Consider the following 57,671-nt stretch of genomic DNA (forward strand, 5'->3'; position numbering starts at 1 on the left):
AGGTACGTCCAGCGCCCGGCGACCGCGGTGCCGAGCACGCGCATCGTGCGGAGCGTCGCCGACGATGCACCGAGCGGGTCGGTCGGCACGAGCACGAGGTCCGCGACGTCACCGACGGCGACGCTCACGCGGCCGTCCGTCGACCCGCGCCACGCGGCGAGTGGCGACATCCGCTGCTCGGGGTGCCACGGCTCGCGGCCGTCCCGGTCCCGTCCGACCGCGGCCGCCATCGCGATCCACGGGTCGAGCGGTGCGACGGGCGCGTCCGAGCCGAGCCGCATGCGCGCGCCGGCCCGCTCGAGCGCGGCGAACGGGAACGCGCGCCCGGTCCACCCGGCCCAGTACCGGTCGGCGACGTCACGGTCGTCCATCGCGTGCTCGGGCTGCACCGACGCGACGACGCCGAGCCGCGCGAACCGGTCGACGTCCTCGTCGAGGAGCAGCTGCGCGTGCTCGACGGTCCCGCGCGCACCGACGGTCTCGAAGGCGTCGAGTGCGAGGCTGACCGCCCGGTCGCCGATCGCGTGCACGGCCGGCACGAGCCCGCCGTCGACGGCCCGGCGGAGCAGTGGGACGAGGTCCTCGGGCGCCCACGTGAGCAGTCCGGCTCCGTCGGCGGTCGCCGCGGTCCGGGTGCCGAGCGAGCCGTCGGTGATGACCTTGAACGGCCCCATCGTGAGCAGGCCCCGGGTGCCGGGCACGACGTCGCCGGTGCGCAGGCCCCGGGCGAGCAGGTCGTCGAGCTCGGCCGGGTAGACGCCCGACGCGACGCGGATGCCGTCCGTGCCAGCCGCGATCCGGCGGGCCCACCGGTCGACTCCGAAGGCCATCTCGAGGTCGACGACGGCCGTGACCCCGCGGGTCGTCGCGGCCTCGACCGCGTCGGACACGGCGGCGTCGAGCACCGTGTCCGGCACGCGGGAGAGCGCGCCGGTCACGTCGAAGGCGTCCTGCTCGCGCAGGACGCCGTCCTCGCCGGCCGGCAGGGCCCGCCCGAGCACGGCGGCGAAGTGCGCGAGGGCGATCGCGTTGCACCAGACCGCGTGCAGGTCCGCGCTCACGACGACGACCGGGAGGCCCGGTGCGGCCTGGTCGAGCAGCGTGCGTCGGGCGGGGCACGGCCAGGTCCCGTCGCGGTACCCGTGCCCGACGAGGACCGCGCCGTCGCGCACGCCGGCGGCTGCGACCGCGAGGCGGTCGGCTGCGGCCTCGGCGGTGGTGCAGTCCGCGACGTCGACGCGGCCGCGCACGAGGGCCCACTGGTCGAAGTGCACGTGGTGGTCGACCAGGCCGGGGCCGAGCCAGGCGCCGTCGGTCTCGACCACCTCGGTGTCGGTGCCCTCCGGCACGTCGACGGTCCCGGTGGGCGCGATCGCGGTGACCCGCCCGTCGACGACCAGGACGTCGGCGGGGGCGCCGGTGGTGCCCACGCGGCGGACGGTGCGGAGCAGGGTCGCGGTCACCGTGCCTCCCGTCCGTCCGCGCGCACGCCGCGCACCCGGTCCATCTCGTCGGCGAGCGCCGGGGCGGCGTACGGACCGTCGCCGCGCAGCGCCTCGACGATCCGGTCGACCACCTCGGGGGCCTTGTTCTGCGAGAGCTTGGCGCGGGCGTCGAAGCGGGTGACGCGGATGCGGATGCCGACGGTGCCCTTCGCGATCCGGCGGGCGGTGTCGAGGTCGACGTCGAGGGAGGTCGGCTCCGGCATGACCTGCTCGAAGTGGTCGACCAGCTCGCCGAGCACCCGGAGGTTCTCGTCGTCGGACAGGACCTCCGGCGTGCCCCACAGGTGCGCGGTGACGTGGTTCCAGGTCGGCACGAACTGCTCCGGTGGGTACCAGGCGGGGGAGACGTAGCCGTGCGGGCCCTGGAACACGACGAGCACCTCGTGGCGACCGAGCTCGTGCGCGACCTCGTCGGGACGGCCGACGTGCGAGACGAGCACGATCGCGTCCGGGTCGTCGTCGGGGCCGGGTGTCTCGAGCAGCACCGGGTAGTGCGAGGCGACGACGCCCGCCTCGGTGGACGACACGATCGTCGCCCAGGGGTTCTCGGCCACGACGCGCTTGACCTCGGTGACGTCGGTCATCAGGAAGTGGGGTGTGTGCCGCATCCGACGAGCGTGGCACATGCCAGGCTGGTCGGTATGGAGAAGCGCGCCGCGTACGAGTCCGTCCTGCCCTACGTCCGCGAGTGGATCGGGTACAAGGTGTGGCAGCTCCGGCTCCCCGGGGTGCAGGTCGCCGTCGGGTTCGAGGGCGAGGAGCTGTTCGCCGAGGCCTGGGGCTACGCCGACGTCGAGGCCGGCCGCCGCCTGACCACCACCGACCTGTTCCGGATCGCCTCGCACTCCAAGACCTTCACGGCGACCGCGCTGCTCCAGCTCGCCGACGCCGGACGGCTGCGGCTCGACGACACGGTCGGGTCCTTCGTACCGGCCCTCGTCGACGCCGGCTCCCCGGTCGCGGACGCCACGGTCCGCGAGCTCATGGAGATGGGCGGCGGAGTGGTCCGGGACGGTGCCGACGGCGACCACTGGGCCCTCGCGCACCCCTTCCCGGACGCCGAGCAGCTCGTCGCACTCGTCGTCGAGGGTGGCGCGAAGGTGCCCGTCGGCTCCGCGTTCAACTACTCGAACCTCGGCTACGGCCTGCTCGGGCTCGTGGTCGAGGCCGTCACCGGTACCTCGTACGCCGAGCACGTGCGCGCGGCGATCGTCGAGCCGCTGGGCTTGACCGGCACCGGACCGGAGTTCGACCCGGCCCGCGAGGACGAGTTCGTCGTCGGCTACACGGGCCTGCACACCGCCCGCACCCGGCAGCGGGTGCCGCACGTGACGACCGGGGCGCTCGCCGCGGCCACGGGCTTCCACGGGACCGCCTCGGACCTGGTGCGGTACTTCTCGGCGCACGTGCCCGGTCGCGGTGACCTGCTGTCCGACCACGCGAAGCGCCTGGCGCAGCGGAAGGCCTGGAGCGCCCTCGACACCGACCCCGCTGCGCGCGGGTACGGCGCCGGCTTCATCGTCGACCGGATCAACGGGCGCGAGGTCCGCGGGCACTCCGGTGGCTTCCCCGGCCAGATCACCCAGTCGGTGTTCGACCCGGCGTCGTCGCTCGTCGTCTCGGTGCTGACGAGCAGCGCGACCGGCCCCGCGGGGATGCTGGCGAACGGCATCGTGCACCTGCTCGACACCGCCGCCGACGAGCACCCGGCCGGCCCCGACCTGCCGGCGGACGTCGACACCTCCCGGTACACGGGACGCTTCACCACGTTCGAGGGCATCACCGACTTCGCCCGCGTCGGCGGCCGGCTGCTCGCGATCGACCCGACCCAGCCGGTGCCGGCCGAGTCCCCGGTGCGGCTCGACGTCGTCGACGCGGACACCCTGCGGATGGCTGCCGGCAACCGCTTCGGCTCGATCGACGAGCTCGTGACGTTCACGCGCGACGAGTCCGGCGCGGTCGTCTCGGTGCGGGGCGACAGCGGCATGACCCACCGCCCGTGGTCCGTCCCCGAGGAGACCCCCGAGGTCGCCGCCGCCCTCGTCTGACCCCCGGCCGCCCGCCCCCCGGACCGCGGCGGCGACGATGGGCTGTGGGCCGCGGCGGCGACGGCAGGACACGCGTCGTCCGTGACGATCCCGGTGCCAGATCCCCGGGGATCGCACACCGAGATCGTCACTGGCGCGATCGATCGTCACGGGCGCGATCGATCGTCATCTGGCAGGGGCAGGACCCACGGGTCCGCCGGACGGTCGGTCCTCGGGGGCGTCACCCGCGCCAGCGCGCGCCGCATCGAGCTGGCCCTCGCGAAGCCGAACGCGGTCGCGACGGACTCCTCGTCGAGTCCGTCGTCCAGGGCACGACGGATGCCGAGCGACAGGAACCACCGGCGCAGGGCGTCCGGGGTGCAACCGGTCGTGGCGCGGAACCGCCGCTCCGCCGTCCGACGGGACCCGCGCACCGTCGTCCTGAGCAGGTCGGCGACCGAGCGCGCCGCGCTGCTGCCGGGGCCGGGGCCGGGGCCGGAACCGGTGCCACCGCAGGTCCCGGTGTCGGCGAACAGCGCGTCGATGCACCGCAGCAGGCCGTTGTCCGTCAGGTACGCCGGCGGTTCGTCGCGCAGGACCGCGATCACCACGGCGCGGGCGAGCGTGTCGCGCTGCGCCGTCGCCCAGCGCTGGCCGGTCAGCGCCTCGACGTGGGCGAGTGCTCGGACGACGTCCTCGGACAGTGCGTCGACCGGTCGGGTGCGCAGGGGGCGGGTGAGGTCGAGGGCCTCGTCGGCGAGCGGGCCGGCCCGGACGCTGCCGACGTGCACCCCGGTGGCGTGGAACGGGTCGAGCGGTGCGCCGTCCGGCGCGGGCAGGGGACCGCGTGCCGTCCCCACCCTGACACCGGTGCAGACCGCGGCTCCGGCTCCGGCTCCGGTTCCGGCTCGGCTTCGGCTTCCGGTTCCGGTTCCGGTCCCGCTCCTCGCCCCGGTGCCGCTCGCGGGCACGAGCAGTGCGCTGCCGGGTCGCACGAGTTCGGCCCCGCCGTGCCACGCCACCCACACCGTCGTGTGCGTCGAGCTGGCGACCCACCGGAGGCCGTGCGACGGCGGGAGGTCGAGCGCCCAGTCGCCGTCGGCGCTGGACACCTCGCGGTCGTACCGGACGTCGAGCCCGACGACGTCGAGCAGGGCGGCGAGTGCATCGGTCATGCACCGACCGTGACACCGCGGCGCGCGACGGACACCGGGTCGGGAGCGGTCTGTGGAGGAACCGGGGGTGGGGACAACCCCACCCCGAGTCCGGGAGGCGGCAGGATGGGGCTCGAGCCCGCGCTCCGCGAGGCTTGCACCATGACCGACACCGACCGCCTCGACCAGGCCGAGACCGTCCCGCTGGACGACACCTCCGCCGCGTCCGACCAGGCACGCACCGTCCCGCTCGACGGCGCCGTGCCGCAGGGAGCCACGAAGCCCGTGCCTGAGCAGCCCGTGCCCGAGCAGCCCGTGCCCGAGCAGCCCGTGCCCGAGCAGCGCGCGCCCGAGCAGCCCGCGGCCGCACTGGCCGGGTGGTCGGAGACGCCCGCCGTGGGGTCGCTCGGCGGCCGAGGCGGATCGGGCACGACCGCGGGCGCGTTCTACCGCGACGCCTGGCGTCGCCTGCCGCGCGACTTCGGGTACATGGCGCTCACCGCCGTGCTGCTCTGCACGCTCTACGCGGCGTTCCCGGCGGCGCTCCTCGGCGGCGGGTTGCGCGACCTCTTCAACCCGTTCGTCCTGCTCATGTTCTTCATCGCGCTCTTCGTCGCGCGGTGGATCGGGCAGTTCGAGAAGGTCCGCATCGGCTGGGCCGACCCGCGGCCGATCCGCCCGGTCGACTGGACCCCGCGGTGGCAGCAGAACTGGTGGACCCGCACGGGATCGGCGGTCGCCAACCCGCACTACTGGCTGTACCTGCTGCACGCGGTGGTCGTGTACCCGCTCGCGGCGCTCATCACGGTCGGCACCGGCGTGCTGTTGGCCGTCGGGTTCACCTGGCCGATCGCCGTCGGTGGGCTGTTCCTCGTGAACGACGTCCGGTCCGGTTACTCCGGGCCCACCGAGGCCAGCTTCGTCATCGGTGTCGCCCTCGCCGGACTGCTGTCGATGGCCGCCTCGGTCGTGCTGCTCCCGCTGTGGTCCCGCGGCTCCGTGCTCGCCCACTACTGGATCGACTTCGGCCTGCTCGGCGGGTTCCGCGCCGAGCAGCTCGAGCAGCGGGTCGCCGGACTGCAGGCCTCCCGTGCCGGCGCCGTGACGGCCGAGGGCCAGGCGCTCCGACAGATCGAGCGGGACCTGCACGACGGCCCCCAGCAGCGCCTGGTCCGGCTCCGCATGGACCTCGCGGCAGCCGAGCGCGCGATGGACCGCGACCCGGCGAAGGCGAAGCAGCTCATCGTCGAGGCGACCGAGCACGCCAAGGACGCCCTCGACGAGCTCCGCGCCCTGTCCCGCGGCTTCGCCCCGCCGATCCTGCTCGACCGCGGACTCGTCGCCGCCCTCGAGGCGCTCGTCGCCCGCACCCCGATCCCGGTCGGCCTCGACGTCCGCCTGCCCGAGGGACTCGAGCTCGGCACCGAGATCCAGCGCAACGTGTACTTCACCGTCAGCGAGCTCCTCACGAACACGACGAAGCACGCCGGCGCCTCGGCAGCGGGCGTCTACCTCGGGCTCATCGTCGACGCGTCCGGCGTCTGGTACCTCACGGTCAGCGTGACCGACGACGGTCGCGGGGGAGCACGCCCGCAGCAGGGCCACGGCATCGAGGGGCTGATGGGACGCATGCGTGCCCTGGACGGCGAGCTCATCGTGAACAGCCCCGACGGCGGCCCGACCGAGGCCACCGCGCGGATCCCGCTCGGTGCCCTGAACGGCGTGCCCACCGCACGCGCGTGAGCCCGGGGAGCGACACCGCTCCCACTAGGCTGGTCGGCATGAGCGACGGCCCGGATGCAGCACGCATCCGGGCCGTCGTCGTCGACGACGCCGTCCTCCTGCGCGAGGGGCTGTCCCGCGTGCTCGACGAGGCCGGCATCGACGTCGTCGGGCAGTACGCAGACGCGGATTCCTTCCTCGCGACCCTGCCGCACGACGCCCCCGACGTGGTCGTGATGGACGTCCGGATGCCGCCGACCTTCACCGACGAGGGGGTCCGCGCCGCCGTGCAGACCCGCCGCACCGCCCCGGGCACGGGTGTCCTCCTGCTCTCCCAGTACGTCGAGGCCACCTACGCCGAGGAGGTCCTCGCAGCCGGCGCCACGGGCATCGGCTACCTGCTCAAGGACCGCGTCACCCGACTCGACGAGATCGACGACGCCGTCCGCCGCATCGCCGCCGGCGGCACCGTGCTCGACCCCGAGGTCGTCACGCAGCTCATGGGCCGCCGTCGGGACCCGCTCGCCGCCCTGACGCCCCGCGAACGCGACGTCCTCGGGCTGATGGCCGAGGGCCGCACGAACGCCGCGATCGCCCGGGCGCTCGTCATCGGCACCGGCGCCGTCGAGAAGCACGTCACGAGCATCTTCGGCAAGCTCGGGCTCGAGGACACCGGCGCCGACCACCGCCGCGTCCTCGCCGTCCTGGCGTACCTCGGCTGACCGGCCCCGACCGTGCCCGTCCACCCGTGACCCGCGTCCCCGCACCGCTGTTGGCGCTCGCCGCGATGGTGTCCGTCCAGCTCGGTGCCGCGACGGCGAAGACCCGCTTCGACGAGGTCGGCTCGGTCGGTGCGGCGACGCTCCGGCTCGTGATCGGCGCCGTCGTCCTCGTGCTGGTGGTGCGTCCGCGCGTCCGGCACTGGACCCGGGCGCAGTGGACCGCGGCGGTGCTGCTCGGCCTGGCGCTCGGCGGCATGAACGTCCTCATCTACGTCGCGTTCGCGAGCATCCCGATCGGCGTCGCGGTGACGATCGAGTTCCTCGGCCCCCTGGCGCTGTCGCTCGTGCACACCCGGCGGTGGCGGGACGTGACGTGGGCGGCGCTCGCACTCGCGGGCGTCGTGCTCCTCGGCGTCGGGCCCTCCGCGGTCACCGCGGTGGGTGGTGTCCTCGCCGCGATCGCCGCCGCGGCCTGCTGGGCGGGCTACATCGTGATGAACCGCCGGGTCGGTGCCGCGATCCCGGGGGTCGACGGCCTCGCGGTGTCGATGGTGGTCGCGATGCTCGTGTCGCTGCCGTTCGGCCTCAGCACCGCGGCCGAGGGCGTCGTCGCCGACCCGGCGCTGCTCCTCGTGTTCGGCGGTGTCGCCGTGCTGTCCAGCGTGCTGCCCTACGCCCTCGAGATGTCCGCGCTGCGCCGCATGCCGACCCGGGTGTTCGGCGTGCTGCAGAGCCTCGGTCCGGCGATCGCCGCCCTCGCCGGACTCGTGATCCTGCGCGAGGCGCTCTCGACGCTCGAGGTCGTCGCGCTCGCCTGCGTGACCGCGGCGAGCGTCGGCGTGACGCTCACCGCGCGGCGTCGGCGCGGGTCCGGTCCGACAGACACCCCCTCGGACGCCTGACCCCTCGCGTCGCGCACGGGACGGCCGGGAGGCGCGGCTCGCGTCGCACGGTCGGCTCACGTTCCGTCCCGTGTCGGCCGGGAGGCGCGGACCGCGTCACACCACCGGCCCACGCCCGCCCCGTGGCAGCCGGGAGGCGCGTCGCCGCCACGTCGGGACGCACGCCGCCGCGTCGGACGCTCGCCGGGCGGGCGACCGCACCACGTCGTGGACGCACGCGGCGAAGGCGGACCGCAGCCGCGCCTCCCGGCCGGTCCGTCGGCGCCGTGGCGCCGCGCTACTCGGCGCGCAGGAAGTCGGCGTACGTCGGCTCCGACCGGTCGCCGGACAGGAGCGCGGGGTCGTTCACCCGGCGTTCGACGAACGCGGCGACGACCTCCGGCGGGGTCAGCACGTGCGCCACCCAGGACGGCACCTCGGTCTTCTTCACGGTGCCTCCTCGGGTCGTGGAGCAGACGAACTACTCGATGATTGAGTAGTTCGGCCACTCCGTGTCCACCGAACGATCCTCGGGTGCGGGCCGGAAGTCAACGCGGTGCGTCAGGGGGACGGCCGTCGGTCCGTTCTGTCCGCAGAGCGCGGTGCTTCACGGCGGATCGCCACACCCACGCGTCCGCCTGTTGTCCGAACTGCGCCCACTCGACCAGGACGGCGTCGCGGGTCCAGCTCTTCGCGAAGCCCTTCACGCGGATGTGGAACGTCGGGAACTGCACCCAGGCCCAGACCGGCGACGGGGTGACGGCGTGGCAGACGTCGGGCCCGCGGGCGTCCTCCGACAGGGAGTAGGCGCGCGGGCGTTCGACCTCCGGGTGTTCCGGGGGCTGCCACCGGTTCTCGCGACGCCGTCCCACGACGGTATTCGAACGTGTGTTCGAACCGGCGTCAAGTCCGGCGCGCGGCACTGCGGAGGGTGGATCGGCGGCGGGCGTGTCGGCAACCGCGAGGTGAGCGCGGGAGGCGCAGCTGCGGGTCGCCACCGGGACGAGCAGCCGACGACCGTGCGGAGCACCGGCTCGATCGGACCACCGCCCAGCGACACCGGGACGAGCAACCGACGACCGTGCGGAGCACCGGCTCGATCGGACCACCGCCCAGCGGCACCAGGACGAGCAACCGACGACCGTGCGGAGCACTGGAAGGAACAGAGGGGATGACGGGAATCGAACCCGCGTGGCCAGTTTGGAAGACTGGGGCTCTACCATTGAGCTACATCCCCGAGCAGCGATCGTGATCGCAGCGCCACCATCGTAGCGGACGAACCCCCACCGACATGCCACCTCGCGTCACGCTCCCGCCGAGCGATGCCGACGCGCGGACGATCCGGCGCTCACGGGTGGCCTCGTTCCTGCTCCTGACGGCCGCCGCGGTGGTGTTCTCGCTCCGGCCGGAGGTGTTCGGCGACCCGCAGGGCGCACCGTGGCACGCCGTCCTGCACGTGTGGCGGATCGTCGTCGGCATCGTGCTCGTGGTCGCCGCGCTCGGGGTGCAGGTCGCCGTGGGTGTGCAGTGGCGACGGGGGCTCCGGCGACGTGCCGAGGGCGATGCGGACGGGCCCGCCACGCCGCCCGGGAACCAGTCACCGACGGACCGCTAGACTCGTCGCGGTCGTGCGTGCCCTCGTGGTGCGCGCGACGACCCTGGCCCAGTCACGGGGCGTAGCTCAGCTTGGTAGAGCGCCCGCTTTGGGAGCGGGAGGTCGCAGGTTCAAATCCTGTCGCCCCGACCAGGTCCACTCGAACGTCAACCAACAGGAGTACATCCCTTGGCCACCAGCACCGTCGACAAGGTGAGCGACACCCGCGTCAAGCTCACCGTGAACGTGACGCCGGAAGATCTCAAGCCGAGCATCGACCACGCGTACAAGCACATCGCCGAGCAGATCAACATCCCCGGCTTCCGCAAGGGCAAGGTCCCGCCGGCCATCGTCGACCAGCGTGTCGGCCGCGGCGAGGTCCTGAACCACGCCGTCGGCGACGCGATCGACACCTTCTACCGCCAGGCGGTGGAGGAGCAGGAGCTGCGCATCCTCGGCCGTGCCGAGGCCGACGTCGCCGAGCTCCCGAACGTGAAGGACTTCACGGGCGACCTCGTCCTCACCTTCGAGGTGGACGTCCGCCCCGAGTTCGACCTGCCGAAGTACGACGCGTACGAGCTGACGGTCGACGCGGTCGAGGTCTCCGACGACGAGATCGAGGAGGAGCTGCAGAACCTGCGCACCCGCTTCGGCACCCTCGTCACGGTGGACCGTCCGGCCAAGACCGGCGACTTCGCCCAGATCGACCTCACCGCGACCATCGGTGACGACGAGGTCGACTCGGCCACCGGCGTCTCCTACGAGATCGGCTCGGGCGACCTGCTCGAGGGCATCGACGAGGCGCTCGAGTCCCTGACCGCCGGCGAGTCGACGACCTTCGAGTCGACCCTGGTCGGTGGCGACCGCGAGGGCGAGACCGCCCAGATCGCCGTCACCGTCACCGCCGTCAAGGAGCGCGAGCTCCCCGAGGCCGACGACGAGTTCGCCCAGATCGCCAGCCAGTTCGACACGATCGACGAGCTCAAGGCCGACCTCAAGGAGCAGATCGCCAAGTCCAAGACCTTCGGTCAGGGCGCGGCGGCTCGCGACAAGCTCGTCGAGAAGCTCATCGAGGACGTCGAGATCCCGATCTCCGCGCAGCTCATCGAGGACGAGGTGCACCGTCACCTCGAGCAGGAGAACCGTCTCGAGGACGAGGAGCACCGCAAGGAGGTCTCCGAGTCCAGCGAGAAGGCCTTCCGCTCGCAGATCCTCCTCGACGCCATCGCCGAGCAGGAGCAGATCCAGGTCTCGCAGGAGGAGCTCACGCAGTACCTCATCCAGGCCGCTGCGCAGTACGGCATGGAGCCCGCCGAGTTCATCAAGGTGATCGACCAGAACGGCCAGATCCCGGGCATGGTCGGCGAGGTCGCCCGCTCGAAGGCGGTCGCGACCGTCCTGTCGAAGGTGACCGTCAAGGACACCAACGGCGACGCCGTCGACCTCTCCGCCTTCACGGCGGGTGTCGCGCAGGAGCCGGCCGCCGACGAGGCGTCCGACGCCGACGAGGCCGCGGAGTCCGACGCGAAGTAACGCGCGCACGTCACGGACGGGAGGCACGGTGCCAGCTGGCACCGTGCCTCCCGTCCGTCGTCCGGCGCGGTTCCCGCGCCGTCCGCACCGCCCACAGCGAACAGGGGCGAAGTGCTGCGTTGCACCCGATAAGTTCGACATCAAGCGACAACTGAACGGGAGCTTTTCCATGGCCGAAGCGACACTGAGCCCCAGTGTTTTTGACCGCCTTCTGAGAGACCGGATCGTGTGGCTCGGCTCCGAGGTCCGCGACGACAACTCGAACGAGATCGCAGCCAAGCTGCTGATGCTCGCCGCCGAGGACCCTGAGAAGGACATCTACCTCTACATCAACTCGCCCGGCGGCTCGATCACCGCCGGCATGGCGATCTACGACACGATGCAGTTCGTGCCGAACGACATCGTCACCGTGGGCATCGGCCTGGCCGCCTCGATGGGCCAGTTCCTGCTGTCCTCGGGCACCCCGGGCAAGCGCTACATCACCCCGAACGCCCGCGTGCTCCTGCACCAGCCGTCCGGTGGCTTCGGTGGCACCGCTGCCGACATCCAGACGCAGGCCAAGGTCATCCTCGACATGAAGCAGCGGATGGCGGAGCTCACGGCCGAGCAGACCGGCAAGTCGATCGAGCAGGTCCTCAAGGACAACGACCGCGACAACTGGTTCACGGCGCAGGAAGCCCTCGAGTACGGCTTCGTCGACCACCTCCGCGCCTCGAGCGCCGAGGTCGTCGGTGGTGGCGGCACCGTGGGCGACGGCGAGACGCCGACCGCGGCCGCCGAGCCCGAGTCCCACTGACCACCACCGAAGAGAAGGAAACGAGAATGCACCTCCCCATGCTCGGTGGCGCGCAGAACGTCCCGGCTCCGTCCGATCGCTACATCCTCCCCAGCTTCGAGGAGCGCACGGCCTACGGCTTCAAGCGTCAGGACCCGTACGCGAAGCTGTTCGAGGACCGCATCGTGTTCCTCGGCGTCCAGGTCGACGACGCGTCGGCCGACGACGTCATGGCCCAGCTGCTCGTGCTCGAGTCGATGGACCCGGACCGCGACATCGTGATGTACATCAACTCGCCCGGTGGCTCGTTCACCGCGATGACGGCGATCTACGACACGATGCAGTACATCCGCCCGCAGATCCAGACGGTCTGCCTCGGTCAGGCCGCCTCGGCCGCGTCGGTGCTCCTCGCTGCCGGTACCCCCGGCAAGCGTCTGGCGCTGCCGAACGCCCGGGTGCTCATCCACCAGCCCGCCGTGCAGCAGGGTGGCGGTCAGGCGTCGGACATCGAGATCCAGGCGGCGGAGATCCTCCGCATGCGCACCTGGCTCGAGGAGACGCTGTCGAAGCACTCGAACAAGACGGCGGCCGAGGTCAACAACGACATCGAGCGCGACAAGATCATGTCGGCGCAGGAAGCCCTCGAGTACGGCCTGATCGACCAGGTCCTCACGAGCCGCAAGAACCTGCCGGCGCTCGTCAAGTAGCGCGCCACGACGAAGGCCCCGCACCGTCCGGTGCGGGGCCTTCGTCGTGCGCGGGGTGCGTGCGGGTCGCGTCCGTCGCGTGGTGTGACGTGCCGGACGGGAGGCGCGGTGCGGGTCCGGTGCGTCGGTGCACGTCGACGTCGGTGCCGGTCGACGTCGGTGCACGTCGGCGTCGTTGCACGTCGACGTCGGTGCCGGTCAGTCCTCGTCGGGGTCGTCGGGCGCGGGGGCGGGACGACGGCGCAGGAGCAGCAGGACGGCGACGACGAGCCCGACGAGCACGACGCCGCCGGCACCGATCCACAGCGCGTCCGACGCGGTCGAGTCGCCGCCCGCGGTCGTGGTGCCCGGGTCCGACTCGGCGCCCGCGGTCGCGCCGCGGTCGGTCGCGCACGTGGGCGGCTTCGTCGCGCCGGCTGCGGGGGAGAAGCCGGCGGGAGCGTCCCACGTGAAGTCGTAGCGGTCCGAGACGGTGTGGCCGTCGGCGGACACGATCTGCCACTCGACCTCGTACTTCCCGGAGGCGCCGAGCGCGGCCTTCGTGGTCATCGACGGACCGTCCACCGCGACGCAGCCGTCCTCGTAGTACCGGCCGTCGGGTCCGAGCACGCGGAAGGCGAAGCCCGAGTCGGAGCCGCCGATCGCCAGGAGCCGGTCGTTCGTCGTGATGTCGAACCGGTCGGGCAGTTCGGTGAGCGTCCCACCGACCGCCGGGGTCGAGGACACCAGGTAGTTGTGCGCGCTGGCGGGGGCGGCGAGCCCGAGGACCGCGCCGCTCGCGATCGCGACCGACGCGGCGGACGTGGCCACGAGCCTCCAGGCCGACCGCCGACCCCCGTCGGACCGCCGGACACCCGTCCGACCCGCCACGGGCGTCACTTGGTGGTGTTCCGTGCGCCGGCGTCGCGGCGACGCGTGGCGGCGACGGCGACGACCAGGCCGACGGCGCCGACGACCAGGCCGCCGAGGCCGAGGAAGCGGCCGACCAGGTCGGGGCCGCCGGTCGTCGCGGACGCCGTGCTCGCGGTCGCCGTGGTGGCGTCGTCGTCACCCGTCGCCGAGGACGCGGCGGTGAGGACGATCGAGGGGGCCGGGTGCTCGGGCTCCTCCTTGCCGGTCTGCTGCTGGTCCCAGTCGGTCGAGCCCTGCTCGCAGGTCTGCACGACCGGGAACGACACCCGGTCGCCGGGCTTGCCGTCGGGCAGCGAGAACGACAGTGCGAAGGTGTCGCGTTCGTCGGCGGGGAGCGGGGTCTTCGCCGTGTACGTCACGCTCGTGACGCGCTCGGCGGGGGTGGCCTCCTCGTCGCTGCTGCTGCTCGACGACGAGCTCGTGTACGGCTCGGTGGTCTTCGTGATGGTCCAGTTCGGGTTCACGGTCGGGGTGACCTCGATCACCGACTTCGGCACCGAGAACTCGAGCTTCGTCGTGGGGGAGCCGTCGCAGCCGTGCGGGACCGAGAACGTCGCGGTCGTGTACGAGTTCGCGGCGGTCGACGTGGCGTCGGCCTCGACGTGCGCGCTGGCGGCGCCGGCGGTGCCGAGGACGATCGCGGCGGTGACGCCGAGGGTCGCGGTGCCGACGAGGGCGAGGCGCTTGGTCATGGGGTCCTCTCGATTTCTACAACTTGTAGAGCAGCGGTGGCAACGGTACCAGGTGCGCACGCCGTGGGCGAACGAGCCGGGACAGACCGGGTGGCGTCGCCGTCGGTGTCACCGGATGCGGTTAGGCTCGGAGCACCGGGCGGGTCACCTGCCCGCATCGGTCAACCAGGGAGGGCACCGACATGGCACGCATCGGGGAGAGCGCTGACCTGCTCAAGTGCTCCTTCTGCGGCAAGAGCCAGAAGCAGGTCCAGCAGCTCATCGCCGGGCCGGGTGTGTACATCTGCGACGAGTGCGTCGAGCTGTGCAACGAGATCATCGAGGAACGCCTGGCCGAGGCCGGCGAGGACACCGCGAGCGGCGACTTCGAACTGCCGAAGCCGCGCGAGATCTTCGACTTCCTGCAGGAGTACGTCATCGGGCAGGACCCGGCGAAGCGTGCCCTCGCGGTGGCCGTCTACAACCACTACAAGCGCATCCGTGCGCAGGGGCAGATCACCGCTGCCGAGGACCGCGACGACATCGAGATCGCGAAGTCGAACATCCTGCTCATCGGGCCGACCGGCTGCGGCAAGACCTACCTGGCGCAGACGCTCGCGAAGCGCCTGAACGTGCCCTTCGCGGTCGCCGACGCCACGGCCCTGACCGAGGCCGGCTACGTCGGCGAGGACGTCGAGAACATCCTCCTCAAGCTCATCCAGGCCGCCGACTACGACGTCAAGCGCGCCGAGACGGGCATCATCTACATCGACGAGGTCGACAAGATCGCGCGGAAGGCCGAGAACCCCTCGATCACGCGCGACGTCTCGGGCGAGGGCGTGCAGCAGGCGCTGCTCAAGATCCTCGAGGGGACGACGGCATCGGTCCCGCCGCAGGGCGGCCGGAAGCACCCGCACCAGGAGTTCATCCAGATCGACACGACGAACGTGCTGTTCATCGTGGCGGGGGCGTTCGCCGGGCTCGAGGACATCGTGTCCTCGCGCGTGGGCAAGCGCGGCATCGGGTTCGGTGCGCCGCTGCACAGCCCGCTCGACCAGCAGGACCTGTTCGCCGACGTCCTGCCCGAGGACCTGCACAAGTTCGGCCTCATCCCCGAGTTCATCGGTCGTCTGCCCGTCGTGACCACGGTGTCGCAGCTCGACCAGGCGGCGCTCATGCAGATCCTGACCGAGCCGAAGAACGCGCTCGTGAAGCAGTACCAGCGCATGTTCCAGATCGACGGCGTCGAGCTCGAGTTCGACCGCGGGGCACTCGAGGCGATCGCGGACCTCGCCGTCCTGCGGCAGACCGGTGCTCGCGGGCTCCGGGCCATCCTCGAGGAGGTCCTCGGGCCGGTCATGTTCGACGTGCCCTCGGACGACGACGTCGCCCGGGTGGTCATCACCCGCGAGTCGGTGCTCGAGAACGCTGCGCCGACCATCGTGCCCCGCCCGCGGGCGAAGCGCGTCGAGAAGTCGGCGTAGCGCGCGGTCCCGAGACGGCCCGGCCCCCGAGGGGGTCGGGCCGTCGTCGTGTGTGCGGTCGGGTCGCGCGCGTCCCCGGTGGTGACGCGCCGCCTGGACCGGCGCCGCGGGCCTGGCCTGCGCCGCGCCGAGCGGTCCCCGGGCGTCCCCGGTGGTGACGCGCCGCACAACGGGGAGCACCTCGCACCACGGGATTCCGTGGCGCGAGGTGCTTCCCGTTGTGCGCGGTGCTCGGGCGGGCCCGACCGGGCCGCCCGCCACCCGACCGGGTCGCGGCCGCGGGGCCGCCTGCGCGCTACTCCAGCCCGCGGCGGCGCAGCAGCGGCCCGACCTCGGCGTCGCGGCCGCGGAACGCGCGGTAGGCCTCGAGCGGGTCCTGCGCCCCGCCGACCCCGAGCACGGTGGTCGCGAAGCGGCGCCCGGCCTCGCGGGAGAGCCCGCCGTGCTCCCGGAACCACTCCACCGCGTCCGCGTCGAGCACCTCGGACCAGATGTAGCCGTAGTAGCCGGCGTCGTACCCGCCCGAGAACGTGTGCGCGAAGTACGTCGACGAGTACCGCGGCGGCACCGCCCGGACGTCCACCCCGGCGTCGGCGAGGGCACGGCGCTCGAAGTCCTCGACGTCGGTGACCGCGGCGGCCTCGGCGGCGGACAGACGGTGCCACGCCTGGTCGAGCAGGGCTGCCGCGAGGTACTCCGTGGTCGAGAAGCCCTCGTTGAAGCCGGCCGAGTCGCTCAGGCCGAGGACGAGCTCGGGCGGCAGCGGTTCGCCGGTCTCGTGGTGCTTCGCGTAGTTCGCGAGCACCGAGGGCCAGGTCACCCACATCTCGTTCACCTGCGAGGGGAACTCGACGAAGTCGCGCTCGACGTTCGTGCCCGAGAACCGCGGGTACGTCGTCCGGGCGATGAGTCCGTGCAGCGCGTGGCCGAACTCGTGGAACAGCGTCTCGACCTCGTCCTGCACGAGCAGGGTCGGCGACCCGGCGGCGGGCTTCGCGACGTTGAGGTTGTTCACGACGACGGGCAGCGTGCCGAGCAGGTGCGACTGCTCGACGACGGGGTGCATCCACGCGCCGCCGCGCTTGCCGTCGCGCGTGTAGAGGTCGAGCAGGTACAGGCCGACTGGTTCGTCGTCCTCCGAGCGCACCTCGAAGACGCGCACCTCGTCGTTGTACCCGTGCAGGTCCGGCCGCTCGGTGAAGCGCAGGCCGTACAGCTCCCCGGCGGCGTGGAACACCCCGTCCCGGAGCACCCGGTCGGCCTCGAAGTACGGGCGGAGCGCCGAGCTGTCCGCGGCGAACTGCTCGCCGCGGAGGACCTCGGTGGCGTACGCCCAGTCCCACGCCTCGACCTCGAACCCGACGGCCCGGGACCGGACGGCGCGCTCGTCCTCGGCGTTCGCGGCGGCGGCGGGCACGAGCGACGACAGCAGCCCGTCGACGGCCCGGGGCGTGCGGGCGGTCTCGTCGGCGGTGACGACCGACGCGTGGTCCGGGTACCCGAGCAGTTCGGCGCGCTCGGCGCGGAGCCGGACGATCCGGAGCAGCACGTCACGGTTGTCGTGGTCGTTCCCGCGCCGACCACGGGACAGCGACGCGCGCATGATGCGTTCGCGCAGACCGCGGTGGGTGAGCGAGCCGAGCCACGGGTGCCCCGTGTACAGCGGCAGGGTGACGAGCCAGCCGTCGAGTCCGCGGTCGGCGGCGGCCCCGGCGGCGGCGGAGCGGGCCCCGTCGTCGAGCCCGTCGAGCTCGGCCTCGTCGGTGACGTGCACGGCGAGGTCGTTCGTCTCGTCGAGCAGGTTCCGCTCGAACGTCGCGCTCAGCGTCGACAGCTCCTGGTTGATCGCGGTGAGGCGTTCCTTGCCGGCGGCGTCGAGCCCGGCGCCCGCGAGGGTCATCTCGGTGTGCACGCGTTCGACGAGCCGGCGGTCCTCGGCGGAGAGGTCCGCTCGGGCCAGGTCGTCGCGGACCGCGGCCACCCGGGCGTACAGCCGCGCGTCGAGGGTGATCGCGTCGCGGTGCGCGGCGAGCACGGGGGAGAGCTCGGCCTCGAGGTCCCTGAGCTCGGGCGTGGAGTCGGCGCCGGTCAGGGTCCAGAAGACGTGCCCGACGCGCGCCAGCAGCTGCCCGGAGCGCTCGAGGGCGACGAGCGTGTTCTCGAACGTGGGGGCCTGCGGGTCCGTGGCGATCGCGTCGACCTCGGCGCGCTGCTCGGCGATGCCGGCGTCGAACGCGGGACGGAAGTGCTCGAGCCGGACGTCGTCGAAGGGCGGGAGGGCGTAGGGGAGCGTGCTCGGTTCGTCGAACGGGGTTGCCATGCAGCCACCCTACGGACGCACCACACGGGCTGCGTCAGCGCGTCGCGGCGTCGATCAGGGTCTCGGCCGCCGCGCGCGCGTGCGCCGCCGGCTCGGTGGTCCCCGCGATCGCCGCCGTCGTCTGCGCCCCCTCGGCGAGCAGCGCGAGCTGCGCGGCGAGGACCTCGGCCCGCCCCGCGTCCTCGACGAGCCCCGACGTGAGCGACGCCACGTACCGCTGGAACGACGCCTTGTGCTCACGCGCGATCTCGGCGACCGCGTCGGAGGTCGCCCCGAGCTCGCCGAACGCGTTGATGAACCCGCAGCCCCGGAAGGTGTCGTCCCCGAACCACGACTCGAGGAAGTCGTACACGGCCAGCAGCTTGTCCCGCGGGGTGGTGGCGGCGTCGACCGCGCCGTGCACGCCCCGTTCCCACAGGTCGTGCCGGCTGCCGAGCACCGCGGCGACCAGCCGGTCCTTGCCCGGGAACGCCGCGTAGAGCTTCTTCAGCGAGACGCCGGCACCGGTCCGGATCTCGTCCATGCCGACCGTCTGGATGCCGCGGGCGTAGAACAGCTCGTCCGCCACCTCGACGATGTGGTCCCGGACGGCCGGGTCGACGGAGCGTGTCATTGCCATCCTGATCCCTGCGGTGCGTCGCCGGTCCTGCTCCCGGAACGCTCGTTCTCGAGCCTACGCGTGCGCCTCCAGCCATCGCCAATCGCAAGCGCGTGCAGGAATGAGCGGGTGCAGGTTCGAGAACTTACTCGACGCGACGAAGGTGAGCCCGACGAGGGTCCTCCGGTCGCGATCGGTGCCTGTGGGTGAGTGGAACCACGGGAGCGATCTTCTGGGGGCTCGCTGTTCGATCGAGCGCCATCGGGACGAGCCCTCGCAAGTGACCGAGGAGTTCCTGGCGGCTGACGTGCAACTCGGCAAGCGCTTCGGCCGTCACGTTCGAGGAGCCGTCGCCGAAGAAGACCTTCCGAAGGACCTGCGAGGTCTCGGCCACGAGATCGCTACCGGGTTCTTCGGTCCTGAACCCACGCTTCGCCAATTCGATGCAGATCGAGCGGTAGTTCCAGTCGGTCAGGAGCTTCAGAGCATGAAGGCGGTGAGCCAGTGCCATGGCTGAGACCCGCCAGTGGGATCGAGCCCTCAGGATCTGGTCGACGGACGCGCTCCTCAGCCGCTGCGGCAACAGGCCATCGGCAGGCATGAGCAATGCGGACGCGAAGACGTTCGCCTCGAGCTCACGCTCGCGGCCCTGGGGCGCTTCCGGCGAGTCGCCGTGGAGGACGAGGTGACCGAGCTCATGTGCAAGGTCGAATCGTTGACGTTCGGCAGTCTTCGACGTGCTGAGGAAGACGTACGGAACCCCGTTTCGCCAGAAGGAGAAAGCGTCTATCTCGCGAACGTCCTCGGTGATTGCGAACACTCGAACGCCGTGCGCTTCCATCGAGTGGAAGAGGTTCGCGATCGGCCCGGAACCAAGTTTCCAAGTAGATCGAAGGATCTCTGCTGCGGTCTCCGGATCATGTTTGTCGAGGGTCGGAAGATCGGGGCCCGGCAGCACGAAGTTGCGGTCGATCCAGTCGGCGAGCTCGAGACTGATCGTCGCTCCGGCGAGAGCAGCGTCTCGAACGCTTGCAGTGGTCTTGCTCAGCTTCCGGAAGCTCACCGACTCGACATCGACGAGCTCGATCTCGTCGTGCGCGAAGAACGCGATCTGTACTCCGAGGACGTCGCCGATCTTTTCCAACGCCTCCCGGGACGGCACCAAGTCTCCGTTCTCGTACCCGGACAACGACCGATTTGAGACGTTCGACAGTTCAGCAAGCTTGACCAAAGAGAGTCCTGCTCGAAGCCTTGCGAGTCGGAGACGTGATGGGGTGAACACTGCAGCACCTTCTTGTTGGCGCTGAGTTCGGGTTCAGCGCCGGGTGATCGGGATGTCGAGATCAGCAGGACCTTCGGTGTCATCCGGGAAACCGTCGTCCTCATCGAAGGAGATGGGGTCGATCGGGAACCGCCGACCCCAGGTGTCCACCTTGCCACTTGTCGGACGGTAGCCGATCGGCTCGGCAAGCTCGAGGAGGAGCGTGCGTCCCACCAGGTGGTGCATGAGGAACCAAAGCGGAGCCGCAGCGGCGAGCTCGTCCGGATCGGCACGCACAGGATCGGGAACGCCGTCGAACTGGAAGAATCCCTGACCAGTGAGGCGGTTGTACCGATCAATGGACTTCCGCGTCACCGGGCCCTTCGGGGTCGTCACCGGGACGAGGAGCGGATCGCCGACCACACCGACGTTCTTCGCCGCGGTGACGACGATGGCGAGCAAGCCGTCCGGGTGGACGATGCGACGCTGGTTGTTGACGGTTCCTACCGTCCACCCCATGCGTCCGAGCCGTCTCCGGATGTCTTCGCTGAGGTCTTGGTAGAGGTCGTTCGACTGCGCTCCGGGGTTGGCGAACCCGGTCCGGGAAAGTGCACTGTCGAGGCCGCGTGACGCAGCATCTCGGAACATCGTCGGATCGAGTCCGAGGTCCTCGAGTTTCGGCTCGCTCTCGCGATGCTGCCGAGCTTGTTGCGTCATGTGCACCCCTCCGTTGCGTGAAAAGCTACCACAATCGAGGTCGAATTTCGCGCAACTTCGGCTCAGTCCTCCTCGGCCGCGTCGTCCGGGTCGGTGACCTGCGCGTGCCCGGCCGGGTCGAGGCGGATCGAGGTGCCGTCGTCGAGCTCGACGATCGGCTTGCCCTCGAGGAAGGTGAGCGTCCAGCCCCAGGTGGACGCGTCCACCGAGGCCGCTGCCAGCTCGTCCTCGACGCCGCGCACGGCGACGACCATCGTCTCGGGCAGTCGCGCGGGCGGCTGCCCACCGACGTTCCAGCGTGTGCCCAACTGCATCCGTGCCTCCAGGGTGGGTGTGGAAGGGCCGGGTCGCGGACGCGACCCGGCCCGTGGGGGCGACGCTACGCCTGCTGTTCCGCCAGCTCGATCTCGGTCACCGCGAGCTCCGGGCCGTCGGTGAACGACAGGTTCTCGATGCGGCCGACGGCCGCCAGGTCGACCGCCGCGCGCTCGATGAGCACGCGCTGCTCCGGCGGAGCCGCGACGACGGCACGCGTCACGGGCGTCTTCTGGGACGCCTTGGCGGCCGTCTTCGCGCCGCGGATGCCGATGAGCGCCTGTCCGACGGCACCGAGCAGCCCGGTCGGCTCGGCCTGGGTGGGCAGTTCGGCCCGCGTCGGCCAGGAGGCGCGGTGCACGCTGGTGTCGTGGGTCCAGGCCCACACCTCCTCGGTCGCGAACGGGAGGAACGGTGCCAGCAGACGGAGCAGCGCGTCGATCGCGGCGCGCAGCGCCAGGACCGCGCTCGCCTGGGTCTCGTGCGTCGCGTCGGCCGCGGTGCCGTAGGCACGCTCCTTCACGAGCTCGAGGTAGTCGTCGCAGAAGGTCCAGAAGAAGCGCTCGGTGACCTCGAGGGCCCGGGCGTGGTCGAACGCGTCGAAGGCCGCGGTGGCCTGGTCGACCACGGCGCCCAGCTCGGCCAGCACGTCGACGTCGAGCGGCTCGGTGACGCTCGTGGCGCCCTCGGGCAGCGGGAAGCCGTAGACGAACTTCGCGGCGTTGAGCACCTTGATCGCGAGACGACGGCCGACCTTGATCTGCTTCGGGTTCTGCGGGTCGAAGGCCGCGTCGGTGCCGAGCTTGGAGGAGGCGGCCCAGTAGCGGACCGCGTCGGCGCCGTGCTGCTCGAGGATCGACAGCGGGGTGACGACGTTGCCCTTCGACTTCGACATCTTCTTGCGGTCGGGGTCGACGATGAAGCCGGAGATGCTGGCGTGCTTCCACGGCGCGACGCCGGCCTCGAGCTGGCTGCGGAGCGCGGTCGTGAACAGCCAGGTGCGGATGATGTCCTGCGCCTGCGGGCGGACGTCGTACGGGTAGACCAGGTCGTACAGCTCCGTGTCGGTCTCCCACTTGCCCGCGAGCTGCGGCGTGAGCGACGAGGTCGCCCAGGTGTCCATCACGTCGAGCTCGCCCTGGAACCCGCCGGCCTGGCCGCGCTGGGATTCCTCGTATCCCGGGGCCGGCTCGGCCGCCGGGTCGACCGGCAGCTGGGCCTCGGTCGGGACGATCGGCTGGTCGTACACGGGGTTGCCGTCGCCGTCGAGCGGGTACCAGACCGGGATCGGCACGCCGAAGAACCGCTGGCGCGAGATGAGCCAGTCGCCGGACAGCCCGCCGACCCAGTTGTCGTACCGGACGCGCATGAAGTCGGGGTGGAACGCGATCTCCTCGCCGCGCTTGCGGAGCGTCTCCTTGAGCTGCTCGTCGCGCGCGCCGTTCACGATGTACCACTGGCGGGTCGAGACGATCTCGAGGGGCTTGTCGCCCTTCTCGAAGAACTTCACCGGGTGGGTGATGGTCTTCACGTCGCCGACCAGTTCGCCGGACTCGGTGAGGGCGTCCACGAGGACCTTCTTCGCCGAGAACACCGTCTTGCCGGCCATCTCCGCGTAGAGCTCCTTGCCGCGGGCGCTCTCGATCCACGCCGGCTCGTCGGAGCGGACGCGGCCGTCGAAGCCGATGATCGCGCGGTTCGGCAGCTGCAGCTCGCGCCACCACACGACGTCGGTCGTGTCGCCGAAGGTGCAGACCATCGCGATGCCGGCGCCCTTGTCCTGCTGTGCGAGGTGGTGCGCGAGCACGGGGACCTCGACGTCGAACAACGGCGAGCGGACGGTCGTGCCGAACAGGTCCTGGAAGCGCTCGTCGTCCGGGTGCGCGACGAGGGCGACGCACGCGGGCAGGAGCTCGGGGCGGGTGGTCTGGATGACGACGTCCTCGCCGCCGTCGGTGCGGTGGAACGCCAGCCCGTGGTACGCGCCGGGCATGTCCTTGTCCTCGAGCTCGGCCTGCGCGACGGCCGTGCGGAACGTGACGTCCCAGAGCGTCGGGGCGTCGGCCTGGTAGGCCTCGCCGCGCTCGAGGTTGCGGAGGAAGGCGCGCTGGGCGCTCGCGCGGGAGGTGTCGTCGATGGTGCGGTACGACTGCGTCCAGTCCACCGACAGGCCGAGCGTGCGGAAGAGGTGCTCGAACTGCTGCTCGTCCTGCACGGTCAGGCGCTCGCACAGCTCGATGAAGTTGCGACGCGAGACCGGCACCTGGTCGGCGGCCTTGCTCGACTTGCCGTCGCCGCCCTCGAACGGCGGGACGAAGGCCGGGTCGTAGGGGAGCTGCGGGTCGCAGCGGACGCCGTAGTAGTTCTGCACGCGGCGCTCGGTGGGCAGGCCGTTGTCGTCCCAGCCCATGGGGTAGAAGACGTGCTTGCCGCGCATGCGCTCGTACCGGGCCTTGAGGTCGGTGTGCGTGTACGAGAACACGTGACCGATGTGCAGCGAGCCCGAGGCGGTCGGCGGCGGGGTGTCGATCGAGTAGACGGCGTCCTTCGTGGCGCTGTCGCGGTCGAACCGGTAGGTGCCGTCCTGCTCCCAGACCGGGCCCCAGACCTGCTCGAGTCCGTCGACGGTGGGCTTCTCGGGCATGGGCTTCGACATGGCAGGGCCTCTCGATCGATGTGTGCGGCACCGAGTCCGTGGTGAGGTGCCTGAGTGTCCGCGCGCACTGCACGGCGGGTCGATCGTACCGGAGCGGGTCCCGGCGCTGCACCCGCCGCGGTGTGCGCGTACCACAGGGGAGGGGAGGACACGCTGGAGGGCGGCTGCTAGTCTGTCGGGGTTTGTCCGGCGAGCGTGGGTTCCGTCGGGACCGCATCGTTGCTCTCCGCCGGACGCCCGAAGGCAAGACGCAGCACTACCGGAGGAACGAACTTGGCACCGAACGATGCACATCCGCACGGCGACCGGCCGTTGCGCACGAAGGCCGCCGCGAAGCGCGCACGCCGCAAGCTGACCGAGGACGACGTCACCGTCGTCGAGGAGTCGCTGCTCAAGCGCGCGGTCGCCGCCGCCGCGCTCGGCAACGCCATGGAGTGGTTCGACTTCGGTATCTTCGCGTACCTCACGGTCACGATCTCGAAGGTGTTCCTGCCCGAGGGCGACCCGACCTCGAACCTCGTGGCGACGTTCGGCTTCTTCGCCGCAGCGTTCATCGTCCGCCCGATCGGCGGCGCCGTCTTCGGCCCGATCGGTGACAGGATCGGCCGCCAGAAGGTCCTCGCGCTGACGATGATCCTGATGGCCGCCGGCACGCTCATGATCGGCCTCATCCCGTCGTACTCGACGATCGGCTTCTGGGCCCCGGTCCTGCTGCTCGTCGCACGCTTCGTGCAGGGCTTCTCGACGGGTGGCGAGTACGGCGGCGCCGCGACCTTCATCGCCGAGTACTCGCCCGACAAGCGCCGCGGGTTCATGGGCTCGTGGCTCGAGTTCGGCACGCTGGCCGGCTACGTGCTCGGCGCGTCGATCGTCACCGTGCTGCAGTACGCGATGCCCGAGGACGCGCTCCTCAGCTGGGGCTGGCGCATCCCGTTCATCGTCGCCGGTCCGCTCGGCCTGATCGGGCTGTACCTGCGCCTCAAGCTCGAGGAGACCCCGGCCTTCCAGAAGCAGCAGGAGCAGGCCGCCGAGCGCGAGTCGCAGAAGACCCCGTTCCTCAAGCTGTTCGCCGAGAACTGGCGCTCGCTCATCGTCTGCATCGGCCTCGTGCTGGTCTTCAACGTGACCGACTACATGCTGCTGTCGTACATGCCGACGTACCTCGAGACGAACCTCGGCCAGAACGCCACGTTCGGCCTGATCCTCATCGTCATCGTGATGATCCTGATGATGGTCGTCATCACGTTCGGCGGGCGGCTGTCCGACAAGTTCGGCCGTCGTCCGGTCCTGGCCGCGGGCTGCATCGGCTTCATCGTGCTGTCCTGGCCGGCCCTCAAGCTCGTCCAGACCGGCACGGGTGTCGGCGTCTTCACGGGCCTGCTGCTGCTCGGCCTGGTCCTGGTGACCTTCACCTCGACCATGCCGTCGACGCTCCCGGCGCTGTTCCCGACGATCATCCGGTACGGCGCCCTCGCGATCGCGTTCAACGTGTCCGTCTCGCTGTTCGGCGGCACCACGCCCCTCGCGACGCAGGCGCTCATCGCGGGCGCCAAGGACGCCGGCCTGTCGTGGGCCGAGGACATCCCCGCGTTCTACCTCATGCTCGCCGCGGTGATCGGCCTCGTCGCCGTGTACTTCACCAAGGAGACCGCCGCGACGCCGCTCATGGGCTCGGGCCCGACGGTCGCGCACGAGGACGAGATCGCCGACGTCATCAAGGACTACAACGACCCGACCTCGGAGCTCGCGCAGTCCGACTGGGCGAAGGACTTCTCGACGAGCGAGATCCCGATCATCTCGGGTGACGCCCCGACGGCGGGCCAGGACAAGGAGCCGACGGGCGCGTAGGCACGTCACCATCCGGCCGGGAGGCGCGGTGCGGGTCCGTCCCGCACCGCGCCTCCCGGCCGTCGTGGCGCCCGGTCCGTGGTGGCGCCGCGCCACCGGTGGCGCCGGACGCGGACGCGGCTGCGGCCGTGCCCGCGTCCGCCGGTCAGGCGGGGCCGGCGGCGAGCCGCTCGGCGGCGCGCAGCAGCCGCACGGTCTCGGGGTGCTCCGGTGCGTCGAACACCCGGGCCGCGGGGCCGTGCTCGACCACGCGCCCCCGGTGCACGACGAGCACCTCGTCGGCCGTCCGTCGCACGGCGCGCAGGTCGTGCGACACGAACACCATCGCCACGCCGGTCGCGTCCCGGAGCCGTTCGAGCAGCGTCAGGACCGCGTCCTGCACGGTCGCGTCGAGGGCGGTCACGGGCTCGTCGAGCACGACCACCTCGGGTTCGGTCGCGAGCGCTCGTGCGATCGCCAGGCGCTGCCGTTGTCCGCCCGACAGGGTGCGGGGGGAGCGCGGTCGGAGCGCCGGGTCGAGCCCGACCTGCCGGAGCGCGTCGTCCACCCGGTCGGCGAGCGGACCGCGCGCGCGGCGCTCCCGGCCGTCGGACAGTGCGTCGGCGAGCACGCGCTCGACGGTCCAGCGCTCGTCGAAGGTGGCGCCCGGGTCCTGCACGACGGCCGCCACCCGGTGTCGTCGTGCCCGGCGGTCGCGTTCCGGCAGCGGTGCCCACGCGCCGCCGTCGAGCGTGACCGTCCCGGCGTCGGGGTCCTCGAGTCCGAGCAGCATCCGCGCGATCGTCGTCTTGCCCGAGCCCGAGGCGCCGATCACCCCGAGCACGCGGCCGGGCCGCACCGCGAGGGAGACGTCGTCGACGGCGGGCACCCCGGCGAAGGTGCGGCACAGGCCGTCCGCGGCGAGCAGGGCGGGTGCGTCCGCGTCGGCCGACCGGTCGCGGGTGCCCGAGGCCGCCCGGTCGTCGGGGCGGGCGGTCCGCTCGACGCCGGCGCGGGCGGCCCGGACGAGCGCCCGGGTCGCCGGGTGCCCGGGCACGGCGAACACCCGCTCGACCGGCCCCTGTTCGACGACCGTGCCCCCGTCGACGACGACGACGCGGTCCGCCCACCCGGCGACGAGCCCGAGGTCGTGCGTGATGACGAGCAGTCCGGCCCCGCGCTCCTGCGCCGCCCGGAGCTGCTCCATCACGGTGACCGCGACGGCCGCGTCGAGTGCCGTGGTCGGTTCGTCCGCCACGACGAGGGCGGGGGAGGCGACGGTCGCCGCGGCGATGAGCGCACGCTGGCGCATCCCGCCGGACAGCGTGTCGGCCAGTCGTCCGTCGGTCGCGAGGTCCGGGTCGAGGCCGACCGCGGTCAGCGCAGCGCGGACGGCGTCGACCCGTTCCGCAGCGGTCGTCCGGGTGTGCAGCCGCAGGGCGTCGGCGACCTCGCGGCCGACCGGTCGGAGCGGGTCGAGGGCACCGAGCGCCTCCTGGCCGACGTAGCCGACGAGGGCGCCGCGCACCGACCGCCACCGCCGCTCGGACAGTCCGCGGACGTCGCGCCCGTCGAGCCGGAGGGCCGCGGCGTCGACCGTGAGCCCGGCGGCCGAGAGCCCGAGCACGGCCCGCGCGGTCAGGGTCTTGCCGGAACCGGACGCGCCGACGAGGGCGACGCACTCGCCGGGCTCGACCGTGAACGACACGTCGTGCACGAGGGTCGTGTCCCCGGCCCGGACGGTCAGGCCCTCGACCTGCAGCACGCTCACCGCACGGCTCCGCTCCGTCGCACCGCGCGTCCGAGCACCGTGACCGAGGTGGCGAGCACGACGATCGCCAGACCGGGGAACGTGCTCGTCCACGGCGCGGTGAGCAGGTAGGTCCGACCGTCGGCGAGCATCGCGCCCCACTCGGGTGCGGGCGGCGGGGTGCCGACGCCGAGGTAGCTCAGCGCGGAGGCCCACACCACGGCCTGTCCGACGCCGAGCGTGGCGACGGCGACGACCGGCCAGAGCGCGGCGGGCAGGACGTGGCGGACGGTGATCAGCGCGGGTCGGCGGCCCTGCAGCACCGCGGTCTCGACGACCTGCGACCGCCGGGCCGTCCGGACGAGCCCGCGGACGATCCGGGCGTACCCGGGTGCGGTCGCGAAGCCGACGGCGAGCGTCGCCGGGACCGGCCCGGGTCCCGTGACCGCGATCACGACGAGGGCGACGAGGAGCAGCGGCAGCGCGAACGCCACCTCGGTGACCCGCCCGACGACGGCGTCGACCACCCGGCCGCCCAGGCCCGCCGCGGTGCCGAGCACCACGCCGACCGCGCCGCCGACCAGGGTGGCCAGGACACCGACGACGAGCGACGCCCGCGTGCCCGCGACGACCCGACCGAGGACGTCCCGCCCGGACTCGTCCGTGCCGAACGGGTGCGTCCACGACGGCGCCTGCAGCGCCACCTCCGGGTGCACGGCGAGCGGGTCGCCGCCGCCGAGCAGCGCCGGCCACGCCGCCGCGACGACCGCCAGCAGCACCACCGCCGCGGCGGCCGTGCCGACCGGTCCGAGCGTCCCCCCACGAGATCGCTCGGACCGGCGGACACGGCCGCCGTCACGGGTGTCGGCCGGGAGGCGCGGGTCGACGATGCCGCTCACCGTGCGCCCGCCCCGGTGTGCGTCGGGCGCGGTGCGCCGCGACGGCGGCCCGCCCGGGACCGTTCCGCCGTCCCGCCCCGGGGATCGACGACCCGCTCGACGAGGTCGGCCACGGCGAGCACGACGACGTAGGCCGCCGCGGACACGAGGGCGATCCCGGTCACGAGCGGCATGTCGCGCTGGGTCACGGCACCGACGAGGGCGCGTCCGACGCCCGGGAGCGCGAACACCGACTCGACGACGACCGCGCCCGACACGAGCGAGCCGAACGCCCACGCGGACAGGGCGATGCCGGGCAGGGCCGCGTGCCGGAGCAGGTGGCGGCCGAACAGGCCCGCGGGCGACTCGCCGCGACCGCGCGCCGCGAGGGCGAACGCGGAGCGCTGGGCGTCGACGACCCCGTCGCGCACCGTCTCGGCCAGGTAGCCGGCGACGGGCACCGCGACGGTCAGCACCGGCAGCACCCAGCCGGCGAGGGTGCCGTCCGACACCGCCGGCACCCACCCGAGACCGCTCGCGAAGACCACGATGAGCACGCTGCCGAGCCAGAAGTGCGGCACGACGCTCGCCGTCACGGTGATCGCGCCGGTGAGCGCCGCGGCGACCCGTCCGCGCTGCGTCGACCACCAGGCCGCACCGATCGCGAGGACCCAGGCGACGACGAGTCCCGCGACCGCCAGGGTCAGGGTGACCGGCAGCTGCTGCGCGAGCAGCCCCGCCACGGGCGTGCGGAACGCGTACGAGTCCCCGAGGTGCCCGGTCGCGAGCCGGCCGAGGAACACCGCGTACTGCACGAGCACGGGCTGGTCGAGACCGTAGTCCTGGCGGACCCGGGCGACGGCCTCGGCCGAGGCCTGCGAGCCCGGACCGCCGAGGATCGCCAGTGCCGGGTCACCCGGGATCAGCCGGATCGCCACGAAGACGATCGTCGCGACGGCCCAGAGCACCCCGACACCGCCGGCCGCGCGACGGAGTCCCCACAGCGACCAACCCGACCACCCGGCGGGCAGCCCGCCGCGCTCCCGACGCGGGACGGGCCTCCCGGCCGCTGACCGCGTCAGCGGTCGATCCACGCGGTGCCGAACCACGGCGTCGAGACGGCCGTGGTGCGGATGCCGTGCACCGCGGAGCGGTACAGGAAGTGGTTCTGCTGGTCGTACAGGGGCAGCACCGTGCCGCTCGCGAGGATGCGCCGCTGTGCCTGCTCGTAGAGCTTGCCGCGCTCCGCGGTGTCCGACGTCCGTGCGGCCTGCTCGACGAGTCGGTCGACCTCGGGGTCGTCGAGCTGCGCGAGGTTCGCGAAGTAGCCGGACGGTGCCGGTTCGATGCTCGCGCTGTCGTACAGGATGCGGAGGACGTCCGCGCCGACCTTCGTGTACGGGGCGCTGACCACGTCGTACTGGTTCCCCGCGAGGGCCGCGTACCAGCTGGACAGGTCGAGCTCCTCGATCCGGACGTCGAACCCGACGGCCTTCTCGGACGCCTGGACCTGCTGGAACAGGCTGCGCTCGGCCGGGACCGACTGGTTCGTCGACACCGGGAAGGTGACGGTGAGGCGCTGTCCGTCCTTCTCGCGCACGCCGTCGCTGCCGACCTTCCAGCCGGCCTCGTCGAGGAGCTCCTTCGCCTTCGTCGGCGAGTACCGGAACAGGCTCGGGTCGGAGGAGGCGTACGGCTCGACGCTGGACAGCACCGAGTACGAGCGCTCCGCGGTGCCGAGGAACAGGCTGCGCAGGCCCGGGTCGAGCTGGGCGCCCGCGATGAACGCCTTGCGGACGGCCTCGTCGCGGAAGACGCCGTGGCCGGAGTTCAGCTCGAGACGGTTCGACGCGCCGGGGCGCGGGGCGTCGAGGTCGCGGATCGCGCCCTTCGCCGAGGCGGCCTTCAGCTGGTCCGGCTGGGCGTTGTCGACCACGTCGACCTGCCCGGACTGCAGCGCGGCGTAGCGCGAGGTCGAGTCGGGCAGGAAGCGCCACGTGATGCCGTCGAGGCGCGGCTTCGTCGAGCCGGTCAGCGGCGTGTACCGGTCGTTCTTCCGCAGGGTGACCCGGTCGCCGTGCTGCCACGCCGTGACGGCGAACGGGCCGGTGCCGACCGGCGACTCGCAGTTCGTCGCCTGCGGACGCTGCAGGGCCTTCGGCGACTCCATGCCGACCCACGGCTGCGCGAAGGACTCGAGCAGCGCGCTGTCCGGCCGGCTCAGGGTGAGCGTGACCGTGTGGTCGTCGGTCGCGGTGGCCTTCGTGATCGACTGCAGCGCCAGGTAGCCGGTGCTCGACGCGGTCGCCGGGTCCTGCACGTGCTCGATGTTGGCGACGACCGCCGCCGCGTCGAACGGCGTGCCGTCGGAGAACGTGACGTCGTCGCGCAGGTCGAACGTCATCGTCGTGCCGTCGTCGCTCGTGGTCCACGACCGGGCGAGGGCCGGGACGGGCCTGCCGTCGTCGAGCGCGGTGAGCCCCTCGACGAACTGCGTCGACAGCAGGGCCTGCGGGTAGTTGCCACCGACGTGCGGGTCGAGGCAGGTCGGCTCGGCGTCGCCGGACGCGTACGTCAGGGTCCCGCCGGTCTGCGGCGTGCTGGCCGAGGTCGCCGCGCCGCCGCCGGTGCAGGCGGTCAGGGCGAGGAGGAGGGCGGCGGCTCCCGCGAGGCTGCTCGTGGCGCGCAGACGGGTTTTCTGTACTCGGTCCAAGATCATGGCTGCCCGAGTCTAGCGGTTGAATGAGCGCATGGACGAGACGATGCGCCGTGGTGGCCGCCCCCGACGCTCCAGCGCCGAGGTCCTCGCCGACGCGGCCGCCGAGCTGTTCCTCGAGCAGGGCTACGCGCGGACCACGGTCGACCACGTCGCGGCCCGCGCCGGGGTGAGCCGCGCCACGTTCTTCAACTACTTCGCGTCGAAGTCCGACGTGCTCTGGCTCGAGCTCGACGCCGCGGTCGCGTCGCTGCCCTCGCACCTCGCCGCGTCGACCGAGCCATCGGCCGTGCGGGCCGTGGAGCAGGCGCTGCTCGCGACCGCACGGGCCCACGACCCGGAGCGGGTGCCGTGGGCGATCGCGCAGGCCGAGGTGATGGGCATCGGCGACGAGCTCGTCGCGAGCGTGGCTGCCCGGGTCACGGCGCAGCACGCGGCCGTCGCCGCGTTCGTCGGGGGACGCACGGGGGAGCACCCGGCGTCGCTCTGGCCGCAGACCGTCTCGGGCGCGATGCTCGGCGCTGCCGCGGCGGCGTTCGGGGTCTGGGTCGCGGACGGGGTCGCCCGCCGCCCGCTCGTCGAGTACGTCGGGGCGGCGCTCACCCCGGTGGCCGCGGGCCTCGACGCGCGCTGAGCCGCGGGGGCCGGTAGCCGGCTCGGACGGTCGGAAGGTCGGACGGACCGCCGACCACCCGGGCCGCGGTCGCCGGTCGTCACTCGGTCCGCAGCGTCCCCGCACCGCCCGCGGCGACGTCCTCCGCCGTGCCGTCCCGCACGGTCGCGGCCACCGGTCCACGGTTCCTCCCCGCGAGGGACTCGTCGCCGGGCAGCGACAGCGTGAGGATCGCCTCCTCGATGTACTCGCTCGTCTCGAGGGACGCCTCGACACGACGCAGCCGCACCGCGACGTGCTCCTCGTCCTCGTTGCCCTCCAGGTCGACGGCCGCGACCAGGAACACCCGCGAGGGCCCGACGAACTCCAGGTGCAGGTAGGTGACCCGCTCCACCTCGTCGCGCCGCAGCAGCTCGGTGAGCACGGCGTCCTCGAGCTCGGGGGAGGTCGCCTCGCCGAGCAGGAACCGGCGGTTGCGCTCGATGAGCACGATCGCGACGACACCGAGCAGGACCCCGACCGCGATCGACCCGACGGCGTCGAACACCGCCAGTCCGGTGAGCTGGTGCAGGAGCACGCCGAGGAACGCGATCACGAGCCCGACCAGCGCCGCGGCGTCCTCGGCGAAGACGGCCCGGAGCGTGGGGTTCGACGACTGCAGCACGTGGCGGAGCACGGGCACCCGGCGCTTCGTCGCGGCACCGTGCGCCTGCCGGTAGGCCTGCACGAAGCTCGTGCCCTCGAGCACGAACGCGATGCCGAGCACGACGTAGTTGAGGACGACGTCCTCGGCGGGCCCGGTCTCGCCGAGCTCGGTGATCCCGTGCCAGATCGACACGACGGCCCCGGCGGTGAACAGGCCGAACGCGGCGAACATCGACCAGATGTACGTCTCCCGGCCGTACCCGAGCGGGTGCTTCGTGTCGCGCTGCTTCGCACCGCGCCGTTCGGCGACGAGCAGGAAGACCTCGTTGCCGGTGTCGGCCCACGAGTGTGCGGCCTCCGCGGTCATCGACGCCGACCCGGTGAGCACGGACGCGATCGTCTTGGCGACGGCGACGAGCAGGTTGGCGGCGAAGGCGATGACGACGGTGAGCAGGGACTCCGGACGGTCCTGCTTCTCAGGTTCGGGCATCCCTCCAGCATGCTCGGCGTCCGGTAGACTCGCCCGGACAGGCGTCGAACCGGCCATCACCGGTGAGCCTCCGGAAGAACGCGGCAGCAGCACGGCCGTCAGTAGAACCGGGCGGACCGGGCCGCACCGCACCCGGACAACGAGCGGTCGTCGGCAGCACCAGCACCGACGGCAAACGAGGTGGTACCGCGGAGCAGTGCTTCCGTCCTCGTGGAGATCGACCGAACCCCCAGTTCCGTCCGACCACAGGAGCCCCCGGTGCGTTACCCACTGAACCGACCCGCTGACGACACGAGCGCGGCCGGCGTCACCCCGTCGCCGTCCTTCCCCGCCGTCGAGCAGGGGATCCTCGCGTTCTGGAAGCGCGACGACACGTTCCAGGCGTCCATCGACCAGCGCGAGGGCTGCACCGAGTGGACGTTCTACGACGGCCCGCCCTTCGCGAACGGCCTGCCGCACTACGGGCACCTGCTGACCGGGTACGCCAAGGACGTCTTCCCGCGCTACCAGACCATGCGCGGCAAGCAGGTGCACCGCCGGTTCGGCTGGGACACCCACGGGCTCCCCGCCGAGCTCGAGGCGATGCGGCAGCTCGGGATCACCGAGAAGCGCGAGATCGACGAGATGGGCGTGGACGTCTTCAACGCCGCGGCCAAGCAGTCGGTGCTCCGCTACACCGACGAGTGGCAGGCGTACGTCACCCGTCAGGCGCGCTGGGTCGACTTCGAGGACGACTACAAGACGCTCGACGTCACCTTCATGGAGAGCGTGCTGTGGGCGTGGAAGCAGCTCTGGGACAAGGGCCTCGCGTACGAGGGCTTCCGCGTGCTGCCCTACTGCTGGAACGACCAGACGCCGCTGTCGAACCACGAGCTCCGCATGGACGACGACGTCTACCAGATGCGGCAGGACCAGTCGGTGACGGTCACGTTCCCGCTGCGCGGGGACCGCGCCGAGGCGCTCGACCTGGCCGGCGTGCGGGCACTCGCCTGGACGACGACCCCCTGGACGCTGCCGACGAACGCCGCGCTCGCGGTCGGTCCGGAGATCGCCTACGCGGTCGTGCCGGCCGGGCCGGGAGGCGCGGCTGACGGTGGCGACGCCGGTTCCGCCCGGTACCTGCTCGCGTCCGACACCGTGGCCGCGCACGCGAAGGACCTCGGCTACGAGTCGGCCGACGACGCGCTCGCCGCCGTGCTCCGCACGGTCGCCGGCGCCGAGCTCGACGGCGTCGCCTACGAGCGCCTGTTCGACCACCTCGCCGACCAGGAGGGCTACGAGCACGCCTGGCGGATCCTCGTCGCCGACTACGTCGAGACGGGCGAGGGCACGGGCATCGTGCACCAGGCCCCGGCGTACGGCGCCGACGACCAGGAGGTCTGCGCCGCGGCGGGCATCCCCGTGGTGCTCTCGCTCGACGAGGGCGGCGTCTTCACGTCGCGGTTCGGCGAGGTCGCCGGCATGCTCTGGTCCGATGCGAACAAGCCGCTGACCAAGGCCGTGCGCGAGGCCGGTCGTCTGCTCCGCCAGGCCTCGTACGAGCACAGCTACCCGCACTGCTGGCGCTGCCGCAAGCCGCTCATCTACAAGGCCGTCTCGTCGTGGTTCGTCCGCGTCACGGCGTTCCGCGACCGCATGGGCGAGCTGAACCAGGACGTCAACTGGGTGCCGGACAACGTCAAGGACGGCCAGTTCGGCAAGTGGGTCGGCAACGCCATCGACTGGTCGGTGTCGCGCAACCGCTACTTCGGCACGCCGATCCCGGTCTGGGTCTCGGACGACCCGGCGTACCCGCGCCAGGACGTCTACGGCTCGCTCGCGGAGATCGAGCGCGACTTCGGTCGGCTCCCGCTGAACGCGGAGGGCGAGGTCGACCTGCACCGCCCGTTCATCGACGAGCTGACCCGACCGAACCCCGACGACCCGACCGGGCGGTCGACCATGCGCCGGATCACCGACGTGTTCGACGTGTGGTTCGACTCGGGCTCGATGCCGTACGCTCAGGTGCACTACCCGTTCGAGAACCGCGAGTGGTTCGACAGCCACAGCCCGGCCGACTTCATCGTCGAGTACATCGGGCAGACCCGCGGCTGGTTCTATGTCATGCACGCGCTGTCCACCGCGCTGTTCGACCGCCCGGCGTTCCGGAACGTCATCAGCCACGGCATCGTCCTCGGCTCGGACGGCCAGAAGATGTCGAAGAGCCTGCGGAACTACCCGGACGTGTCCGAGGTGTTCGACCGCGACGGCGCCGACGCCATGCGCTGGTTCCTCATGTCGTCGTCGGTGATCCGCGGCGGCAACCTCGTCGTCACCGAGGAGGGCATCCGCCAGGGCGTCCGCGAGTTCCTGCTGCCGCTCTGGTCGACCTACTACTTCTTCACCCTGTACGCGAACGCCTCGGGGGAGTCGGGGTACCAGGCAACGCGGCGCACCGACAGCACCGACGTGCTCGACCGGTACCTGCTCGCGAAGACCCGTGTGCTCGTCGAGGACGTCACGACGCACCTCGACGCGCTCGACACCCCGCTCGCGGCGCAGGCCGTGCGTGACTTCGCCGACGTCCTGACGAACTGGTACGTCCGGCGCTCCCGCGACAAGTTCTGGCTCGGTGCCGGCTCCTCGCCCGAGGCGCAGGCGGCGTTCGACACGCTGTACACCGTGCTCGAGACGCTCACCCGCGTCGCCGCACCGCTCGCACCGCTCGTCACCGAGGAGGTCTGGAAGGGCCTGACCGGTGGGCGCAGCGTGCACCTCGAGGACTTCCCGGACGCCGCCGAGTTCCCCGCCGCCGACGCCCTGGTCGCGGCGATGGACCGCGTCCGTGACGTCGCGTCGAAGGGCCTCGCGCTCCGCAAGGCGACCGGCAAGCGCGTGCGGCTGCCCCTCGCGACGCTCACCCTCGTGGTGCCGGACCCGGACGCGATCGCGGCCTTCGCCGACATCCTGCGCGACGAGCTCAACGTCAAGCGCGTCGTCCTCGAGCAGCAGGAGGAGTCCTCGCTCGGCCGGTACGGGATCGAGCGGAAGCTCACCGTCAACGCCCGCGCCGCCGGTCCCCGCATCGGCGGGCAGGTGCAGCAGGTCATCCCGGCCGCCAAGCGCGGTGACTGGGTCGCGACCGACACCGGCGTCACCGTCGGCGGTGTCGACCTGGTCGAGGGCGAGTACTCGCTCGACCTCACCGTGGCGGACGACTCCGTCGCGGTGGCGTTCCTCGACGGCGGCGGATTCGCGGTGCTCGACACCGTGACGACGCCGGAGCTCGAGGCCGAGGGGCTCGCACGCGACGTCGTCCGCGCCGTGCAGCAGGCCCGTCGCGACGCCGACCTCGACGTCAGCGACCGCATCACCCTGACGCTCGGTGTCGACGCGACCGCGGGTGCCGCGGTCCGGGCGCACCAGGAACTCATCGCGGGGGAGACCCTCGCGACGACCGTGCACGTGGCCGAACGTGCCTTCGCCGACGGCGAGGGCACCGACGTCGGTGCCGCAGCGAAGGTGTCCGTGGAGGTGGCACGCGCATGAGCGACAGCAACCAGTACGACAGCGACCAGTACGACGACCAGTACGACGACGAGCACGACGACGATCGTCACGACGAGTCCGACGGGTCCGGCGGGCACGCCGACGGCTCCGTCGCCGACGGCGGCGCCGACGGCGTCGCGATCCCGGTCGGCCCAGCGGGCGACCAGGCCCCCGGCGCCGCCCTGCCCTACGGCGGGGACGACGACGAGGTCCGGCGGGTCGAGGCGGCCCTGTACGCCCGGATCGGCGAGCAGGCCCCGGAACGCCGGCTGCACGCCACCCGGCGCGCGGTCGAGCTCCTCGGCGACCCGCACCTCGCGTACCCGGTCGTCCACCTCACCGGCACGAACGGCAAGACCTCGACCGCCCGGATGACCGAGAGCATCATCCGCGCCCACGGCCTGCGCACCGGGCTCATGACGAGCCCGCACCTGGTGTCGATCCGGGAGCGCATCGTCATCGACGGCGAGCCGATCGAGCCGGCGCGCTTCGTCGAGAACTGGGACGACATCACCCCGATCCTCGAGATGACCGACGCCGAGCTCACCGCGAAGGGCGAGCAGCCGCTGACCTTCTTCGAGGCGCTGACCGTCCTGGCGCTCGCGTGCTTCGCCGAGGCCCCCGTCGACGTCGCCGTGATCGAGGTCGGCATGGGCGGCGAGTGGGACTCCACGAACGTCGTGCAGAGCCAGGTCCAGGTGATCACCCCGATCGCGATCGACCACGCCAAGCAGCTCGGCGGCACCGTCGCTGAGATCGCCCGCACCAAGTCGGGCATCGTCAAGCCGTCCTCGGCGGTCGTGTCGAGCGCGCAGGCGCCCGAGGCGATCGCCGAGCTCGAGCGCGCCGCCGAGCTCACCGAGTCGACGCTCACGGTCGAGGGCACCGGGTTCTCGGTGCTCGACGTGACCCCGGCGGTCGGCGGGCAGCTCGTCACCGTGCAGGGCATCGCCGGCCGGTACGACGACCTGTTCCTGCCGCTCTTCGGGCGCCACCAGGCGCAGAACGCCGCCGTCGCGATCGCCGCGGTCGAGTCGTTCCTCGGCCGCGGGTCGCAGGCCCTCGACGAGGACGTGCTGTCCGAGGGCCTTGCCGGCACGACGAGCCCCGGCCGTCTGCAGCCGATCGCGCAGGAGCCGACCGTCGTGGTCGACGCCGCGCACAACCCGCACGGTGCCCGCGCACTCGCCGCGGCGCTGCCCGTCGCGTTCCCCTCCGGGCACGTCGTCGGCGTCGTCGGGATCCTCGCCGACAAGGACGCCCGCGGGTTCGTCCGCGCGCTCCGGGACACCGTGCAGACGTTCGTCGTGACGCAGCCGCCGGGGGAGCGCGCGCTCGACGCGGACGCCTTCGCCCGGGTCGTCGTCGCCGAGGTCGGCGAGGACCGGGTCGTCGTCGAGCCGTCGCTCGCACAGGCACTGCGGGAAGCCCGCGACCTCGCGGACGAGGCGGACGCCGAGGACGCGCTCGTGCTCGTCGCCGGGTCGGTCGTCATGGTGGGCGCGGTCATGGACCTGGTCCACTCCGAGGGGGAGGCGAAGTGACGGACGCACCACGGGCCTCCCGACCGGGTCGCCAGCCGCGCGTGCGGAAGCCGCGACGCGACCGCGGAGCACGGGAGAGCCTGCTGTCGATCGCCCTCGTGCTCGAGGCGATCATGTTCTTCTTCCCGATGCTCGTCGTGTACGGCAAGGGCACGCTCCCGCCGCTCGCGGCGTTCGGCGGCGGCATCGCCGCCATCGTCGTCCTCACAGTCGCCTCACGCCTGACCGACAAGCCCGCCGGTGTAGTGTTCGGGTGGCTGCTGCAGGCGGCCATCCTCGCCACCGGCTTCATCGAACCGTTCATGTTCGCGGTCGCGGTGGTGTTCCTGGCGCTGTGGGTCTTCTGCTTCGTCAAGGGCGGTCAGCTCGACCGTCTGAACGCCGCGCGCCGGGCCGCCGCGGGCGAGGGCTGACCCCCACATCGACCACGAAACAGGAGACCTGCGTGTCCGATCTCGAAGAGACCCTCGTCCTCGTCAAGCCCGACGGCGTCGCCCGCCAGCTCACCGGTGAGATCCTCCGCCGGATCGAGGCCAAGGGCTACGAGATCGTCGACCTGAAGATGCTGACGGCGCCCCGCGACCTGCTCGACCAGCACTACGAGGAGCACCAGGGCAAGCCGTTCTTCGAGCCGCTCGTCGAGTTCATGCAGTCCGGCCCGGTCGTCGCCGTGCGCGTCGCCGGCAACGCCGCGATCGCGGGCTTCCGCTCGCTCGCCGGCACCACCGACCCGACCACCGCCGCGCCCGGCACCATCCGCGGCGACCTCGGCCGCGACTGGGGCCTCAAGGTGCAGCAGAACCTGGTGCACGGGTCCGACAGCCCCGAGTCCGCCGCGCGCGAGCTCGCGCTCTGGTTCGCCTGAGACGGGGAGACGACGTGACGAACAACGACCGACCGACCAAGAACGAGCGGCGCCAGCACGCGCGTGAGGTCGCCCGGCAGCGCGCCGACGCCGAGAAGCGCCGCAAGCGCCGCAACAAGTGGTTCCTCCAGGGCGGCATCGGCCTGGGCATCGTGGCGGTCGCGGCCATCGTCGCCATCGTCGTGGTGAACGTCAACAGCGGCGGCAGCACCTCGGCCGCTGGCCCGAAGAACATGGTCACCGGCGGCATCCAGTTCACCGGCGGCAACGGCGCGATGGCCCCGGTCACGACGAAGGGCGTCCCCGCCGACGGCACCCCGTCGCCGGTCGCCACCGCGAACGACGACGGCACCGTCAAGGTCGTCGAGTACGTCGACTGGGCCTGCCCGGTGTGCAAGCAGTTCGAGACCACCTACGGCGACCAGGTGAACGACCTGGTCAAGGACGGCAAGGCGACCCTCGAGGTGCACCCCGTGTCGATCCTCGACCGCAGCTACCTCGGCTCGCGCTACGCCAGCCGTGCCGCGAACGCCGCCATGTGCGTCGCGAACTTCGCCCCGGACAAGTTCCTGTCGGTGCAGCAGCAGTTCTTCGAGAAGCAGCCCGAGGAGGGCACGAAGGGCCTGACGAACGCCGAGATCGCCGACCTGGTGAAGGCCGGCGGCGCCACCGGTTCCGACATCTCCGAGTGCCTGTCCAGCGAGCACTACAAGGGCTGGGTCACGAAGTCGACGAACGAGGTCCTGCAGGACTCCTCGGTCGCGGGCCCGCAGGGCTTCGGGACGCCGACGATCCTCGTCAACGGCAAGCGCGTGGACAGCCTGACCGACGTCGTCTCGACGATCGAGGCAGCGGCGAAGTAACGCCCCACCACCGACGACGCCCCCGCTCCCGACCAGGGAGCGGGGGCGTCGTGCGTCGAGCGGACGCGTCGACCGCGGTCGCAGCCGTCAGAGCGTGCTGAGCACCCGGGGGAAGACGACCAGGATGCAGACGACGACCACCGCGTAGTTCGCGAGCACGAACGCCCACGAGAACGGCAGCAGGGTCCGGCCCGTGCGCTGCAGCCCTGCACCGAAGCGCCCCTGGGCCGCGTTCCAGATCGTGAAGACCCAGAACATCGGGATGGTCATCGACCAGACGAGCAGGCACCACGGGCACAGGTAGCCGATGACCCACACGGTCTGCGTGAACAGCCAGGTGACGAACACCCAGGCGAGGAACACGCCCGCGTTGAACGTGATCCAGAACCACCGGTGGCCGTTCCGCATGCCGGCGAGCAGCATCACGCCGACCGCGATCGGCGCGACGAAGCCCATCACGCCGATGAGCGGGTTCGGGAAGCCGAACAGCGACCCCTGCCAGCTCGTCATGACCTGCGAGCAGTTCACGAACGGGCTGACGTCGCAGCTCAGGACCGCCTGCGGGTTCTCGTACTTCTGGAACTCGTCCAGCACCAGGCGGAAGGCGGCGTACAGCGCGACGGCGCCGGTGACGATGAGGAGGACCGCCATCGCGATCGGACGACGGTGCGTGGTTGCGCTCGTGCTCACCGCGTCATCTTCGCACGCCCGTTCCGGCCCTTCCCTGGCAGGGCGTGCGACAATGGCCGAGTCGCGCGGTCCGACCGTGCGACGAGCAGAGCTTCCCGGGCCCAGCCCGGGCAACAGGTGCGGTGAGAGCGCACCGTGACCGGACGTGCGTCACTCCGACGCCGAATCCGCGTGGACCGGGTGTCCGCCGCGGAACCGGCGCGGACCGTACGAAGATGACGGACACCGGTCACAAGACAGCGACGACGGGGGCGTGGACGCCGCTCGTCACAACCGAAGGTTCCCGTGCCCGACAGGGTACGAGCAGAGTTCCCGCCGCCCGTCAGGGCGCGAGCGGGGTCAAGGAGTGCACCAGACCAATGGTGGAGCAGAACACCGACAACACGACCAACGACGACGCCACGCCGAAGCGCCGCGGCCGCCTGTTCGGCAGCCGCCGAGCGCGGTCGGGCGGCCTGGAGGCCCGTGGCGACGTCGACCGGACGACGACCGACACCGACGGGGTCACCCTCCCCGCCGACGCGGCGACCGACGAGCGCGTCGCGTCGCCCGACACCACCGCCGCTGACGCGGCAGCGGTGCAGGACGGGACCGAGGCACCGTCCTCGGTCGTGGCGCAGGACGGCACGACCGTCCCGGTCGCGGTCGACCCGGTCGCCGCTGCGTCCGGTGAGCCGCACGACGTCTCGACGCTGACCGGGGACCTGCCGGTCGTCGGGGCGGCGTCCGACGGCGTGGGCAGCGACGGCGTCGACGCCCTCGTCACCGGTGCCGACGCGCACGGGGCGCAGGCCGCCGGGACGCAGGACGAAGCAGGTGCGACCGCTGCCGACCCGACCACCGCCGGGGGCGACGTGCCGGACGACGCGGGGCGCGCCTCCCGTCCGGACGCCGCCGTGCAGACGGCCGACGCGTCCGACGACGCGTCCGACGAGCCGTTCGTCCCGCGGGCCACGAGCACCCTCAGCCTGATCTTCCACGCGCCGGTGCTGCCGGAGGTGCCCGTCCGCGCCCCGCGCGACGAGCGGGACGACCGCGACGACGACGAGGACGACGACGAGCAGGGCGGCGGCCGTCGCCGCTCCCGCCGTCGTGGCACGAGCGCCGACCGCGAGCAGCGCGCGCCGCGCGACCACCAGGAGCCGCGCCGCCGCGAGCCGGAGCTCATCACCGAGCCGCAGCGCATCAAGGGCTCGACCCGCCTCGAGGCGAAGAAGCAGCGTCGCCGTGACGGTCGCGACGCCGGTCGTCGTCGCCAGGTGATCACCGAGGACGAGTTCCTCGCGCGCCGCGAGAGCGTCGACCGCCAGATGATCGTGCGGTCCAGCTCGTCGAAGATCGAGATCGGTGTGCTCGAGGACAACGTCCTCGCGGAGCACTACGTCACGAAGTCGCACAACGTCTCGCTCATCGGCAACGTCTACCTGGGCAAGGTCCAGAACGTGCTGCCCTCGATGGAGGCGGCGTTCGTCGACATCGGCCGCGGGCGCAACGCGGTCCTCTACGCGGGCGAGGTCGACTGGGCGTCGGTCGACACCGGCAACCACGGCCGTCGCATCGAGGCCGCCCTCAAGCCGGGCGACAAGGTGCTCGTGCAGGTCACGAAGGACCCGGTCGGCCACAAGGGTGCCCGGCTCACCAGCCAGGTCTCGCTGCCCGGCCGCTACCTCGTGTACGTGCCGAACGGCTCGATGAACGGCATCTCGCGCAAGCTGCCCGACACCGAGCGTGCCCGGCTGAAGAAGATCCTCAAGGAGGTCCTGCCCGAGCACGCCGGCGTCATCGTCCGCACGGCCGCCGAGGGCGCGACCGAGGAGCAGCTCACCCGCGACGTGCAGCGCCTGACCAGCCAGTGGGAGGCGATCCAGAAGAAGGTCGCCGGGGGCCACGCGCCGGTCATGCTGCACTCCGAGCCCGACCTGCTCGTGAAGATCGTCCGCGACGTCTTCAACGAGGACTTCACGAAGCTCATCATCGACGGCGACGCCGCGCGCGGGGTCATCGAGGACTACCTCGACGCCGTCGCGCCGGACCTCAAGGACCGCGTCGAGCTGTACGACGGCCCGGACTCCTTCGAGGAGTACCGCCTCAACGAGCAGATCGCCAAGGCGCTCGACCGCAAGGTGTGGCTGCCGTCGGGTGGCTCGCTCGTCATCGACCGCACCGAGGCGATGACGGTCGTCGACGTCAACACGGGCAAGTTCGTCGGATCCGGCGGCAACCTCGAGGAGACCGTCACGAAGAACAACCTCGAGGCCGCCGAGGAGCTCGTCCGCCAGCTGCGTCTGCGCGACATCGGCGGCATCATCGTCGTCGACTTCATCGACATGGTGCTCGAGTCGAACCGCGACCTGGTCCTCCGTCGTCTGGTCGAGTGCCTGAGCCGCGACCGGACGAAGCACCAGGTCGCCGAGGTCACCTCGCTCGGCCTCGTGCAGATGACCCGCAAGAAGATCGGCGTCGGCCTCCGCGAGTCCCTCGACGAGGTCAACGCGCAGGTGAACGACAACAACGCCGACCCCGGTCCGACCAAGGGCCGTCGCAAGGCCCGGAGCACCGGCGGCAACGGCTCGGGCAACGGGTCGAACGGTGGGTCCTCGAACGGCTCGTCGAACGGCTCCGGCTCGAACGGTGGCGGCGCGGCGCACCAGATCACCGAGGACGTCAAGAACGCCCTGTCGCGCATCGCCGCCTCGACGCTGCCCCACGAGGAGTCCGACGCACCCCGGACCGGCATCGCGAACCCCCGCGGGGGAGCGGCCGCACCGGCAGCCGAGACTCCGGCGTCGCCCGCGTCGACCGCCACCCCGGTGTCCGCACCGGACGAGGCCGACCAGTCGCAGGGCCAGGCGCACGGCGGCGAGCAGCCGTCCGGCAAGCGTCGTCGTCGCCGCGGTGGCCGCGGTGGCAACGGCGCAGGCGGGACCGTCGGCGCCGAGCAGACCCCGGCGCCCGAGGAGCGTCCGGCAGCCACGTCCGGTCGGTCCGAGTCCACGCCCGCGGCACCGGCAGCCGAGCAGGCGCCCGCGCCGGTCACCTCGGCCTCCGCGCCGACCGCCGCCGCCGAGCCCGTCAAGGCCCCGGCTCGTCGTCGGGCGAGCTCGAGCGCCACGGTGACGCCGGCCGACACCACGGTGGCGATCCTGGACATCCCGGTCGCCGTCACGAAGCGCGAGCCCCGACCGGTGACCGGCGACGCCGAGTCCCTGCTCGACTCGGTGCTGCAGGCGCTCCCCGAGCCGAAGCAGCCCGGCCAGGGCCGCTCCCGCTCGCGTCGGGTCTCGTCGCCGAGCATCAGCGCTCCGGCCACCGCGGACACCGACACCGACACGGGCGACACGCCCGACGCCGGTGCCGTGATCGTGGGCAACTGACGTGACGGACCCGGCGGGCCCCGGCCGGCAGCACGACGCCGTGTCCCACGGAGCGGGCTGGGGACAGCCCGCTCCGGGGGACCGGATGCCCGCCGGGCCCACCGGGCGGGGTCGTCCGGCCGGTGACCCGCGGCGTGCCGTCGCACCCGGGGCCTCGGTGGCGAACACCACGAGTGCGCTCATCGCGGTCGTCTCGATCGTCCTCGTCGAGTTCGTCTCGGGCCTGGCGTCGCTGGTCGGGACGACCCTCGTGGTGCACCCGTTCGGCAACGCCGGCACCGGTGCGTCCCTGCTCGGCAGCTTCGTCACGGGCGTGTTCACCGCGCCGCTGCCGTACTACCTGGTCACCTTCCTCGCGCTCGCGTTCCTGACGCCGATCGCCCGCCGCAGCCCGCTGCCGACCGTGCTGGTCCGCGCGCTGCTCGCCGGCGCCGCCGGGACCGTGGCGCTCGTGCTCGTGGGGATGGCCACCGCGCTGGTCGACCTCGGCCGTCCCGGGGCGGGGGGCCGGACCGTCGCGGCCGTCGTCACGGGCCCGCTGGCGAACGGCGTGCCGTTCACCCTCATGCTGCTCGGCACCGCGACCGTCGCGTGGCTCTGGACCGGACGCCCGGGAGGCGCTCGTCCCGGTGCGCGTGGTGGCTCGGGGCGTCTTGGCACGGTGCGGCCCGCCGACGCGGTGCCGTCGGCGACGGTGCAGCAGCCGGGCCAGGCGTGGGGACAGCCGCAGCCTGGCCATCGACCCGCTCCGCAGCCCGGGGCGCAGACGTGGTCGCAGCCGGCGCCGCCGCAGCCCGGGACCCCGGCGTGGGTGCAGCAGGCGCCGGAGCAGCCCGGGACCCCGGCGTGGCCGCAGCAGGCGCCGCAGGAGCCCTCGTGGGGGCAGCAGGACCCGCAGCAGCCGTGGGGGCAGCAGGACCCGCAGCAGCCCGTACGGGGGCAGCAGACGCCGCAGCAGGCCCCGTGGGGCCAGGGCCCCGCGCAGGGGCCGCAGGGGCCGCAGGGGACGTCGCAGGCCGAGCAGGGGCAGCACGGGGCGCCGCAGCCCGAGCAGCAGCCCCGGCCCTGGCAGCCGCCGGCACCGCGCTGAGCACAGATCCGCACCCGTCCCGGCACCCGTTGGCGAGACGAGGCGAGGCGGAGCCGGACCGACGTGTCGGCGGTGCGCCGCGCCTCCCGGCCGACGCCGCGTGCCGGCCCGCGGTCTCAGTCGGCGCGCTTGTCGCGCTGCGCGACCCGCAGCCCGCTCGCGATCAGCCGGAGCACGAGCTCCCGACCGCTCACCGCGGTGGCCCCGGCCGCGACGAGTTCGTCGTAGCGCGCGAGGGGCACGTCGTAGTGGTCGTGGTCGAACGCACGACGCGGGATCCCGGCACGGTGCGCGAAGGCGTGGAGCTCGTCGTACGACGCGTCGCTGACCAGGTGGGACCACACCGTGTCGTGCGCGGGCCAGCTCGGCGGGTCGATCAGGACGGTCACGGATCGATCGTACGTGTGTCGCCGTTTGACCGGACCTAGGGGGATCGAGTATTCTCGACCCCTGGTGTCAGCGGGCCGTTCTGCCTGCGTCGCCGATCGGGCCCGGCCTACCGGGAGCCGCTCGTGCAGAAGTGGGCACCCGAGACTTCCCTCAAGCAGAGTACGTAAGGATTTCCACGTGGTTTACGCAGTAGTGCGCGCCGGCGGCCGTCAGGAGAAGGTCGAGGTCGGCACCATCCTCACGATCGACCGTGCCAAGGCCGACGACAAGGGCAACATCGACCTCGCGCCGGTGCTCCTCGTGGACGGTGACAAGATCACGTCGGCCGCTTCCGAGCTCGCCGGCGTCACCGTCACCGCACAGGTGCTCGAGGACCTCCGCGGTCCGAAGGTCGTCATCCAGAAGTTCAAGAACAAGACCGGGTACAAGAAGCGTCAGGGTTTCCGCGCTGAGCTGACCCGCGTCAAGATCACCTCGATCGCGTAAGGCGGGAGTAGAAGATGGCACACAAGAAGGGTGCGAGCTCCACTCGCAACGGTCGTGACTCGAACGCACAGCGCCTCGGCGTGAAGCGCTTCGGTGGCCAGGTCGTCAACGCCGGGGAGATCATCCTCCGCCAGCGTGGCACCCACTTCCACCCGGGCGCCAACGTCGGCCGCGGTGGCGACGACACGCTGTTCGCCCTCTCGGCCGGTGCGGTCGAGTTCGGCACCAAGGGCGGCCGCAAGGTCGTCAACATCGTCGCGGCGTAGTCGACGAAGCGTTCTCAGTTGGAGGGGCGGGCCGAGTGCCCGCCCCTCCTTCGCTTTCCGCGGGCCGACCTGTCCGCACCCTCGCGGGCACACCGGCCCGCACCCTCGCGGGCACACCGGCCCGCGCCCTCGCGGGCCGATCTGCCCGCACCTTCGCGGACACACCTGTCCGCACCCTCGCGGGCACACCTGCCCGCACCGTAAGGAGTGGAACCATGGCGACCTTCGTCGACCGCGTGACCCTGCACCTCACCGCGGGGAACGGCGGCAACGGCTGCGTTTCGGTCCGCCGTGAGAAGTTCAAGCCCCTCGCCGGGCCCGACGGCGGCAACGGCGGTGACGGCGGCGACATCGTGCTCGTGGCCGACCCGCAGGTGACGACCCTGCTCGGCTACCACCGCTCGCCGCACCGTTCCTCGAAGAACGGCCAGCCCGGCATGGGCGACATGCGCAGCGGCGTGAGCGGCGAGACCCTCGAGCTGCCCGTCCCGATCGGCACCGTCGTGCACGACGAGGGCGGCGAGGTGCTCGCGGACATGACCGAGCCCGGCATGCGCGTCGTCGTCGCACCGGGCGGTCAGGGCGGCCTCGGCAACGCGGCCCTCGCGACCACCAAGCGCAAGGCCCCCGGCTTCGCCCTGCTGGGGACACCCGGGTGGACCGGCGACGTCAGCCTCGAGCTGAAGACCATCGCCGACGTCGCACTCGTCGGGTTCCCGAGCGCCGGCAAGTCCTCGCTCATCGCCGCGATCTCGGCCGCGAAGCCGAAGATCGCCGACTACCCGTTCACGACCCTGACCCCGAACCTCGGCGTCGTCGAGTCGGGCGAGGTCCGCTTCACGGTCGCCGACGTCCCCGGTCTCATCGAGGGCGCGTCGGAGGGCAAGGGCCTCGGCCTCGAGTTCCTGCGCCACGTCGAGCGCTGCGAGGCGCTCCTGCACGTCATCGACTGCGCGACGCTCGACCCGGGCCGCGACCCGTTGAGCGACCTCGACGTGATCCTCGGCGAGCTCGAGCGCTACCCGGTCCCCGAGGGCCAGACCCCGCTGCTCGAACGTCCGCAGCTCGTCGCCCTGAACAAGGTCGACGTGCCCGAGGCCGCCGAACTCGCCGAGTTCGTCACGGCCGAGCTCGAGGACCGCGGCTACCGGGTGTTCCCGATCTCGACCGCGTCCCGCGCCGGCCTGCGCGAGCTGACCTTCGCGCTGGCCGAGGTCGTCGAGCAGGCCCGCGCCGCCCGTCCGGCCGTGCCCGAGCAGGAGCGCATCGTGCTCCGCCCGAAGGCCGTCAACGCGAAGCCCTTCACGGTCCGTGCCGAGGGCGGCGAGGAGCACCGCTTCTACCGCGTCCGCGGCGAGAAGCCCGAGCGCTGGGTCGTGCAGACCGACTTCACCAACGAGGAGGCGATCGGCTACCTGGCCGACCGGCTCGCCAAGCTCGGCGTCGAGGACGGCCTGTTCAAGGCCGGCGCGGTCTCCGGGTCGACGGTCGTCATCGGTGGCGACGGGGGCATGATCTTCGACTGGGAGCCCACGCTCACCTCGACCGCCGAGCTCATCACGAGCGCGCGTGGCACCGACTCCCGGGTGGGTGGGTCCTCGCGACCGACCCGCAACGAGCGCCGCGAGGACTACTTCGAGCGCATGGACGCCAAGGCGGCGGCGCGCGCCGAGCTCGAGCAGGAGCGCATCGCCGGCCTGTGGGCCGACGACGACGAGGACGGCCGCTGACGGCGGTCCGCCGACGCAGCAGCCCCGACCGACGAGGGACCGACGACCGATGACCGAGACGACCGACCGCGCCGACACCGGGGCCGTGCTGGAGCGGGCTGACGTCCCGCGTGCCCGGCGCCTCGTCGTCAAGGTCGGTTCGTCGTCGGTCAGCGGCGACGCGGCCGGCCAGATCGGCGCGCTCGTCGACGCCCTGGCCGCCGTGCACGCCCGGGGGACCGAGGTCGTGCTCGTGTCCTCGGGCGCCATCGCGACCGGGTTCCCGTTCCTCGGGCTCGAGGGCCGCCCGGACGACCTCGCGACCCAGCAGGCGGCCGCGGCGACCGGGCAGAACCTCCTGATGTTCCGGTACCAGAAGGAGCTCGACCGGCACGGCGTCGTCGCGGCCCAGGTCCTGCTCACCGCGGGGGACATGCAGAACCCGACGCACCGGGTGAACGCGCAACGGGCCGTCGACCGGCTGCTCGAGCTGCGGGTCCTGCCGATCGTGAACGAGAACGACACCGTGGCCACGCACGAGATCCGCTTCGGCGACAACGACCGGCTGGCCGCCCTCGTCGCGCGCCTGCTCGGTGCCGACGCGCTCGTGCTGCTCTCCGACGTCGAGTCGCTGTACACGCGGCCGCCGGAGCACCCCGACGCGCGGCCGATCCACGACGTCCCGTTCGGTGACGAGCTCGCCGGGGTCACGTTCGGCGCGTCGGGAGCGGCCGGCGTGGGTACCGGGGGAGCGGCCACGAAGGTCGCCGCTGCCCGGCTCGCCGCCGAGGCCGGCACCGCCGTGCTCGTGACCGCGACCGGCCTGGTCGAGCGCGCGCTGGCCGGCGAGCAGGTCGGCACCTTCTTCCACCCGGCTCCGCGGGGCTGACCCGACCTGGTCCACCGGTCGGGAGGCGCGGTGCGGCCGGAAGGGTCCGGTTCGTCGCGTGCGGGGTCGCGGCCACCTCGCGTGGCCGGCTCCTCCTCCACAGGGCGGCCTGGCACGGATGCCCTCCACCGGACCGACGCAGGAGGTCACGTCCGGCCCGTCCGCTCCTACAATCGGACCATGTCGCTGACCGCACCCGCCCCGACCCTCACCGACAAGCTGGTCGCCGCCCGCAGCGCGTCCACCGTGCTCGCGACCGCGACGACGTCGGTCAAGGACGCCGCACTGCGCGCGGTCGCGGCACGGCTGCGCGGGGACACCGACGCCATCGTCGCGGCCAACCACCAGGACCTCGTGGCGGGCGAGGAGAGCGGCCTGTCCTCCGGCCTGCTCGACCGTCTGCGGCTCGACGCCACCCGGATCGAGGCCCTCGCGGCAGCCGTCGAGCACGTCGTGGGGCTCACCGACCCGGTCGGCCAGCACGTCCGTGGGTCACGACTGCCGAACGGGCTGCAGCTGTCGCAGGTGCGTGTGCCCTTCGGCGTGGTCGGCGCGATCTACGAGGCCCGTCCGAACGTCACCGTGGACATCGCCGCGCTCGGCCTGAAGAGCGGGAACGCGGTGGTCCTGCGCGGGGGATCGGCCGCCCTCCGCACCAACGCGGTGCTCGTCGACACGGTCCGTGCCGCGCTCGGGTCCGTCGGCCTGCCCGAGGACCTGGTCCAGACCATCGACGAGTTCGGGCGTCAGGGGGCGACCGAGCTCATGCGTGCCCGCGGGCTCGTCGACGTCCTCATCCCGCGGGGGAGCGCGTCGCTCATCCAGACCGTCGTCACCGAGTCGCAGGTGCCGGTGATCGAGACCGGCGCCGGCGTCGTGCACGTGTTCCTCGACGCCTCCGCCCCCGAGGGCCGCGCGGTCGACATCGTGCTCAACAGCAAGGTGCAGCGGCCGAGCGTCTGCAACGCCCTCGAGACCCTGCTCGTGCACCGGGCGGCGGCCGAACGCCTGCTCCCGGTGCTCGCCGCGCGCCTCCGTGCCGCCGGTGTCACCCTCCGCGGTGACGACGCGACCCGCACGATCGTCCCGGGGGTGCTCCGCGCGACCGAGGCCGACTGGGGCACCGAGTCGATGGACCTCGACCTCTCGATCCGCGTCGTGGCCGACGTCGACGAGGCGATGGCGCACATCGCGCGGTGGTCGACGCACCACACCGAGTCGATCGTCACGGACGACGTCGACACCGCGGAGCGCTTCCTGGCCCAGGTGGACTCGGCCGTCGTGATGGCGAACGCGTCGACACGGTTCACCGACGGTGGCGAGTTCGGCTTCGGTGCCGAGGTCGGGATCTCGACGCAGAAGCTGCACGCCCGTGGGCCGATGGGGTTGCCGGAACTCACGAGCACCAAGTGGATCGTGCGCGGTCAGGGACAGATCCGCGGCTAGACTGGGCGGCGTCTTCCCCCCGATCGAACGGAGCACCGGTCCGATGACCTTCCTCGCTGAAGCCGCAGAACACTCCTCCGGGGTCCCCGCGTTCGTCTTCCCCATGGTCGCCGCGCTCTTCTTCACGTTCCTCGGGTTCGTGACCTGGAGCTTCCGCGACGTCGCGTACCGCCACTCCCAGAAGTTCGAGGCCACCCGCCACCACGAGACGGGTGTGGACGAGTTCGGTCACACCAAGCACTGACCTCCGGCTCGATGCTCGAGAGCACGGGGCGCCCACGCATCGGTGTGATGGGTGGCACCTTCGACCCGATCCACCACGGACACCTCGTGGCGGCGTCGGAGGTCGCGCGCGCCTTCGACCTCGACGAGGTCGTCTTCGTGCCCACCGGCCAGCCGTACATGAAGTCGGACGTCACGGACGCCGAGCACCGGTACCTCATGACGGTCATCGCGACGGCGTCGAACCCGATGTTCACGGTCAGCCGGGTCGACATCGACCGTCCCGGACCGACGTACACGGTCGACACGCTCCGTGACCTGCACGCGCAGCGTCCCGATGCCCAGCTCGTCTTCATCTCGGGCGCGGACGCCGTCCAGCAGATCCTCGACTGGAAGGACCACGATGGGCTGTGGGACCTGGCGCACTTCGTCGCGGTCACCCGGCCGGGACACGACCTCAGCATCACCGGACTGCCCGAACGCGACGTAAGCTTGCTCGAAGTCCCCGCGTTGGCGATATCGTCCACCGACTGCCGCGACCGGGTCAGGCGCGGGTCACCCGTGTGGTACTTGGTCCCCGACGGTGTCGTCCAGTACATCTCCAAGCACCATCTGTATCGGAGCGTTGCATGAGTTCGTCCGACGCGCAGCCGCCACTGTCGCGGCGCGAAGCGCGCGAGCGGGAGCGTGCCGCCGCAGCCGGTTCGCAGCCCGTCACGCCCCCGCCGACCGTCACGCCGCAGGCCGACCAGCCGAGCGAGGAACGCCGCCGCCCGGGTTCGCACGTCGCGCCGTCGCCCTCCGGGCCGGCGCAGCGGTCCGCCCAGGGCACGCCCGGTGCGTTCCCGCTCGCCCCGGCCTCCGGCGCCGAGGCGTCCGGCGACCCCTCGTCGTCCACGCCGTCACCCGCGAGCCCGGCACCGGCCTCGGCGACCGAGATCGTCCCCGGTACCGGAGGGCTGACGCGTCGTCAGCTCCGTCTGCGCCGTGAGGCCGAGGGACAGGCGGTCCAGCCCGTCCCGCTGCGGGCACCGACCCCGCAGTCGTCCGACCGCACCGTGCAGGACGTCCTCGGTTCCGTGGACCGGCTCGACACCGACGAGCCCCCGACCCCCGTGCGCCCGGCCTCGGCAGCACCCTCGCCGGCAGCTCCCGAGCGTGCGGCCGTCCCGGCGCCCTCGGCGCAGGACGCCCCCTCCGTGCCGTCGCCCGCGGCCCCCGTCGGCTCGACGCCGACCCCGTCGGTGCCGTCCGCCCCCGAGCCCGGGGAGACCGTCCGGCTCGACGCGGCCGCCGTCGCGCAGGCGACCGAGGCCGACGGTTCGCCGGACGACCTCGAGCCGCTCAGCGAGGCCGCGGCACACGCCGAGGAGCCCCGCCGGCACCGGTCCACGTGGTCGTCGCCCGACGAGGACGCTGACGCGGACACCGCCGACACCGCGACCACGCCCGGCACCGACCTGCCGACCTCGTCGACGCCGGTTGTGTTCCCGCTGTCGCTCGACGACGACACGAACGAGGTCCCGGTCCAGCGCCCGACCTCCGCGTCGGCACGCCCGGCCTCTGCCGACGACGCGCCCCGCGTGCCGGCCTCCTTCGCCCGTCCGGTCGAGCCGAAGCCGGTGACGACGGCGTTCACCCCGCCGGCCGGTCACTGGTCGCAGCTCGCGGACGACGCGAACGACGCCGAGGTGCACGACGAGGAGACCGGCACCCGCCGTGTCGCCGTGCAGAACACGAACTCGATCGTGCTCCCCGACTCCGCACTGGCCGACCCGACCGGCGCGCTGAACGCCACGGGCGAGGTGATCCTGACCGGGTCGATCGACCTGCCCGCGTCGCTGTCCTCGACCGGGTCGCACCGACCGATCGACGGCGCCGAGGTCGACCGTCTGCTCGAGCAGCACGACGAGCAGCCCGAGACGGACGCGAGCCCGGTCCGTGCGAGCCGCGCCATCTCCAGCCACACCTCGACGCGACAGGTCGTCCTCGCCGCCGCCAAGCCCAAGGAGTCCCGCACGCCGGTGATCCTCGGTGTGACGGTCGGTGCCGTGGGCCTCGCTGCGGCTGCGGTCATCATCGTGGCTCTGGTCACGACGCACATGGGCGGCTGACCGGCCGTTCCCCGTCCGGACCGCCCCGTGGTGGTCCGACCAGACGCACTCCGGTGGCGATCGACGTCGCCGGTCCGATCGTCCCCCGAGCCCGTTGCCTGGCCGCTGTCGGTGGGGTGGCCTATGATCGGGACCCATCACACGGGTCCGCACGCTGCGGGTCCGACGACCGGAAGGACTCCGTGACCGCCTCTCCCCGTGCAGTGGAACTCGTCCAGCTCGCCGCCCAGGCAGCTGACGCCAAGCAGGCCGAAGACCTCGTCGCCCTCGACGTGACCGCGCCGCTGCAGCTCACCGACGTGTTCCTGCTCGCGACCGGCCGGAACGAGCGCAACGTGCTCGCCATCGCGGACGAGATCGAGGACCGGCTCCTCGCCGACGGCGCCAAGCCGCTCCGTCGCGAAGGCCGTGCCGAGGGCCGCTGGGTGCTCATCGACTTCGGTGACATCGTCGTGCACGTCTTCCACGAGGAAGACCGCCAGTACTACTCGCTCGAGCGTCTCTGGTCGGACTGCCCGACCATCCCGCTCGAGCTGCCGGTGGACCAGTCCGCCGCCGCCGACCAGCCCGCCTGATCGGGCCACCACACGCGACGCGCCCGGGTGACGAGCTCGATTACGTCACCCGGCGTTCGCATGGTGTACGCTTCCATGGTGCCTCCGGTTCGGAGGAACACCACACGAGCAAGTGAGAACTTGCACCGTGACCTGGGTCTGTGGCGCAGCTGGTAGCGCACCTGCATGGCATGCAGGGGGTCAGGGGTTCGAGTCCCCTCAGATCCACCCACACCGGAACCCCGTCGCTCACGAGCGGTGGGGTTTCGTCGTTCTCGAGCGCCTGTCGTTCACGAGCGCCTGTCGCTCCCGAGCGCCTGTCGTCCCCGAGCTCCTGGCGTTCCCGGGGCCCGGTCGCTCCCTGATGCCCCGAGGCCCCGATCGACCCGTGGTGGTGCCGTTCCACGGCCCCGCGGTGGTTCCGTACCGTCGCCACGCTCCCGCTACGCTGATCCGCATGAGCAACGACGCGCCCCTGTCCGGTTCCGCCCTGACGATCACCGCGGCGGGCTACACCGCCGAGATCGCCTCGGTGGGGGCATCGCTGCGCACCCTCCGGCACGAGGGCCGCGACCTGGTCGTGCCGTTCGACGCCGACGAGGTCCGTCCGGCCTTCCGGGGCGCGGTCCTCGCTCCGTGGCCGAACCGGGTCGTGGACGGCCGCTACACGTTCGGCGGCCGGGAGCACGAGCTGGCCCTGACCGAGCCGAAGCGCCACCACGCCCTGCACGGTCTGGTCGCGTGGACGGACTTCCGCACGGTCGCGCACGAGCCGGACCGTGCCGTCCTCGCCACCACGGTCGCCGCGCAGGAGGGCTACCCGTACCGCGTGGACGTCCTGGTCGAGTACCGCGTCGACGCCGACGGTCTGCACACCACCGTGACCGGCACGAACACCGGGCACGAGTCCGCGCCCTGGGGGACCGGTCCGCACCCGTACCTGGTCGGCGGCGCGGGGCGCGTCGACGACTGGACGCTCACGCTGCCGGCGGCCCGGGTGCTCGAGGTGACCGAGGACCGTCTCGTGCCGACCGGCCTCGCCGACGTGCACGACGAGTTCGACCTCCGCACCGCGACCCCGATCGGCGACCGCTTCATCGACCACGCCTACACCGACTTCGACCGCGGCGGCGAGGGGGTCGCGACGATCGTCCTCACCGGTGCCGACGGCCGCGGCGTCCGCGTGGCGTTCGGTCCCGAGTGCCCGTGGGTGCAGGTGCACACCGCCGACCACGTCGTCCCCGAGTACCACCGCGTCGGCCTGGCCGTCGAGCCGATGACGTGCGCGCCGGACGCCTTCAACACCGGCGAGGAGTCGGGGCTCGTCGTGCTCGAGCCGCACGCCTCGCACGCCGCCTCGTGGACGATCGCCGCGGTCTGACCGGAGCGCGGGCGCTCGTCCGCCGGTTCGGGTGGACCCCGGACCTCGGCTCCCTCGCGGCCTCGGCGGCCGGCGACGTCGTCTGGCTCGACTCCGCCCTGCCCGACGGCGCACCGGACGCCGCACGTGAGCGGGCCCGCTGGTCCGTCCTCGCCCTGACCGGCGGGCCGTTCGGTGCCGGGTTCCGGCACGAGGACCGTCGTGCACTCCTCGACGTGTCCCCGGCCGCGGAGGCGTGGTTCGGTCCCTCGCGGAGCGTCGACGCGGGCGCGTTCGCGACGCTCGGGGACCTGCTCGCACGCACACCGGCCTGCACCGCGCCGATCGCCGGGTGCGGCTTCGCGCTGGGGTGGGTGGGCTTCCTCGGGTACGAGCTCGGCCGTGAGACCGACGGGCCGGACCGGACCGCCGGGCAGCACGCGGACGCCGACCTGCGGTTCGTGGACCGGGCCGTCGTGGTCGACGCGGACGGCGGCGCGTGGGCGCTCGCCCTCGTCGTGGACACGGACACGGACACGGGCGCGGACGCGGAAGCGGGCACGGACACGGACGGTGCGGCAGGCGCGGCCAGCACGGCGAACCGCGCGTGGCTCGACGAGGTGACCACGCGACCGGCCGCCGCGGTGGACGCGGGCGCGACCACGGGCCTCCCGGCCGGTGCGGTGACCGGGGTGCCGGGCGTGACCGGCGGGGCGGGCGCGGCCACGGGCCTCCCGACCGGTGTGGCGACCGGGCGCGTGTCGCGGGCCGCCTACGAGACCGCGGTCGAGACCTGCCGTGCGGAGATCCGCGAGGGCAACGCCTTCCAGGTGTGCCTCACCACCGCCTTCGCGGTCGGCCTGGAGGCGCGGGTCGGGCCCGCCACGGACCCGCACCTGGACGAGTACCTGCGGCTACGCGCCGTCGACCCGGTGCCGTTCGGCGCCTACCTGCGGCTCGGACCGCTCCGGGTCGCGAGCCGCTCGCCGGAACGGTTCCTGCGCATCGACGCCGGCGGGCGGGTCCTCGCCGAACCCATCAAGGGCACCCGTCGTCGCGACCCGGACCCGGGCCGGGACGCCGTGGTGCGGGCCGACCTGGCGACGAGCGGCAAGGACCGCGCCGAGAACGTCATGATCGTCGACCTGCTGCGCAACGACCTGCTGCGCTCGGCGGTGCCCGGCTCGGTGCACGTCGAGCGGCTCTGCGCGGTCGAGACCTACGCGAGCGTGCACCAGCTCGTCTCGACGGTGTCGGCGCAGCTGCCGCCGGGCGCGTCGCGGGCCGAGGCGGTCCGTGCCGCGTTCCCGCCGGGGTCGATGACGGGCGCACCGAAGCGCAGCGCGACCGCGATCGCCGACCGCCTCGAGGGTGCGCCGCGCGGGGTGTACTCGGGAGCGGTCGGGTACTTCTCGGCGGACGGCACCGTCGACCTGTCGGTGGTGATCCGGACACTGGTGACGGTCCTGGACGACGCGGGCACGGTCCGGTCCCGGTCCTTCGGGGCCGGGGGAGCGGTGACGTGGTCCTCGGTGGCGGCGGACGAGGCGGACGAGGTCGAGACGAAGACGCGGTCGGTGTTCGGCGGGCTGGGGGTCGTCGGGCGCTGGTGACGGGCGCGGGCCTGGGTGCTCGGGTTCGTGCGCGCGCGGGCGGGTTCGGGCTCGTGCGCGCGTGTACTCGCGTTGCGCGATCCGCGGATCACCGGCGTGTCGAACGTGCGTTCGGGCTGACTGTCCACAGGATGTCGGACCCGGTTGACATGATCGAACACATGTTCGAACATGAGGGCATGCAGACGGCGGCGGCACTCCTGTCGTCCGGGCGCGAGACGTCCGGACGCAGCAGACCTGCCCGCCCCGATCCGGACCGGATCCACACGGACCTGTCGGACCCCGACCAGGTGCGTCCGGAGCCGACGCGCACCGAACAGGTGCGCTCGGACCCGGCCCGTCCCGTGCGCCGTGTCGACCACCTCGGGGACGCCCGTGCCGCACTCGACCGCATCACGGCGCTCCGGTCCCGGGTCGCCGAGATGGAGGCCACGCGGGTCGACGTACAGGGGCTCCCGACGGCTCCGGCACTGCAACCGTTGCTGCCGGGTGGGGCGATCCGGGTCGGTGGTGCCTACGCGGTGCAGGAGTCGGTGCTGCTCGCGATGACCATGTTGCAGGCGGCCTCGGCCGAGGGGGCCTGGTGCGCGGTGGTGGGGGTGCCCTCCTTCGGGGTCGAGGCGGCAGCGGCGATGGGGATCGACCTCGAGCGGCTCGTGCTCGTCCCGGACCCGGGCGACCAGTGGCTGACCGTGACGGCGGCACTCGCCGACGTCGCCCAGATCGTGCTCACGCGACCGCTCGGCCGCGTGGTGCCGGGGGACGTGTCCCGGCTGTCGGCGCGCCTGCGGCAGCGTGGCGGAGCGCTCGTGGCCCTGGGCTCGTGGCCGGGCGCCGACGTCACGCTGCAGGTGACGGACTCGGTGTGGAGCGGCATCGGTGACGGGTACGGACACCTGGTCGAGCGTCGCGCGACCGTGACCGCCTCGGGCCGCGCCGGCGCCGGACGTCCGGTGCACGCCGAACTGCTCCTGCCCGCCGCCGACGGCGCGGTGCGCCCGGTCGAGCCCGTGACCACCGCCGGCTCGGTCGGCGGCGCGTCCCGCGTCCTGCGTCCCGTGGCGGTGGCGTCGTGACCCCGCGCGGCGGCGGTCGGCCCCGGGGCACCCGCACGCGGGCCGCGTCGCCCCGCAGCACCGGGACGGGTGTCCCCGGACCGGCGACGGTCCGAGCCGACGCCGTCGCCCGGGGCGGAGCGCTGCCCGAACCCCCGCCCACCCGCACGATCGTGCTCTGGTGCCCCGACTGGCCGGTGATCGCCGCTGCCCGGGCAGCGGGGACACCGCCCGACCAGCCGTTCGCACTCGTCGCCAAGGGCGAGGTCTACGCGAGTTCCGCCAGCGCCCGCCAGCAGGGGGTCGTCCGCGGGCTCCGCGTGCGCGAGGCCCAGGCGCGCTGCCCGGAGCTCGTGGTGCAGCCGTACGACGACGCACTCGACCACCGGGCGTTCGAACCGGTCATCCGGGCGATCGAGACCGCGGTCCCCGGGGTCGAGGTCCTGCGGCCCGGCACCGTCGCGCTGCGCTCCCGCGGTCCCGCGCGCTACTACGGCGGCGAGCGTGCGGCTGCGGCGACCCTCGCGGGCATCGCGGCCGACCACGGTGCCCCCGGTGTCCGCGCCGGGGTTGCCGACACCCCGTTCGCCGCCGAGCAGGCCGCCCGGGCACGTCCGGTGCGACCGGGGGAGCGCGTGCGGATCGTGCCCGTGGGCGGGTCCGCTGCGTTCCTCGCCGACCTGTCGCTGGGCGTGCTCGGCGACGTCGACCTGGCGATGCTGCTCGGCCGACTGGGGATCAGCACCCTGGGGGACTTCGCCGCGCTCGGCGACGAGCAGGTGCGTGACCGGTTCGGCGTCCCCGGGGCGTTCCTGCACCGCCTCGCGGGGGGCCGTGACCCACGCGAGGTCGCTGCGCGCGAGGTGCCGCCCGAGCTCCGTGTCGAGGCGTCGTTCGAGCCGCCGCTCGACCGTGCCGACCAGATCGCGTTCGCGTTCCGCCGGTCGGCCGACGACTTCGCCGCCCGGCTCCGCTCCGCGGGGCTCGTCGCGACGACCATCCGCGTGGGCATCGTCGACGAACGGGACCTGCTGCTCGAACGCACCTGGGTCCACCCGCGGTGGTTCGACGCCGCCGACGTGGTCGACCGGGTGCGCTGGCAGTTGGCCGGCGGGGTGGACCCCTCGGGCCTCGAGGCGC

The 57,671-nt window shown here is 72.6% G+C and carries 51 protein-coding genes and 3 tRNA genes (2 of these 54 only partly in view); 33 read left to right on the forward strand and 21 right to left on the reverse strand.

Translation table 11 applies throughout. From position 1 onward, the window contains the following. Together QOL15_RS05265 and QOL15_RS05270 are read right to left on the reverse strand one after the other, a co-directional pair. On the reverse strand, positions 1-1,463 hold the 5' portion of the coding sequence (locus tag QOL15_RS05265; protein WP_071245790.1) for an amidohydrolase. 10 nt of this gene lie to the left of the window's left edge; the window shows 1,463 of its 1,473 coding nt (coding positions 1-1,463); it begins with the start codon at positions 1,461-1,463; the stop codon falls past the left edge of the window. After that, on the reverse strand, positions 1,460-2,113 hold the full coding sequence (locus QOL15_RS05270; protein WP_065960164.1) for an FMN-binding negative transcriptional regulator: 654 nt from the start codon (positions 2,111-2,113) through the stop codon (positions 1,460-1,462). Before QOL15_RS05270 ends, QOL15_RS05265 begins: the two co-directional genes overlap by 4 nt. A 33-nt stretch (positions 2,114-2,146) precedes the next feature. Here QOL15_RS05270 and QOL15_RS05275 point away from each other — a divergent pair, with 33 nt between their 5' ends. After that, complete coding sequence (locus QOL15_RS05275; RefSeq protein ID WP_071245792.1) at positions 2,147-3,553, forward strand: serine hydrolase; 1,407 nt, start codon at positions 2,147-2,149, stop codon at positions 3,551-3,553. Between the two features lie 146 nt (positions 3,554-3,699). Here QOL15_RS05275 and QOL15_RS05280 read toward each other — a convergent pair whose 3' ends face one another. Beyond that, complete coding sequence (locus tag QOL15_RS05280) at positions 3,700-4,707, reverse strand: hypothetical protein (RefSeq protein WP_071245794.1); 1,008 nt, start codon at positions 4,705-4,707, stop codon at positions 3,700-3,702. 141 nt (positions 4,708-4,848) lie between these two features. Between QOL15_RS05280 and QOL15_RS05285 the strand changes: the two genes are divergently transcribed. From QOL15_RS05285 to QOL15_RS05295, 3 genes are read left to right on the forward strand one after another with little or no spacing between them, the layout of a single operon-like run. Next, positions 4,849-6,429 carry a sensor histidine kinase gene (locus tag QOL15_RS05285; RefSeq protein ID WP_083393837.1) on the forward strand — a complete coding sequence of 527 codons (1,581 nt, stop codon included), beginning with the start codon at positions 4,849-4,851 and terminating at the stop codon, positions 6,427-6,429. Positions 6,430-6,467: 38 nt separating this feature from the next. Continuing rightward, on the forward strand, positions 6,468-7,130 hold the full coding sequence (locus QOL15_RS05290) for a response regulator transcription factor (RefSeq protein ID WP_071245795.1): 663 nt from the start codon (positions 6,468-6,470) through the stop codon (positions 7,128-7,130). Between the two features lie 26 nt (positions 7,131-7,156). Next, a complete protein-coding gene (locus tag QOL15_RS05295; protein ID WP_083393838.1) occupies positions 7,157-8,032 on the forward strand; it encodes a DMT family transporter in 876 nt (291 codons plus the stop codon). 277 nt (positions 8,033-8,309) lie between these two features. On the opposite strand, the gene QOL15_RS05300 is transcribed toward QOL15_RS05295, so the two are convergent. The 3 genes from QOL15_RS05300 to QOL15_RS05310 form a co-directional block, all read right to left on the reverse strand. Next, positions 8,310-8,462, reverse strand: a complete 153-nt coding sequence (locus QOL15_RS05300) for a hypothetical protein (protein ID WP_171898710.1) — start codon at positions 8,460-8,462, stop codon at positions 8,310-8,312. A 97-nt stretch (positions 8,463-8,559) separates the two neighbouring features. Beyond that, entirely contained in the window at positions 8,560-8,883 is a 324-nt protein-coding gene (locus QOL15_RS05305; RefSeq protein ID WP_065960173.1) for a hypothetical protein, read from the reverse strand. Between the two features lie 294 nt (positions 8,884-9,177). Beyond that, positions 9,178-9,248 (reverse strand) — tRNA-Gly (locus tag QOL15_RS05310). Between the two features lie 54 nt (positions 9,249-9,302). Here QOL15_RS05310 and QOL15_RS05315 point away from each other — a divergent pair. From QOL15_RS05315 to QOL15_RS05335, 5 genes are all read left to right on the forward strand, one after another. After that, the gene (locus QOL15_RS05315; RefSeq protein WP_139197310.1) at positions 9,303-9,626 is read left to right on the forward strand and encodes a hypothetical protein; all 324 of its coding nucleotides are present in this window, start codon (positions 9,303-9,305) and stop codon (positions 9,624-9,626) included. Positions 9,627-9,681: 55 nt separating this feature from the next. After that, positions 9,682-9,758, forward strand: a tRNA-Pro gene (locus QOL15_RS05320). Positions 9,759-9,794: 36 nt separating this feature from the next. Beyond that, on the forward strand, positions 9,795-11,138 hold the full coding sequence (gene tig, locus QOL15_RS05325; protein WP_065960176.1) for a trigger factor: 1,344 nt from the start codon (positions 9,795-9,797) through the stop codon (positions 11,136-11,138). 169 nt (positions 11,139-11,307) lie between these two features. Then, positions 11,308-11,934, forward strand: a complete 627-nt coding sequence (locus QOL15_RS05330) for an ATP-dependent Clp protease proteolytic subunit (RefSeq protein WP_071245799.1) — start codon at positions 11,308-11,310, stop codon at positions 11,932-11,934. Positions 11,935-11,960: 26 nt separating this feature from the next. Beyond that, positions 11,961-12,620, forward strand: a complete 660-nt coding sequence (locus tag QOL15_RS05335) for an ATP-dependent Clp protease proteolytic subunit (protein WP_065960181.1) — start codon at positions 11,961-11,963, stop codon at positions 12,618-12,620. A 198-nt stretch (positions 12,621-12,818) separates the two neighbouring features. On the opposite strand, the gene QOL15_RS05340 is transcribed toward QOL15_RS05335, so the two are convergent. After that, positions 12,819-13,430: a copper resistance CopC family protein gene (locus tag QOL15_RS05340; RefSeq protein WP_071245801.1), complete on the reverse strand. Its 612-nt coding sequence runs from the start codon at positions 13,428-13,430 to the stop codon at positions 12,819-12,821. Positions 13,431-13,495: 65 nt separating this feature from the next. After that, positions 13,496-14,224, reverse strand: coding sequence for a YcnI family protein (locus QOL15_RS05345; RefSeq protein ID WP_071245803.1), 729 nt, complete (start codon positions 14,222-14,224; stop codon positions 13,496-13,498). A 182-nt stretch (positions 14,225-14,406) separates the two neighbouring features. On the opposite strand from QOL15_RS05345, the gene clpX reads away from it, so the two are divergent. Next, the gene (gene clpX / locus QOL15_RS05350) at positions 14,407-15,687 is read left to right on the forward strand and encodes an ATP-dependent Clp protease ATP-binding subunit ClpX (RefSeq protein WP_065960188.1); all 1,281 of its coding nucleotides are present in this window, start codon (positions 14,407-14,409) and stop codon (positions 15,685-15,687) included. A 295-nt stretch (positions 15,688-15,982) separates the two neighbouring features. Here clpX and QOL15_RS05355 read toward each other — a convergent pair whose 3' ends face one another. From QOL15_RS05355 to valS, 6 genes are all read right to left on the reverse strand, one after another. Beyond that, positions 15,983-18,007, reverse strand: coding sequence for a M3 family metallopeptidase (locus QOL15_RS05355; protein ID WP_071245805.1), 2,025 nt, complete (start codon positions 18,005-18,007; stop codon positions 15,983-15,985). Positions 18,008-18,041: 34 nt separating this feature from the next. Next, a complete protein-coding gene (locus QOL15_RS05360) occupies positions 18,042-18,620 on the reverse strand; it encodes a TetR/AcrR family transcriptional regulator (RefSeq protein ID WP_071245807.1) in 579 nt (192 codons plus the stop codon). A gap of 130 nt (positions 18,621-18,750) precedes the next feature. Then, a complete protein-coding gene (locus tag QOL15_RS05365; RefSeq protein WP_071245809.1) occupies positions 18,751-19,887 on the reverse strand; it encodes an XRE family transcriptional regulator in 1,137 nt (378 codons plus the stop codon). A 33-nt stretch (positions 19,888-19,920) separates the two neighbouring features. Continuing rightward, the gene (locus QOL15_RS05370; RefSeq protein ID WP_139197312.1) at positions 19,921-20,583 is read right to left on the reverse strand and encodes a hypothetical protein; all 663 of its coding nucleotides are present in this window, start codon (positions 20,581-20,583) and stop codon (positions 19,921-19,923) included. A gap of 62 nt (positions 20,584-20,645) precedes the next feature. Continuing rightward, on the reverse strand, positions 20,646-20,897 hold the full coding sequence (locus tag QOL15_RS05375) for a hypothetical protein (protein ID WP_071245813.1): 252 nt from the start codon (positions 20,895-20,897) through the stop codon (positions 20,646-20,648). A gap of 65 nt (positions 20,898-20,962) precedes the next feature. Then, a complete protein-coding gene (gene valS / locus QOL15_RS05380; RefSeq protein WP_065960194.1) occupies positions 20,963-23,554 on the reverse strand; it encodes a valine--tRNA ligase in 2,592 nt (863 codons plus the stop codon). 273 nt (positions 23,555-23,827) lie between these two features. Here valS and proP point away from each other — a divergent pair, with 273 nt between their 5' ends. Continuing rightward, positions 23,828-25,402 carry a glycine betaine/L-proline transporter ProP gene (proP, locus tag QOL15_RS05385; protein WP_253181547.1) on the forward strand — a complete coding sequence of 525 codons (1,575 nt, stop codon included), beginning with the start codon at positions 23,828-23,830 and terminating at the stop codon, positions 25,400-25,402. Between the two features lie 145 nt (positions 25,403-25,547). On the opposite strand, the gene QOL15_RS05390 is transcribed toward proP, so the two are convergent. The 4 genes from QOL15_RS05390 to QOL15_RS05405 form a co-directional block, all read right to left on the reverse strand. Continuing rightward, positions 25,548-27,152, reverse strand: coding sequence for an ABC transporter ATP-binding protein (locus tag QOL15_RS05390; protein WP_071245815.1), 1,605 nt, complete (start codon positions 27,150-27,152; stop codon positions 25,548-25,550). Continuing rightward, positions 27,149-28,030 (reverse strand): ABC transporter permease, encoded by an 882-nt coding sequence (locus QOL15_RS05395; protein ID WP_083393841.1) that lies wholly within the window; start codon positions 28,028-28,030, stop codon positions 27,149-27,151. The genes QOL15_RS05390 and QOL15_RS05395 overlap by 4 nt, the downstream gene beginning before the upstream one ends. After that, complete coding sequence (locus tag QOL15_RS05400) at positions 28,027-28,947, reverse strand: ABC transporter permease (protein WP_254784076.1); 921 nt, start codon at positions 28,945-28,947, stop codon at positions 28,027-28,029. Before QOL15_RS05400 ends, QOL15_RS05395 begins: the two co-directional genes overlap by 4 nt. Positions 28,948-29,087: 140 nt before the next feature. Further along, complete coding sequence (locus tag QOL15_RS05405; RefSeq protein ID WP_071245817.1) at positions 29,088-30,728, reverse strand: ABC transporter substrate-binding protein; 1,641 nt, start codon at positions 30,726-30,728, stop codon at positions 29,088-29,090. A 31-nt stretch (positions 30,729-30,759) separates the two neighbouring features. On the opposite strand from QOL15_RS05405, the gene QOL15_RS05410 reads away from it, so the two are divergent. Then, the gene (locus QOL15_RS05410; protein WP_071245819.1) at positions 30,760-31,359 is read left to right on the forward strand and encodes a TetR/AcrR family transcriptional regulator; all 600 of its coding nucleotides are present in this window, start codon (positions 30,760-30,762) and stop codon (positions 31,357-31,359) included. Between the two features lie 79 nt (positions 31,360-31,438). On the opposite strand, the gene QOL15_RS05415 is transcribed toward QOL15_RS05410, so the two are convergent. Continuing rightward, the gene (locus tag QOL15_RS05415; RefSeq protein ID WP_071245821.1) at positions 31,439-32,473 is read right to left on the reverse strand and encodes a cation diffusion facilitator family transporter; all 1,035 of its coding nucleotides are present in this window, start codon (positions 32,471-32,473) and stop codon (positions 31,439-31,441) included. 258 nt (positions 32,474-32,731) lie between these two features. On the opposite strand from QOL15_RS05415, the gene ileS reads away from it, so the two are divergent. The 5 genes from ileS to QOL15_RS05440 are packed head-to-tail and all read left to right on the forward strand — an operon-like array spanning position 32,732 to position 39,273. After that, positions 32,732-36,001 (forward strand): isoleucine--tRNA ligase, encoded by a 3,270-nt coding sequence (gene ileS, locus QOL15_RS05420; protein WP_071245822.1) that lies wholly within the window; start codon positions 32,732-32,734, stop codon positions 35,999-36,001. After that, positions 35,998-37,545, forward strand: coding sequence for a folylpolyglutamate synthase/dihydrofolate synthase family protein (locus QOL15_RS05425; RefSeq protein ID WP_175473796.1), 1,548 nt, complete (start codon positions 35,998-36,000; stop codon positions 37,543-37,545). Before ileS ends, QOL15_RS05425 begins: the two co-directional genes overlap by 4 nt. Beyond that, on the forward strand, positions 37,542-37,958 hold the full coding sequence (locus tag QOL15_RS05430) for a DUF4233 domain-containing protein (protein ID WP_065960221.1): 417 nt from the start codon (positions 37,542-37,544) through the stop codon (positions 37,956-37,958). Before QOL15_RS05425 ends, QOL15_RS05430 begins: the two co-directional genes overlap by 4 nt. Positions 37,959-37,990: 32 nt before the next feature. Next, complete coding sequence (ndk, locus tag QOL15_RS05435) at positions 37,991-38,410, forward strand: nucleoside-diphosphate kinase (RefSeq protein ID WP_065960223.1); 420 nt, start codon at positions 37,991-37,993, stop codon at positions 38,408-38,410. Between the two features lie 14 nt (positions 38,411-38,424). Next, positions 38,425-39,273, forward strand: coding sequence for a thioredoxin domain-containing protein (locus tag QOL15_RS05440; RefSeq protein ID WP_083393843.1), 849 nt, complete (start codon positions 38,425-38,427; stop codon positions 39,271-39,273). 87 nt (positions 39,274-39,360) lie between these two features. On the opposite strand, the gene QOL15_RS05445 is transcribed toward QOL15_RS05440, so the two are convergent. Continuing rightward, entirely contained in the window at positions 39,361-39,963 is a 603-nt protein-coding gene (locus tag QOL15_RS05445; protein WP_253181549.1) for a vitamin K epoxide reductase family protein, read from the reverse strand. 359 nt (positions 39,964-40,322) lie between these two features. On the opposite strand from QOL15_RS05445, the gene QOL15_RS05450 reads away from it, so the two are divergent. Together QOL15_RS05450 and QOL15_RS05455 are read left to right on the forward strand one after the other, a co-directional pair. Beyond that, on the forward strand, positions 40,323-43,337 hold the full coding sequence (locus QOL15_RS05450; RefSeq protein WP_071245825.1) for an Rne/Rng family ribonuclease: 3,015 nt from the start codon (positions 40,323-40,325) through the stop codon (positions 43,335-43,337). A 157-nt stretch (positions 43,338-43,494) separates the two neighbouring features. Then, positions 43,495-44,427, forward strand: a complete 933-nt coding sequence (locus tag QOL15_RS05455) for a hypothetical protein (protein ID WP_305405529.1) — start codon at positions 43,495-43,497, stop codon at positions 44,425-44,427. 116 nt (positions 44,428-44,543) lie between these two features. Here the strand turns inward: QOL15_RS05455 and QOL15_RS05460 are convergent, their stop codons facing one another. Next, complete coding sequence (locus QOL15_RS05460) at positions 44,544-44,816, reverse strand: DUF4031 domain-containing protein (RefSeq protein ID WP_065960231.1); 273 nt, start codon at positions 44,814-44,816, stop codon at positions 44,544-44,546. 178 nt (positions 44,817-44,994) lie between these two features. On the opposite strand from QOL15_RS05460, the gene rplU reads away from it, so the two are divergent. The 14 genes from rplU to QOL15_RS05530 all read left to right on the forward strand — a co-directional run. Continuing rightward, positions 44,995-45,303: a 50S ribosomal protein L21 gene (gene rplU, locus QOL15_RS05465; RefSeq protein ID WP_065960233.1), complete on the forward strand. Its 309-nt coding sequence runs from the start codon at positions 44,995-44,997 to the stop codon at positions 45,301-45,303. A 14-nt stretch (positions 45,304-45,317) separates the two neighbouring features. Then, positions 45,318-45,569, forward strand: coding sequence for a 50S ribosomal protein L27 (gene rpmA / locus QOL15_RS05470; RefSeq protein ID WP_065960235.1), 252 nt, complete (start codon positions 45,318-45,320; stop codon positions 45,567-45,569). A 215-nt stretch (positions 45,570-45,784) separates the two neighbouring features. Further along, positions 45,785-47,299 (forward strand): GTPase ObgE, encoded by a 1,515-nt coding sequence (gene obgE, locus QOL15_RS05475; protein ID WP_071245827.1) that lies wholly within the window; start codon positions 45,785-45,787, stop codon positions 47,297-47,299. A 49-nt stretch (positions 47,300-47,348) separates the two neighbouring features. Further along, positions 47,349-48,167: a glutamate 5-kinase gene (gene proB, locus QOL15_RS05480; protein ID WP_065960240.1), complete on the forward strand. Its 819-nt coding sequence runs from the start codon at positions 47,349-47,351 to the stop codon at positions 48,165-48,167. A gap of 180 nt (positions 48,168-48,347) precedes the next feature. After that, complete coding sequence (locus QOL15_RS05485; RefSeq protein ID WP_065960241.1) at positions 48,348-49,613, forward strand: glutamate-5-semialdehyde dehydrogenase; 1,266 nt, start codon at positions 48,348-48,350, stop codon at positions 49,611-49,613. Positions 49,614-49,656: 43 nt separating this feature from the next. Beyond that, entirely contained in the window at positions 49,657-49,857 is a 201-nt protein-coding gene (locus tag QOL15_RS05490; protein WP_065960243.1) for a hypothetical protein, read from the forward strand. An 11-nt stretch (positions 49,858-49,868) separates the two neighbouring features. Further along, a complete protein-coding gene (gene nadD / locus QOL15_RS05495; RefSeq protein WP_065960247.1) occupies positions 49,869-50,468 on the forward strand; it encodes a nicotinate-nucleotide adenylyltransferase in 600 nt (199 codons plus the stop codon). Continuing rightward, positions 50,465-51,949: a hypothetical protein gene (locus tag QOL15_RS05500; RefSeq protein ID WP_071245829.1), complete on the forward strand. Its 1,485-nt coding sequence runs from the start codon at positions 50,465-50,467 to the stop codon at positions 51,947-51,949. The genes nadD and QOL15_RS05500 overlap by 4 nt, the downstream gene beginning before the upstream one ends. Positions 51,950-52,131: 182 nt before the next feature. Then, entirely contained in the window at positions 52,132-52,524 is a 393-nt protein-coding gene (rsfS, locus tag QOL15_RS05505) for a ribosome silencing factor (protein ID WP_071245831.1), read from the forward strand. A gap of 134 nt (positions 52,525-52,658) precedes the next feature. Continuing rightward, positions 52,659-52,731 (forward strand) — tRNA-Ala (locus QOL15_RS05510). 229 nt (positions 52,732-52,960) lie between these two features. Further along, complete coding sequence (locus QOL15_RS05515; RefSeq protein WP_071245833.1) at positions 52,961-53,884, forward strand: aldose 1-epimerase family protein; 924 nt, start codon at positions 52,961-52,963, stop codon at positions 53,882-53,884. Further along, positions 53,863-55,476 (forward strand): anthranilate synthase component I family protein, encoded by a 1,614-nt coding sequence (locus QOL15_RS05520; RefSeq protein ID WP_071245835.1) that lies wholly within the window; start codon positions 53,863-53,865, stop codon positions 55,474-55,476. Before QOL15_RS05515 ends, QOL15_RS05520 begins: the two co-directional genes overlap by 22 nt. Positions 55,477-55,637: 161 nt before the next feature. Further along, positions 55,638-56,552 carry a hypothetical protein gene (locus QOL15_RS05525; protein ID WP_217637640.1) on the forward strand — a complete coding sequence of 305 codons (915 nt, stop codon included), beginning with the start codon at positions 55,638-55,640 and terminating at the stop codon, positions 56,550-56,552. 152 nt (positions 56,553-56,704) lie between these two features. After that, positions 56,705-57,671: the 5' portion of a DNA polymerase Y family protein gene (locus QOL15_RS05530; protein ID WP_370692466.1), read on the forward strand. The gene runs 581 nt beyond the window's last position; the window shows 967 of its 1,548 coding nt (coding positions 1-967); it begins with the start codon at positions 56,705-56,707; the stop codon falls past the right edge of the window.

Source organism: Curtobacterium sp. MCBA15_012 (assembly GCF_001864935.2).
Classification (GTDB): Bacteria; Actinomycetota; Actinomycetes; order Actinomycetales; family Microbacteriaceae; genus Curtobacterium.

Coding starts and splice junctions, on each gene's coding strand:
- QOL15_RS05270 (WP_065960164.1), bottom strand. CDS start 2,113: ATGCGGCACACACCCCACTTCCTGATGACCGACGTCACCGAGGTCAAG.
- QOL15_RS05275 (WP_071245792.1), top strand. CDS start 2,147: ATGGAGAAGCGCGCCGCGTACGAGTCCGTCCTGCCCTACGTCCGCGAG.
- QOL15_RS05280 (WP_071245794.1), bottom strand. CDS start 4,707: ATGACCGATGCACTCGCCGCCCTGCTCGACGTCGTCGGGCTCGACGTC.
- QOL15_RS05285 (WP_083393837.1), top strand. CDS start 4,849: ATGACCGACACCGACCGCCTCGACCAGGCCGAGACCGTCCCGCTGGAC.
- QOL15_RS05290 (WP_071245795.1), top strand. CDS start 6,468: ATGAGCGACGGCCCGGATGCAGCACGCATCCGGGCCGTCGTCGTCGAC.
- QOL15_RS05315 (WP_139197310.1), top strand. CDS start 9,303: ATGCCACCTCGCGTCACGCTCCCGCCGAGCGATGCCGACGCGCGGACG.
- QOL15_RS05330 (WP_071245799.1), top strand. CDS start 11,308: ATGGCCGAAGCGACACTGAGCCCCAGTGTTTTTGACCGCCTTCTGAGA.
- QOL15_RS05335 (WP_065960181.1), top strand. CDS start 11,961: ATGCACCTCCCCATGCTCGGTGGCGCGCAGAACGTCCCGGCTCCGTCC.
- QOL15_RS05345 (WP_071245803.1), bottom strand. CDS start 14,224: ATGACCAAGCGCCTCGCCCTCGTCGGCACCGCGACCCTCGGCGTCACC.
- clpX (WP_065960188.1), top strand. CDS start 14,407: ATGGCACGCATCGGGGAGAGCGCTGACCTGCTCAAGTGCTCCTTCTGC.
- QOL15_RS05355 (WP_071245805.1), bottom strand. CDS start 18,007: ATGGCAACCCCGTTCGACGAACCGAGCACGCTCCCCTACGCCCTCCCG.
- QOL15_RS05360 (WP_071245807.1), bottom strand. CDS start 18,620: ATGACACGCTCCGTCGACCCGGCCGTCCGGGACCACATCGTCGAGGTG.
- QOL15_RS05370 (WP_139197312.1), bottom strand. CDS start 20,583: ATGACGCAACAAGCTCGGCAGCATCGCGAGAGCGAGCCGAAACTCGAG.
- QOL15_RS05375 (WP_071245813.1), bottom strand. CDS start 20,897: ATGCAGTTGGGCACACGCTGGAACGTCGGTGGGCAGCCGCCCGCGCGA.
- valS (WP_065960194.1), bottom strand. CDS start 23,554: ATGTCGAAGCCCATGCCCGAGAAGCCCACCGTCGACGGACTCGAGCAG.
- QOL15_RS05405 (WP_071245817.1), bottom strand. CDS start 30,728: ATGATCTTGGACCGAGTACAGAAAACCCGTCTGCGCGCCACGAGCAGC.
- QOL15_RS05410 (WP_071245819.1), top strand. CDS start 30,760: ATGGACGAGACGATGCGCCGTGGTGGCCGCCCCCGACGCTCCAGCGCC.
- QOL15_RS05415 (WP_071245821.1), bottom strand. CDS start 32,473: ATGCCCGAACCTGAGAAGCAGGACCGTCCGGAGTCCCTGCTCACCGTC.
- QOL15_RS05425 (WP_175473796.1), top strand. CDS start 35,998: ATGAGCGACAGCAACCAGTACGACAGCGACCAGTACGACGACCAGTAC.
- QOL15_RS05450 (WP_071245825.1), top strand. CDS start 40,323: ATGGTGGAGCAGAACACCGACAACACGACCAACGACGACGCCACGCCG.
- rpmA (WP_065960235.1), top strand. CDS start 45,318: ATGGCACACAAGAAGGGTGCGAGCTCCACTCGCAACGGTCGTGACTCG.
- obgE (WP_071245827.1), top strand. CDS start 45,785: ATGGCGACCTTCGTCGACCGCGTGACCCTGCACCTCACCGCGGGGAAC.
- proB (WP_065960240.1), top strand. CDS start 47,349: ATGACCGAGACGACCGACCGCGCCGACACCGGGGCCGTGCTGGAGCGG.
- QOL15_RS05485 (WP_065960241.1), top strand. CDS start 48,348: ATGTCGCTGACCGCACCCGCCCCGACCCTCACCGACAAGCTGGTCGCC.
- QOL15_RS05490 (WP_065960243.1), top strand. CDS start 49,657: ATGACCTTCCTCGCTGAAGCCGCAGAACACTCCTCCGGGGTCCCCGCG.
- nadD (WP_065960247.1), top strand. CDS start 49,869: ATGCTCGAGAGCACGGGGCGCCCACGCATCGGTGTGATGGGTGGCACC.
- QOL15_RS05500 (WP_071245829.1), top strand. CDS start 50,465: ATGAGTTCGTCCGACGCGCAGCCGCCACTGTCGCGGCGCGAAGCGCGC.
- QOL15_RS05515 (WP_071245833.1), top strand. CDS start 52,961: ATGAGCAACGACGCGCCCCTGTCCGGTTCCGCCCTGACGATCACCGCG.
- QOL15_RS05525 (WP_217637640.1), top strand. CDS start 55,638: ATGTTCGAACATGAGGGCATGCAGACGGCGGCGGCACTCCTGTCGTCC.